The organism is Sediminispirochaeta bajacaliforniensis DSM 16054 (genome assembly GCF_000378205.1).
GTDB lineage: Bacteria > Spirochaetota > Spirochaetia > DSM-16054 > Sediminispirochaetaceae > Sediminispirochaeta > Sediminispirochaeta bajacaliforniensis.
The window spans coordinates 1-57,671 of sequence record NZ_KB899428.1 but is presented as its reverse complement, the minus strand read 5'-3'; the positions used below and the strand labels follow the sequence as shown (position 1 = coordinate 57,671).

49 protein-coding genes and 1 tRNA gene (1 of these 50 running past the window's edge) are annotated in these 57,671 nt (G+C 50.6%); 26 read left to right on the top strand and 24 right to left on the bottom strand.

The window, feature by feature from the left end; all coding sequences use genetic code 11:
* The 4 genes in view from F459_RS0118525 to F459_RS0118510 are tightly spaced (each overlapping or abutting the next) and all read left to right on the top strand, a layout consistent with a single transcriptional unit that may run on beyond the window.
* Positions 1-1,144, top strand: the 3' portion of a protein-coding gene (locus F459_RS0118525) for an Ig-like domain-containing protein (RefSeq protein ID WP_020614205.1). Its footprint begins 341 nt before the window's first position; 1,144 of the gene's 1,485 nt are visible here — the last part of the coding sequence; its start codon lies off the left edge, out of view; the stop codon is at positions 1,142-1,144.
* On the top strand, positions 1,141-2,559 hold the full coding sequence (locus tag F459_RS0118520; protein ID WP_020614204.1) for an Ig-like domain-containing protein: 1,419 nt from the start codon (positions 1,141-1,143) through the stop codon (positions 2,557-2,559). The genes F459_RS0118525 and F459_RS0118520 overlap by 4 nt, the downstream gene beginning before the upstream one ends.
* Positions 2,556-5,540, top strand: a complete 2,985-nt coding sequence (locus F459_RS0118515; protein WP_020614203.1) for an efflux RND transporter permease subunit — start codon at positions 2,556-2,558, stop codon at positions 5,538-5,540. Before F459_RS0118520 ends, F459_RS0118515 begins: the two co-directional genes overlap by 4 nt.
* Positions 5,527-8,379, top strand: coding sequence for an efflux RND transporter permease subunit (locus F459_RS0118510; protein WP_020614202.1), 2,853 nt, complete (start codon positions 5,527-5,529; stop codon positions 8,377-8,379). The genes F459_RS0118515 and F459_RS0118510 overlap by 14 nt, the downstream gene beginning before the upstream one ends.
* Here the strand turns inward: F459_RS0118510 and F459_RS0118505 are convergent.
* Entirely contained in the window at positions 8,360-9,754 is a 1,395-nt protein-coding gene (locus F459_RS0118505) for a tetratricopeptide repeat protein (protein ID WP_020614201.1), read from the bottom strand. The genes F459_RS0118510 and F459_RS0118505 overlap by 20 nt on opposite strands.
* A gap of 93 nt (positions 9,755-9,847) precedes the next feature.
* Positions 9,848-10,690 carry a PocR ligand-binding domain-containing protein gene (locus F459_RS0118500; RefSeq protein WP_245540224.1) on the bottom strand — a complete coding sequence of 281 codons (843 nt, stop codon included), beginning with the start codon at positions 10,688-10,690 and terminating at the stop codon, positions 9,848-9,850.
* 110 nt (positions 10,691-10,800) lie between these two features.
* On the opposite strand from F459_RS0118500, the gene F459_RS0118495 reads away from it, so the two are divergent.
* The 3 genes from F459_RS0118495 to galE are packed head-to-tail and all read left to right on the top strand — an operon-like array spanning position 10,801 to position 13,828.
* Positions 10,801-11,700, top strand: coding sequence for a nucleotidyltransferase family protein (locus tag F459_RS0118495; protein ID WP_020614199.1), 900 nt, complete (start codon positions 10,801-10,803; stop codon positions 11,698-11,700).
* On the top strand, positions 11,697-12,818 hold the full coding sequence (locus tag F459_RS0118490; protein ID WP_020614198.1) for a phosphotransferase enzyme family protein: 1,122 nt from the start codon (positions 11,697-11,699) through the stop codon (positions 12,816-12,818). The genes F459_RS0118495 and F459_RS0118490 overlap by 4 nt, the downstream gene beginning before the upstream one ends.
* Positions 12,815-13,828 carry a UDP-glucose 4-epimerase GalE gene (gene galE / locus F459_RS0118485; RefSeq protein WP_020614197.1) on the top strand — a complete coding sequence of 338 codons (1,014 nt, stop codon included), beginning with the start codon at positions 12,815-12,817 and terminating at the stop codon, positions 13,826-13,828. Before F459_RS0118490 ends, galE begins: the two co-directional genes overlap by 4 nt.
* Positions 13,829-13,843: 15 nt before the next feature.
* Here galE and F459_RS0118480 read toward each other — a convergent pair whose 3' ends face one another.
* The 5 genes from F459_RS0118480 to F459_RS0118460 form a co-directional block, all read right to left on the bottom strand.
* Positions 13,844-14,542 (bottom strand): response regulator transcription factor, encoded by a 699-nt coding sequence (locus F459_RS0118480; protein WP_020614196.1) that lies wholly within the window; start codon positions 14,540-14,542, stop codon positions 13,844-13,846.
* Positions 14,535-15,989 carry a sensor histidine kinase gene (locus F459_RS0118475; protein ID WP_020614195.1) on the bottom strand — a complete coding sequence of 485 codons (1,455 nt, stop codon included), beginning with the start codon at positions 15,987-15,989 and terminating at the stop codon, positions 14,535-14,537. Before F459_RS0118475 ends, F459_RS0118480 begins: the two co-directional genes overlap by 8 nt.
* A 65-nt stretch (positions 15,990-16,054) precedes the next feature.
* Positions 16,055-17,368: an ABC transporter substrate-binding protein gene (locus F459_RS0118470; protein ID WP_020614194.1), complete on the bottom strand. Its 1,314-nt coding sequence runs from the start codon at positions 17,366-17,368 to the stop codon at positions 16,055-16,057.
* Positions 17,369-17,385: 17 nt separating this feature from the next.
* Entirely contained in the window at positions 17,386-18,231 is an 846-nt protein-coding gene (locus F459_RS0118465) for a carbohydrate ABC transporter permease (protein ID WP_020614193.1), read from the bottom strand.
* Positions 18,232-18,241: 10 nt separating this feature from the next.
* Positions 18,242-19,138: a carbohydrate ABC transporter permease gene (locus F459_RS0118460; RefSeq protein ID WP_026295108.1), complete on the bottom strand. Its 897-nt coding sequence runs from the start codon at positions 19,136-19,138 to the stop codon at positions 18,242-18,244.
* A 231-nt stretch (positions 19,139-19,369) separates the two neighbouring features.
* On the opposite strand from F459_RS0118460, the gene F459_RS0118455 reads away from it, so the two are divergent.
* A complete protein-coding gene (locus F459_RS0118455) occupies positions 19,370-20,413 on the top strand; it encodes a uroporphyrinogen decarboxylase family protein (protein WP_026295107.1) in 1,044 nt (347 codons plus the stop codon).
* On the opposite strand, the gene F459_RS0118450 is transcribed toward F459_RS0118455, so the two are convergent.
* The 3 genes from F459_RS0118450 to F459_RS0118440 form a co-directional block, all read right to left on the bottom strand.
* Positions 20,414-20,485: transfer RNA gene (locus tag F459_RS0118450), tRNA-Thr, on the bottom strand.
* 53 nt (positions 20,486-20,538) lie between these two features.
* On the bottom strand, positions 20,539-21,189 hold the full coding sequence (locus F459_RS0118445) for a Crp/Fnr family transcriptional regulator (RefSeq protein WP_020614191.1): 651 nt from the start codon (positions 21,187-21,189) through the stop codon (positions 20,539-20,541).
* Complete coding sequence (locus tag F459_RS0118440; protein ID WP_020614190.1) at positions 21,186-22,163, bottom strand: cyclic nucleotide-binding domain-containing protein; 978 nt, start codon at positions 22,161-22,163, stop codon at positions 21,186-21,188. The genes F459_RS0118445 and F459_RS0118440 overlap by 4 nt, the downstream gene beginning before the upstream one ends.
* A gap of 139 nt (positions 22,164-22,302) precedes the next feature.
* Here F459_RS0118440 and F459_RS0118435 point away from each other — a divergent pair, with 139 nt between their 5' ends.
* The 9 genes from F459_RS0118435 to F459_RS0118395 all read left to right on the top strand — a co-directional run bounded on the left by F459_RS0118435 (position 22,303) and on the right by F459_RS0118395 (position 31,399).
* On the top strand, positions 22,303-23,079 hold the full coding sequence (locus F459_RS0118435; protein WP_020614189.1) for an MlaE family ABC transporter permease: 777 nt from the start codon (positions 22,303-22,305) through the stop codon (positions 23,077-23,079).
* Between the two features lie 11 nt (positions 23,080-23,090).
* The gene (locus tag F459_RS0118430; protein WP_020614188.1) at positions 23,091-23,873 is read left to right on the top strand and encodes an ATP-binding cassette domain-containing protein; all 783 of its coding nucleotides are present in this window, start codon (positions 23,091-23,093) and stop codon (positions 23,871-23,873) included.
* Between the two features lie 54 nt (positions 23,874-23,927).
* Entirely contained in the window at positions 23,928-24,944 is a 1,017-nt protein-coding gene (locus F459_RS0118425) for an MlaD family protein (protein WP_020614187.1), read from the top strand.
* Complete coding sequence (locus F459_RS0118420; protein ID WP_020614186.1) at positions 24,944-25,927, top strand: tetratricopeptide repeat protein; 984 nt, start codon at positions 24,944-24,946, stop codon at positions 25,925-25,927. The genes F459_RS0118425 and F459_RS0118420 overlap by 1 nt, the downstream gene beginning before the upstream one ends.
* Positions 25,914-26,342, top strand: a complete 429-nt coding sequence (locus F459_RS0118415; RefSeq protein ID WP_245540223.1) for a hypothetical protein — start codon at positions 25,914-25,916, stop codon at positions 26,340-26,342. The genes F459_RS0118420 and F459_RS0118415 overlap by 14 nt, the downstream gene beginning before the upstream one ends.
* Complete coding sequence (locus F459_RS0118410) at positions 26,342-27,250, top strand: LysM peptidoglycan-binding domain-containing M23 family metallopeptidase (protein ID WP_020614184.1); 909 nt, start codon at positions 26,342-26,344, stop codon at positions 27,248-27,250. Before F459_RS0118415 ends, F459_RS0118410 begins: the two co-directional genes overlap by 1 nt.
* Positions 27,247-28,242, top strand: a complete 996-nt coding sequence (locus F459_RS0118405) for a hypothetical protein (RefSeq protein ID WP_020614183.1) — start codon at positions 27,247-27,249, stop codon at positions 28,240-28,242. The genes F459_RS0118410 and F459_RS0118405 overlap by 4 nt, the downstream gene beginning before the upstream one ends.
* 195 nt (positions 28,243-28,437) lie before the next feature.
* On the top strand, positions 28,438-30,939 hold the full coding sequence (locus F459_RS0118400) for a penicillin-binding protein 1A (RefSeq protein ID WP_020614182.1): 2,502 nt from the start codon (positions 28,438-28,440) through the stop codon (positions 30,937-30,939).
* A 19-nt stretch (positions 30,940-30,958) separates the two neighbouring features.
* The gene (locus F459_RS0118395) at positions 30,959-31,399 is read left to right on the top strand and encodes a ParB N-terminal domain-containing protein (protein WP_033302071.1); all 441 of its coding nucleotides are present in this window, start codon (positions 30,959-30,961) and stop codon (positions 31,397-31,399) included.
* 24 nt (positions 31,400-31,423) lie between these two features.
* On the opposite strand, the gene F459_RS0118390 is transcribed toward F459_RS0118395, so the two are convergent.
* Positions 31,424-33,031 (bottom strand): P83/100 family protein, encoded by a 1,608-nt coding sequence (locus F459_RS0118390; protein WP_020614180.1) that lies wholly within the window; start codon positions 33,029-33,031, stop codon positions 31,424-31,426.
* Between the two features lie 35 nt (positions 33,032-33,066).
* A complete protein-coding gene (locus F459_RS0118385) occupies positions 33,067-34,818 on the bottom strand; it encodes an outer membrane protein assembly factor BamB family protein (RefSeq protein ID WP_020614179.1) in 1,752 nt (583 codons plus the stop codon).
* Positions 34,819-34,894: 76 nt separating this feature from the next.
* Between F459_RS0118385 and F459_RS0118380 the strand changes: the two genes are divergently transcribed.
* Genes F459_RS0118380 through coaBC form a run of 5 tightly spaced genes read left to right on the top strand, consistent with a single transcriptional unit; the run spans position 34,895 to position 39,823 of the window.
* Complete coding sequence (locus F459_RS0118380; RefSeq protein WP_020614178.1) at positions 34,895-35,836, top strand: pantoate kinase; 942 nt, start codon at positions 34,895-34,897, stop codon at positions 35,834-35,836.
* Positions 35,829-36,599, top strand: coding sequence for a phosphopantothenate/pantothenate synthetase (locus F459_RS0118375; RefSeq protein ID WP_020614177.1), 771 nt, complete (start codon positions 35,829-35,831; stop codon positions 36,597-36,599). Before F459_RS0118380 ends, F459_RS0118375 begins: the two co-directional genes overlap by 8 nt.
* Positions 36,596-37,378, top strand: coding sequence for a 3-methyl-2-oxobutanoate hydroxymethyltransferase (gene panB, locus F459_RS0118370; protein ID WP_020614176.1), 783 nt, complete (start codon positions 36,596-36,598; stop codon positions 37,376-37,378). The genes F459_RS0118375 and panB overlap by 4 nt, the downstream gene beginning before the upstream one ends.
* Positions 37,379-37,388: 10 nt before the next feature.
* A complete protein-coding gene (gene mfnA / locus F459_RS0118365; RefSeq protein ID WP_020614175.1) occupies positions 37,389-38,567 on the top strand; it encodes a tyrosine decarboxylase MfnA in 1,179 nt (392 codons plus the stop codon).
* Complete coding sequence (coaBC, locus tag F459_RS0118360; protein ID WP_020614174.1) at positions 38,564-39,823, top strand: bifunctional phosphopantothenoylcysteine decarboxylase/phosphopantothenate--cysteine ligase CoaBC; 1,260 nt, start codon at positions 38,564-38,566, stop codon at positions 39,821-39,823. Before mfnA ends, coaBC begins: the two co-directional genes overlap by 4 nt.
* Positions 39,824-39,879: 56 nt before the next feature.
* Here coaBC and F459_RS0118355 read toward each other — a convergent pair whose 3' ends face one another.
* From F459_RS0118355 to F459_RS0118335, 5 genes are all read right to left on the bottom strand, one after another.
* Positions 39,880-41,514, bottom strand: a complete 1,635-nt coding sequence (locus tag F459_RS0118355) for an ABC-F family ATP-binding cassette domain-containing protein (RefSeq protein WP_020614173.1) — start codon at positions 41,512-41,514, stop codon at positions 39,880-39,882.
* Between the two features lie 103 nt (positions 41,515-41,617).
* The gene (locus tag F459_RS0118350; RefSeq protein WP_026295106.1) at positions 41,618-42,340 is read right to left on the bottom strand and encodes an endonuclease III domain-containing protein; all 723 of its coding nucleotides are present in this window, start codon (positions 42,338-42,340) and stop codon (positions 41,618-41,620) included.
* An 86-nt stretch (positions 42,341-42,426) separates the two neighbouring features.
* On the bottom strand, positions 42,427-45,093 hold the full coding sequence (ppdK, locus tag F459_RS0118345) for a pyruvate, phosphate dikinase (RefSeq protein WP_020614171.1): 2,667 nt from the start codon (positions 45,091-45,093) through the stop codon (positions 42,427-42,429).
* Positions 45,094-45,271: 178 nt separating this feature from the next.
* On the bottom strand, positions 45,272-46,147 hold the full coding sequence (locus F459_RS0118340; RefSeq protein WP_020614170.1) for a sigma-70 family RNA polymerase sigma factor: 876 nt from the start codon (positions 46,145-46,147) through the stop codon (positions 45,272-45,274).
* Positions 46,148-46,351: 204 nt separating this feature from the next.
* Positions 46,352-46,699, bottom strand: a complete 348-nt coding sequence (locus F459_RS0118335) for a hypothetical protein (protein ID WP_013254305.1) — start codon at positions 46,697-46,699, stop codon at positions 46,352-46,354.
* A gap of 162 nt (positions 46,700-46,861) precedes the next feature.
* Here F459_RS0118335 and F459_RS0118330 point away from each other — a divergent pair, with 162 nt between their 5' ends.
* On the top strand, positions 46,862-47,125 hold the full coding sequence (locus tag F459_RS0118330; RefSeq protein ID WP_020614169.1) for a co-chaperone GroES: 264 nt from the start codon (positions 46,862-46,864) through the stop codon (positions 47,123-47,125).
* A gap of 232 nt (positions 47,126-47,357) precedes the next feature.
* Here F459_RS0118330 and F459_RS0118325 read toward each other — a convergent pair whose 3' ends face one another.
* Positions 47,358-49,832, bottom strand: a complete 2,475-nt coding sequence (locus F459_RS0118325; RefSeq protein ID WP_020614168.1) for a helicase C-terminal domain-containing protein — start codon at positions 49,830-49,832, stop codon at positions 47,358-47,360.
* A gap of 35 nt (positions 49,833-49,867) precedes the next feature.
* On the opposite strand from F459_RS0118325, the gene F459_RS0118320 reads away from it, so the two are divergent.
* Positions 49,868-50,740 carry a diaminopimelate epimerase gene (locus F459_RS0118320; RefSeq protein ID WP_051086188.1) on the top strand — a complete coding sequence of 291 codons (873 nt, stop codon included), beginning with the start codon at positions 49,868-49,870 and terminating at the stop codon, positions 50,738-50,740.
* Entirely contained in the window at positions 50,724-51,179 is a 456-nt protein-coding gene (locus F459_RS0118315; protein ID WP_020614166.1) for a J domain-containing protein, read from the top strand. Before F459_RS0118320 ends, F459_RS0118315 begins: the two co-directional genes overlap by 17 nt.
* Here the strand turns inward: F459_RS0118315 and F459_RS0118310 are convergent.
* The 5 genes from F459_RS0118310 to murG are packed head-to-tail and all read right to left on the bottom strand — an operon-like array spanning position 51,176 to position 56,523.
* Complete coding sequence (locus tag F459_RS0118310; protein ID WP_020614165.1) at positions 51,176-52,537, bottom strand: sigma-54-dependent transcriptional regulator; 1,362 nt, start codon at positions 52,535-52,537, stop codon at positions 51,176-51,178. The genes F459_RS0118315 and F459_RS0118310 overlap by 4 nt on opposite strands.
* Positions 52,538-52,540: 3 nt before the next feature.
* Positions 52,541-53,704, bottom strand: a complete 1,164-nt coding sequence (locus tag F459_RS0118305) for a two-component system sensor histidine kinase NtrB (RefSeq protein ID WP_020614164.1) — start codon at positions 53,702-53,704, stop codon at positions 52,541-52,543.
* Positions 53,697-54,914 (bottom strand): hypothetical protein, encoded by a 1,218-nt coding sequence (locus tag F459_RS0118300; RefSeq protein ID WP_020614163.1) that lies wholly within the window; start codon positions 54,912-54,914, stop codon positions 53,697-53,699. The genes F459_RS0118305 and F459_RS0118300 overlap by 8 nt, the downstream gene beginning before the upstream one ends.
* On the bottom strand, positions 54,907-55,401 hold the full coding sequence (locus F459_RS0118295; protein WP_020614162.1) for a CvpA family protein: 495 nt from the start codon (positions 55,399-55,401) through the stop codon (positions 54,907-54,909). Before F459_RS0118295 ends, F459_RS0118300 begins: the two co-directional genes overlap by 8 nt.
* 12 nt (positions 55,402-55,413) lie before the next feature.
* The gene (murG, locus tag F459_RS0118290; RefSeq protein WP_245540222.1) at positions 55,414-56,523 is read right to left on the bottom strand and encodes an undecaprenyldiphospho-muramoylpentapeptide beta-N-acetylglucosaminyltransferase; all 1,110 of its coding nucleotides are present in this window, start codon (positions 56,521-56,523) and stop codon (positions 55,414-55,416) included.
* Positions 56,524-56,656: 133 nt separating this feature from the next.
* Between murG and F459_RS0118285 the strand changes: the two genes are divergently transcribed.
* A complete protein-coding gene (locus F459_RS0118285) occupies positions 56,657-57,370 on the top strand; it encodes a hypothetical protein (RefSeq protein ID WP_020614160.1) in 714 nt (237 codons plus the stop codon).
* A 76-nt stretch (positions 57,371-57,446) separates the two neighbouring features.
* Here the strand turns inward: F459_RS0118285 and F459_RS24000 are convergent.
* Positions 57,447-57,671: hypothetical protein (locus F459_RS24000; RefSeq protein WP_033300983.1), on the bottom strand; the 225-nt coding region annotated here is incomplete at its 5' end.

Below are 57,671 nucleotides of genomic sequence, written 5' to 3'. Positions count from 1 at the left end.
GGGAAGGACATATACGGTCAGTAAGACGATTGTCTTTTTTTATGCCGCAGAGGAGGGATCTGTCCCTGCAATCACAGAGATTATTCCTGCACCCGGATCGACTATTTCGGGAGAAAGCCAGCTTTCCTTTCGTTTTTCCGTCCCAATGGATGATACAAGTGTGGCCGAGGGGCTGGACATCAGTCCCTCCATAGCGTATCAGCATAGCTGGCAAGAGGAAGATACGCTGCTTCTGATCTTTCCCGAGGATGAATGGGAAAACCTCACCCTGTATCACATCACCATCGATGAAGATCTTACAGACAGCAGGGGGGTACCCTATCCGGCGGAGAGCCAGTTCAGCTTTTTTGTCGACGATGACGACGATGCCCCCACCATTCTCTATGTAAGTGTTGCAGAAAATAGTTGGACAGCTGCCAGCCCTTTTGCCGTTCTCAGCGAAGATCTCAACGACCTTCGTTACCACGATGCAATCAGGATAGGATTTTCCGAGACCATGGACCAGGATTCGGTGGAAGAGGGTTTTTCCATCTCCCCCAATTGCCCCGGAACCACATTCTGGATCGCTGATCCTTCCGCAGAGTATCCCGATCGCAACGCCTTGGTTTTCATTCCCGAACAGGGATACACCATGGGCCAGGAATATCTGCTGGAAATAGAGGCGGAGGTCACAGACGAACATCAGATTCCCATGGGGATCGATGTCAAGAAAACATTTACTCCCAATATTCCCCTTCTCGAACTCTCGGCCATAGAGGGGGTGGCCCCTGGTAACTCCTTCAGCCTCACTTCATACTCAAGCAGCCAGGCCCAGAGTATCGGGAGCTCCGAGCCTTCTCCATTCGACTATACCTTCCGCTTCCGCTTTTCCCGCCCCTTTGCTCAGGTGGAAGAAAAAGCGGCCGTGCAGGAAAAGATATCCATAGCCGAAATTTTCTCCTCATCCGGCAGTCCCTCTCCCGCTGCATACTCCTGGCAGGATGATTACACCCTCACCGCCACCTATACCAATTTCCGCTCTTCCAGTAGCGGCGAACACTACTATCTCATGACTATTGCCGGTGGATCATCGGGAATAGCCAATAACGAAGGGAGTTTCCTTTCGCAAAGCATCGAACAGCTTCTGGTGGTGCCAAAGCCATGAAAGCCATCTCGTTTCCGGTTTCCGCACGTATCATTGCAGTGCTCGTTCTATTGCTTATCCCGGGCTGCCATATGATCGACGACTACCTTCATATGGATGCCCCTGAGGTGCGCTCTATAACACCGGCGGAAGGCTATGCCGATCCTGCCGATGTACAGGAGATAAGCATCTGGTTCTCCTCGTCCATGGACCGGCCCCAAACCGAGGCTGCCTGCATATTCTCCCAGGATGATCAGCAACTGGAGGGAAGCTTCAGCTGGGCTTCCGACAGGCTCATCTTTACTCCCTATCTCGGCATTACCTCCAACCATGTCTATACCGTCACCGTCACCACCGAGGCGGAGGATGATTACGGCAATTCCCTGCTGCATGAGGTCAATCATCAGTTTTTTACCGGAGAGGAAATCGATCCTCCCTTTATAACAGGAACAAGTCCCCGGGCAGGCGATCTTGTTTCCGATCCCTATGCGACTATTCTTATCGAATTCAGCGAAGGAATCGATGAAATCAGTTTTATCGACAACTTCTCCATCACGCCGGAAGTCATGGGAACCATAGCATGGTCCCCGGACGGGCGAAGCGCAACCTTTACGCCCCTGGTTCCCTATGAAACGGGAGAAGAGTACGAGGTACAGATGTTAAGGGGAGTCCGAGATCTGGCGGGAAATCAAATGACAAAAGAAACATCCTTTCGCTTTACCGCCGGGGATAAGGGAAGCTATGAAATTTCATCGGTTGAGGATATCAGCGGAGGATTTTTCCTTCACGATATAGCAGATACGGCCTATACAACGGGAATTGAAAAAGCGGATGAGCTTCTCGTTACCTTCAGCGCAGCGGTCCCCGAGGATGAAAAGCGGGATATCATCACGGTTAATCCTTCAATATCATATGATGATACGTGGAATTCTGATAATACGACTCTTCATATCATCTTCGACGAAGTGCTGGAATACGGCAAACTCTATGAGTTGAACATCATCGATTCAACCTATCGTTTTCTCGTCGACGGCCCCCACAGCCTCCCCTTAAGCCTTTCAAAGATCATCTTCATCAATGATACGGCAAGTCCCGCACCGGCAGAATTGCACCTCAACGATACGCTTACCATCAGCGATAGCGACCGTGCCCGTTTCGATCTCTACCTGCACCATGCCCAGGGGGCGGTCGTCGATACCTCATCTTTTATGGATGCATTCTCGCTCTCCTCTTCCGCCTTTCAATCCCTCGATTTCACCTCCTACAGCATAGATGTCGGAGCTACAGAGTCGGTCGTTCACGTCGACGCTTCTATTGAGATGGCTTCCGGCATCTCGTCGATTTGTACAATCAGGATAGAAGCTTCCCTCTGCGACAGCTACGACAACTATCTGGAAAACGACTACCTTCTTACCTTGCAGGTGCTGCCGCCGTGAAATCGTTTTTGCGTTGGTTCCTCGATCACCCCCTGTCGACCCTCATGCTCTATCTCGCCCTGATACTCTTCGGAGTCGTCTCCTTTCCCCGCCTTAAGGGCGAGTATCTGCCGACGATTCTTTTCCCTGAGGTAAGAGTTGTCTGCGAATTCGAAAATATCTCGGCAGAGGAGATAGAGCGGCAGGTCACCGTTCCCCTTGAGAATGTCCTTTCCGGGGTATCGGGAGTCAAGGAGCTCGAGTCCCTCAGCCGCCAGGGGATCAGTTCCATCCTGCTGAGATTTTCCTGGGGAACCGATAGCTACAAAGCGGCCCTTGAGGTGCGGGAAAAGATCGATTCGGCATATCCCTACCTTCCCCATGGTATCGAAAAACCCCTGGTATTCACCGAGCGTGGAGAAAACGAGGCACCATTCATTTTAGTTTTGCGCCCCAAAGAGGGTACTTCGATCCAGGAGCTCGACAGGACCATACGATACGACCTGAAAACGCGCCTCATGCAGGTCGAGGGCATTGCCACGGTACGCCTGCGTGGTATTACCTCCCCTGAGGTTAAGGTCCTGCTCGATCCCGACACCTGTACGGCAGCAGGGCTTGCGCTAAACGAGGTTCCTTCGCTGCTTGCATCATCGGTCTTTGAACTGCCCATCGGCAAAGTAAACGAGGGGGGGAAAGAACACCTGATCAAGGCAAGCACCGATACCGTCGATCTTTCTGCCTTACAGCGCATAGCGGTTCCGGTCGAAAGCAGAAGCTTTCTCTCATTAGGAGAGATAGCCGAGGTGCGGCTGGGCCACGCAGAGCGGACCTCCTTTTTTTCCTATAATGGCGAGCCCTGCGTAGGTGCCTTTCTTTGGCCGAGTCCGGAAGAAGGGACCCTGAATGCATCGAGGACCTTACGCCGGGAACTTACGGATATTCGCAGGAACTATGCAAACGATATCGAAATTATTTTTCTCGAAGATGGTGCGGAGAGAATTCGGTCGGCCTTCAGGGAGCTTGCCATTTCGCTGATACTTGGCAGTGCTGCGGCCTTTCTCGTCATGGTGATTTTTCTACGGTCGATCTCTTCGGCCGTGATACTCTTATCATCCTTACCTGCGGCAATCATTCCCATTTTCTTTTTCCAGTATCTTTTCGGCCTTTCACTGAATGTGATGTCACTCACGGGAATCGCCATCGGTATCGGTATGATCGTGGACAACAGTATTGTTGTACTTGAAAGGATCCAGGGTCGGCGCGATCATGCCGCTATTGCCGAGGGGGTCCTCGAAATGGGTTCTTCTACATTTGGTTCAACTATGACGACCCTCCTCGTTTTTTTGCCGATTGTTTTTGTACCTGGCATCATCGGTATACTTTTTCGGGAACTGGCGATCACGATCTCGCTTCTTCTTATCTTCTCGTTTCTGGTTTCAATGAGCCTGACACCGGCCCTTTATGTGCTGATTTCCCCGAAGACAAAAGAATCATCCTCAAAAAAAATCTTTGACCGTGCGGAAAGCGTATACGGAAAGCTCCTGCACGCCCTCATAGCAAGACCCTTCATGATAATCCTTCTGATCATCATCAGCTTTGCCGCCCTTTTCGGTCTGGCTACAGTGCTGCCGAAAGAAACGATGCCCTCTGTCCCGGAAGGAAGGCTTCAACTCTCCCTGTCGCTTCCGGCCGATACCCCCTTTGATGAGGTGGAGGATACGGCAGAGAGATTTTTACAAGCGACAGGAGAGGCCGAAGGAATCAGCGGCGGGTATGCATATACCGGATACGAGGCGGATAACCCTCTCGAACGGGCAAAAAAAGAATCTTCTTTGAACGACATATTCTTCACTTTCTTTTATGCGCCGCGAACCTACAAAAGGGAAGCGATGCTCAAAGCACACATAGAACGGGAGGCAGCAATACTTTCAGTCGGAAAACTCTCCTGGCCCGACAGTTCGGATCCTATCTCGCGTCTGCTTTCCAAAGGGAAGGAGATTCGCCTGAGATTTTCAGGCAGGGAAAGGGAAAACGTGCTGCAAGAGGCCCGGGCCTATCGGTCCCAGTTGCTGCAAGAGGCCCCGGAATCGGATCCTCGTCTGGAAGAATCCGGGGGCTACACCGAACTGCGTCTGGTTCCCGACCAATTGGCTTGCAGAAATTCGGGCATCACCCCCTCTGCAATTGCCGGGACATTGAAGGGCCTTGTCGAAGGTTCACTCGTCGGCACCATAACGCTTCGGGATGAGGAGATCGATATCCGCGTACAGATAGCGGGATATGACAGGTTATCCAGGAGGCAAGTCGAGGCGATACCGTTACAGACACAGAATGGCTTTGTCAAGCTCGGAAACATGGTGCGTTTCGAGCGTCTGCCGAAGCAGCGCGATCTGTACCGCTATAACCGAGTGCCAAGCATTCTTTTATTCGTAAAGGAAGGCAACAATGCAGTGCTGACAGGACGATCCTCCACAATGGGGATAAAACGGGAACGTTTAGATCAAAGCAGCTTTGCCGAGAGTATGCGGGCCATTATCGGAACCTTCGCAATCGCCTTGGTCCTTATGTACCTTTTCCTCGGAGCACAGTTCGAATCATTTTCTGCGCCCTTGTTGCTTATGATCGTGCTCCCCCTCTCGGCATGCGGCAGTTTTCTCTTTCTTACCGTAACGGGAAGGAGTCTGAATATCAATTCGGGGATAGGAATACTGATTCTTTTTGGGACCGCCATCAATACGACGATCATCCTCAAGGCCTCTTTTCTCCATAGCAGGAATAAGGAAGAGCTGGTACGCATGGCCGGAGGGCGTTTACGACCGGTCTTTCTCACCACGGCGACAACCGTGACCGCCCTGTTGCCCCTCATGCTCAACGGCTCTCCCGAAGCGACCCTGCAGGCCCATACCGCAACTTCCGTAATCGGAGGACTGCTTATAGGAACGGTTCTTTCGCTGTTGATCTTTCCCGCCCTTGATTACGTAACAAAACATGGAAGCCGATAATAGCCCCAAAAGCCTACATCCGAAACGAAAACTCTTTCTTTTGATTACGCTCATGCTGCTTAGTCTGATCTTTTCAAGATCAATCGACCTGGGGTATCTCCCCGAAACCGGTATGAAGGCAATATCCGTACAAATTGAGTATAAGGGCGTCTTCCAGGAGCAGATCGAGAGGCTCATAACATCTCCCCTTGAAAACGAACTTCAGTCCATCCCGGGAATAAAACGGATCAGTTCCGTCTGCGAACAAGAATCGGCGACAATCACGATTTTTTTCCATGATACCGCTCAACTTGACCGTTCCTACCTTCTGGTCAGGGATGTCACAGAAAGGCTTTACGCAAGCCTGCCCGAGGGAGTACAACGTCCGGTGCTTCTGAAAAGCGACATGAAGTCCAGGCCTGTTTTTATTCTCGCAGTCGACTACGACCAGGATATCTCCGAAGAGGAACTACGTACCCGATTCGAAAACGTTGAGGGAACGGGAAGGGTCGAGATCGGTGGGGCCCCGCAAAAAGAGGTACAAATACGCTTTTCTCCGTGGCTGCTGGCCCATTGCGGGCTTACCCTTTCCGATCTGAACAATGCCCTCGGATCCTGGAATTTAATTCGCTCATGGAACGTCGCAAATCATCTGCCGGCAATCGTCGACAGCAGGGTGAGGTCCATTTCGGATATAGCGCAACTCCCAGTCGGCAGAAACCTCAGGATGGGTGATGTCGCCGATATCAGCCTTGATCAGACTCCGCGTAAATCCCTTGCCCTTTTCAACGGTAAGGCATCTATTCTCGTCTCGGTATCCAAGGCCGGTGATGCGAACAGCGTCCGGCTCTGTGCAGGACTTCGGGAGGCGTCGAAAGCGATTCCCAATGCCACCATCGTCTATGATCATGGGGCACATATCGAGTCGGCGCTCAGGCAGGTGGCAATCAACATAGGGATAGGCATCTTGGCCGTATCCCTTTTGACCATGTTGATTCTTAAAAGAGCGGCCCCAGCCTTACTTATCTGTCTCAATATCCCTTTTTCCCTGGTCATCACCATCGCGGGGCTGAAGGTTTTCGGCTTTTCCCTGGACATCATGACCCTATCGGGCCTTGCCGTAGGAACGGGTATGGTAATAGATGCGGGAGTCGTTTTTGTGGAAGATGAGTCCCATTACAGCCGTTATTCCATTCTTGTCTCCGGGATATCGACCATATCGGTCTTTCTCCCGCTGATTTTCGCCCCGCATAGCCTGCAAACGGCCTATGCGGGAATTGCCCTGTCCATTTCGATGATGATCACGGCCTCAATGCTCTACGTTTTTTTCATTCTTCCCGATCTCCTGGCTTCGATGGAGGGCGATAAGGGAAAACAGGTGAAGATTGAGGAAAAGAGCTCCCCTATGAAGGGCCATGCCATAATCAGCAGGATTCGTCTCCCCGTTATCATCGCTCTGCCGCTTATCTGCCTGGCCGTTTTTTATCTGGCCGCGGGTATGCAGATACAAGAATCAGATCCGGCGGAACAGGAAAGCTTTCGCTTTTATCTCGAATTTCCCCCGGGGGTGAACCTCGATATGGTACAAAGCAGGGCATCCGGCCCACTATCACGGATTTCCTCGATAGCAGGGGTGAAATTTTTCAGTGCAACCCTCAAACCGGAACGTGTCGAGGCAAGCATACACCTTGTCCCCGGCGGTGATCACTATTCCGTACGGTCGGCCATACAGAACGTTACACGGGCCATACCAGAGGCTTTCCTCTATTTTCCCGAGAAGGGTGATGAGGATCAAAGCCTGTCGATTATCACCACGGGCCCGGAGACGGAACGTCTGAAGGCCATAAACGCAGATCTTGCCAGAAGGATCCAGGCGGAACTTGGGTATGACGATATTGTTTTTCACTATAAAGAGGTCCTGCCGACAAACTATCTAAGCTTCGACAGTGATTACCTTACCCTTTCCTCGACCCTGCCGATTTCGATCTACAATTACCTCTTCAGCTCCCTTTCCGGCCCTGTGACGGGAAAATGGTATACGCCGCTTTTGCCTCAGGGATATGCCGATATCCGTTTCTTTGCCTCGCAGGCGGGAGGATACTCCACCAAGCAGTTACTTTCGATGACGGTCCCCCTTGGAAACGGAAACTACACAAGAGTCGATAGTATCGCTACGCTTGATAAACGGCAGGAGACGGGAAACATCTATCATTTCGGAAGGGAACGAAGCGCAACCATGTCGGTGTCGGTTCCCCGGGATGCAATAAAAGATGCGATAGAACATCTCAGACTGCTCTCCGATGCAAGCGACTACCCCACCGGCTATCGCTCATATGTTGCCCCCTACTATCTTGAAACGGCACGGCAGCAGCAACAACTCATCCTGGTCCTCGTACTGTCGACAGCCTGTGTCTTCATCGTACTCATGTTCCATTTTGAAAAGATCACCAGCACACTCTTGTGCATGTTGCAAATTCCCCTCTCCTTTTCACTGCCCCTCATCTATTTTTTCCTTAGCCACAGGGCTGTCGACAGTGCAGCCCTGATCGGTCTGATTCTCGTAGGTGGGATTGCCGTTAATAACGGCGTTCTGGTGCTCAACGAACTCAAGGGAATAGAAAAAAACGGCCGTACTATCGGTCTGGCACTGAGAAAAAAATCACCGTCGATCATCATCAGCAGCCTGACAACCATTGCGGGAATCATTCCACTCCTTTTCAAAGGGAACCAAAGTCAGGCCATATTGGCCTCCTTTTCCCTCACCATCGCCCTCGGTGTCGGTGCATCAATGCTGTTTCTCTATCTTTCGTTTTTCGCCCTCTTCCCCATTTCTCACAGGCCTACTTCCCATAGACGATGAGAAGGCTTGCCATGCGCTCTGTAGCAAGGGGACCAAGCTGCGGCTGCTGAGCAGAACAAAAACGACGAAATCCTTCGTATTTGAGCGCCTCGGTCAATCGAAGATAGGCATGAAGCTGATAGATATTTTCATTTGTCTCCTGCAGCTTGATGAGGGGTACAAGATAGGAGGAGTCTCCGGTGGACAGGGCCCGGGAAAAGAGGATATTGCTCTCTTCCTTGGTAAGGACCAAAGCGGCCTCAGGCCCTTCTATTCCCACCAATCGTCCAAGCTGAATCCGCGCCTCCCGTGCAAAGCCGGTCGCCGGTGCAAGCTGAATTGTTTTTTCCAAAAGCGGCTGTACGTTAGCGAAGCTGGTGGAGGGTAAACGCTCCAATGCCCGCCATGCATGGTAATAGTAGCCGGGAAGATCGGAAAAGTATTGCTCGAGATCGGCGTAAGTGGAGAAGTTCTCTTGTATCTCCTCGCCGGATTCCAGTAAGGTGGCCAACACAAGATATGTGGCAAAGCTCGTATCGGCTTTCGTCAAACGGAACACCTCGTAGGCCTTGCCGTAATCCCCCGCAAGATAGGAATGGAAAGCCTCGATCAGCTGTTTTCCCTCATCGGTTTCAAGATCAGAAGCGGATAGTGCCGTCGACATAGCATCCAGACTTGAGGAGAGCTCTTCTTCACTCACGATGCCATAGAACCTTCGGTACTCAAGTTCCTTAAAGGCGGCAAAAAGAGACTCCTCGACCCGGCCGAGGCGCTGATACGCCATGGACTCATGGAGCCCGAGGCCGGGGCTATAGCCGAAGGTCGCCGCATAGGTACCGATCTCGATAATAAGTCGTTCATAGCTTTCCGTCTTGATAAGCGTGCTTATGAGGATCTCATGGTCCGTTTTATTCATCAAGTCGGGATGGCTTTCAATAGCGCTATCGAAGGCAGTGAGGGCCTGTTCATACTCTTCTAAAGCGGCAAGCGCCTTGGCCCGGACAAACGCGGCCCCCACCGAATCGCTCTCATCAAGCTCCTGGGCCTTGCTGCCGGCATCTATCGCTTGCTGGTAGGAGGCCTGGGCATAGTACAATTCGGCAAGATTTGCGTACAAGAGGTAACGGGTTTTTTTATTTCCATACCAGCGGTCGAGCTTCTTGCCCTGTTCAAGATAGACGGCCGCCCGCTCGTGCTGTCCCAATAAAAGGTAGAGCGCACCGATGTTTACCTTAACTTTCAATGTTTCGGGGTAACTTTGGTCAAGGGCAAGAAGGGCATTTAGTACCTCAGGGCCCGATTCCCGCCCCATCGCCGCTTCAAAATCCCTATCGAAGGAGGCAGAGCATGAAACAAAGATAAGAGAAAGGAATAGCAGTACATAGCGTGTTTTCACTTGGATCTCCTTATACATTTAAACCGATAAACATTATTAACACGGCAGAAACGGATTCTGCCCTTCAACGAGTATAGCACACAATCAAAGATTTTACGCTCGGGCTCTTTTGCGATAGCAAGAGGGAGAACAGCCGAAGTTTTTACGAAACAGGCGGGAAAAATAAAAGGGATCATCCATGCCGACACGGCAGCCGACCTCCGCAACAGAAAGGGAGGCCTCGCTTACAAGCAGTTCGGCAGCCTTCTCCATCCTCATGGAAACAAGAAGCTGTTTGAAGCTTTTCCCGGTAACCGCATGCAGGGCCTGGTTGATCGAAGAGGGGGAACGATGGACCGCTGCCACCGCATCGGCCATGGCCGGTCCGGCGGCCAGGTTCGACTCGATAAAGGAAAGAAGCCTCTCGACGAGGAGATTTGTCTTTACCGTTACCATGCGGTGTTCTATCAGATAGCTTGTCGTGATCTCGATCAGGCGGAGAATACTTTTCAATTGTTCGCTGTTATAGGAAGGCAGGCTTTCATACGCCTGCTCCATCCCTTTCCGTAGGTTCCGGTCGCGGACCTCCGAAAGCAGCACATCGGGAATTCCCGACTCCAGGCGAAACTGGCCGACGATGATATAGCCGAAACAGCTATCCTCAATAAAAAGGGGGTAAAGAGCCTCGGCGAGTCCAGCATGACATTGATAGAATAGGGTTTTTCCGGTAGAAGCTGCAAGGAGGCACTGCTTTCGGTCGTTTTCCCGGCAGCGATCGAGCATCCCCAACTCCTCCTGAATGATGGTGCAGTAGCGGCACAGCGGACTTCGGCGAAGGGGGGCAACCTCCAAGAAGGTATTATCGAGGACCGAAGTACGAAAACCGAAAGCCTTGGAGATATGATCGAAGATCTGAAACATCTCATTGGTAAATAGCATTTCCGAAATGGTCTGCATAGATAAAATGTGATAGATAATTGTTGTTTTGTCCATATTATTTGTCAAAACGTATATGTATTTCTTTTCTGAAATGGCTTTATGCTTCCTGGCATGGAGTGTGAACGAAGGTGAAAAAAACACTTGTTATTATGGCTGCCGGTATGGGGTCCCGATACGGGGGATTAAAACAACTCGACGGTATAGGTCCCAACGGCGAAACGATTATGGATTATTCGCTTTTTGATGCGGTAAGGGCTGGCTTCACAAAGGTGGTATTCATTATACGACGGGACATCGTGAAGGCCTTTGAAGAGCAGATCATACGTAGGCTTGAAGGGACTCTGGAAGTCGCATACGTATTCCAGGAGACCGATGACATTCCCGCTCCCTACAAGGGGACTGTCCTGCGGACTAAGCCATGGGGAACCGGTCACGCCCTCATTTCGGCTGCGGCCGAAGTCACCGAGCCCTTTCTCATCATTAATGCGGATGATTATTACGGCCCGTCGGCTTTTGCCAGTGCCGCAAGGCGGCTTGAAGGAATCGACAATCAAAGGCTTCAGGCCGCTTTGATAGCCTATCGCCTAAAAAACACCCTTTCGGCCAACGGGACGGTAGCCCGCGGCATCTGTCGGAGCGAGGGCGGCTACCTCACATCAATCACCGAAACCCTTGGACTGCAGCGGGCCTCGTCCGGAATAGTGGTCGACGGGAAGGGAGAGGAAATCCCCGAAGAGACAATGGTCTCGATGAACATGTGGCTCTTTTCTCCTCCCATCTTCTCCTTTGCAAAAGCGCTTTTTTCTCAATTTCTTGCACAACATCGGACCGACGAAAAGGCGGAATTCTTCATTCCCGACATTGTCGAAGCCTTCATAGCAAAACAGGATGCAAAGATACCTCTCGTAGAAACAGAGGAGCGGTGGTATGGGGTAACCTATGCCGAGGACAAAAAAGCGGTTATGCAGGCAATAGCAGCGGCAATACGGACGGGAACATATCCTGAAACATTGTGGGGACAGCAATGAATAGAGAAGCCCTTGCAAACGTATGTGCGAATTTCCGGATTCTCGGGGATTTTGTCGAAGCACATTCCTACGGAAACGGCCATATTAATGATACCTATGCGGTAAGCGTAGATCAGGCGGGAAGGCCGCTGCGCTATATTCTGCAGCGGATCAACAGCCATGTGTTCCATGAACCAATTAAGTTGATGGAGAATGTCCACCGCATCTGTGTCGAAAGCCAGAAGCGGCTACAGGAAGTCGGCAGACCGGACGCATCAAGAAGGTCCCTGACCACCGTTCTCAGTCGCGACGGAAAGGCATATTCCTGCGACGATGAGGGAGAAATCTGGCGGCTCTATCTCTTTATCGAAGGAGCGGTCGGATACGACATCGTGGAGAACCGAGACCAGGCATATCAGGCGGCAAAAGCCTTTGGAGCATTTCAGCAGCTCCTGACCGAGCTTCCTGGCAAGCGTCTTCACGAAACCATCAAAGACTTTCACAATACACCAAGCCGCTTTCGGCGTTTTGAGGAGCTCTTACAAGAAGATCCGCTAAAACGGAAAGATTCGGCAGCCGGGGAAATCGATTTCTACCGCTCCTTTGCGGATCAGGTTTCCCGGCTTACGGATCTCAATGCATCAGGGCGTATCCCGGAGCGGGTTACCCATAACGACACGAAGTTAAACAATGTGTTGATCGATACCCAGACAAACGAAGCGGTCTGCGTCATCGATCTGGACACGGCGATGCCCGGTCTTGCCCCTTACGACTTCGGCGATCTGGTGCGCACCTCCACCTCTCCCGCCGCAGAGGACGAACGTGATCTTTCAAAGGTCTGTCTTATTCCCGAACTGTTCAAGGCCATTACCCAGGGCTACCTTGAAACAACATACGGTTTTCTCCTGCCAGAAGAGCGGTCGAATCTCTTCTTTGGGGCAAAACTGATGACCTACGAGGTCGGCCTTCGCTTCCTCACCGACTACCTCGAAGGAGATCGATACTTCAAGATATCCTCGCCCGACCATAATCTGGTGCGTTGCCGAACCCAGATGAAGCTTGTTCAATCGATGCAGGAACAAAGTCACCTACTTGAAGAGATCGTGGAATCCTGTTATGAAGGGATACAAGCATCATGAAAAAGATATTAATAACAGGCGGTGCTGGTTACATTGCCAGCCATACCAACATCGAATGCATAGCCTCCGGCTACCAGCCGGTCATCGTAGACTCCCTGGTGAATGCCAGTAAGGAGTCGGTACGTCGCGTCGAAGCACTTGCTTCCCAGGCCATTCCTTTTTACCAATGCGACCTGCGTGATGAGGCTGCCCTGCGGAAGGTTTTCGAACAAGAAGGCCCTATTGATGCCGTTATCCACTTTGCGGCCCTGAAGGCCGTCGGAGAATCGGTACAGGAACCCTTGCGTTATTATGATAACAACCTCACCGGTTCCCTCACCCTTTTTGCGATGATGAAGGCTTTCGGAGTCGAAAACATTGTCTTCAGTTCCTCGGCAACGGTGTACGGTGATCCCGAAAAGGTTCCGGTCACCGAAGATGCCCCCGTCAGCGCGACCAATCCCTATGGATGGACCAAGGTGATGATGGAACAGATCCTTACAGACACGGCCGGGGCGGAAGGTTGGAAAAGTGTCATCCTCCGCTATTTTAATCCTGTGGGTGCACACCCGTCCGGAGATATAGGAGAGGACCCCGCATATCCCAATAACCTTGTTCCCTTTGTTTCACAGGTTGCGGCGGGAATCCGAGAGAAGGTTGTGGTCTTCGGTAACGATTGGCCGACCCCGGACGGAACAGGCGTCAGAGACTACATCCACGTGGTTGATCTGGCCAGGGCGCATACGGCCGCTCTGCGTTATCTTGAAGGGGCCGAAGGAAACTCAATCTTCAATATCGGAACGGGAAAGGGCTACTCCGTCCTCGAAATCATCAAGGCCTTTGAAAAGGCATGCGGCAAACCGATTCCCTATGTCATCGGTCCCCGAAGAGACGGGGATGTTGCCGAAGTTTTGGGAGACCCGAGTCGCGCAAACAAAGAGCTTGGCTGGAAGGCCGAATACGGGCTTGATGAGATGGTGGCATCGGCCTGGAACTGGCAGTCCAAAAATCCAAAGGGCTACCGTTCATAGCTTCGAAGCTATCGGCTATACCGACTTCGATTGCCTGACAAAATCCTGAGCATCGAGGGAACGAATCATTTCAACGACCTCACTGGTCCTGCGAAGAGAGAATTTCTTTAGAATTCTGGTGACGTGACTTTTTACCGTCACCAGTTCGACATGTTTATACTTTGCAATCTCCTTTTGTTTATAGCCGTCGAGCAATAACTTGAGGATCCCTACCTCGGCAGGAGTGAGTGTCATAAAGGCCATCGTAAACTTTTGAAGCTCTTCCTTATAATGCCCCATCGCCCGCATCTGCTTTCTAAGCATCTGGGCCGCATAGCTGTGAATGGGAGAACTGTGCTTGTACGCCTTCTTTATGGCAATGATGATATCGGACATAGAATCCGTTTTGAGAAGATAATCGACAGCCCCAGCCTCGAAGGCAGATAAGACCCGCTCCTCTTCTTCATGGCAGGTAAGAATGACGATCCGAATATCGGGATAGGAACGACTGATCTGTCGGCAGTAATCTATTCCGGCGGTCGGACTTTCCATCTCAATATCCATCAAGATCACATCGGGCAGGTATTGTTCCACCGCACAAAGGAGTTCCCGCCCGCTGGTTACGGAAGCAACCACCCGAATATCAGGCTCATGATTAAGAATACTTTGATAGATGTTATTGAGTTCGGGAAAATCTTCGGCGACAATACAGGTAATTGATTTTTTATCATTCATCTGAAGCCTCCGGGATATATATTTCGACCTTAGTAAAGATATCCGGCATACTTTCGAGACGCATCGTTCCCCCGAACGCCTCTACAAGCTGCTGGGAAAACGCAAGCCCCATTCCCCAATTGGTGATTGAAGGCTTCGTAGAATAAAAGGGCTCGAAAACATGCTTCTGCCTGGCGCGGTCGATGCCGCAGCCATTGTCCTCGACGGAAATAACAAGATAATCCAACTGGCGGTTACAGTACATAATGATGTAGGGGTTTTCCACGCCCCTGACGGCTTCCTTACTGTTGATGATGAGATTCCGCAGGACCTCGATGAAATAATGTTCGTCTACCACCATCTTCGCCGTCGGAACGGTATTGCGAACCACAACATCGGGATACTCCTTTTCGATCCGTCCAAGCAGTGAAGAGGTTGTAAGATGCGAATATGTTAAGGCGATACGGTCTGGAAGCACGGGAAGGGCATTGAGCCTTGCGATAGTCTTTTCGCAGATTGCATGGATACCTTCCAGCTGTTGGTGGCTTGCTTCCTGTACAAGGCCCTGTTCTGCAAGGAGCTTCACCGCAATAAACTGGTTCTTGATCGAGTGAGTAAAAATCTTAAGGCCGCTGCCGGCTGTCTTCATCCTCGCCTTAAAGCCGATCTGATGGCGCTGATCATTCAGGGCAAAACTGTTATAGACAATGCTGATATAGATTAAGACACCAAGCGAAAAAAAGGAAAGCACAAAAATAAGCGACGCGGTAAAACGAGTATACGGAAGACTGATGAGTTTTACCGTCGACAAGCGCCATATATGGATCGAATGGCTCGGAAACCAATAAAAGAGAACAAAAACCAAAACATGTATCGGAACAAGCCCGAGGATAATCAGTTCCGATCGTTTTCTAAAAGGCTTCGGCGTTTTCGAGTATATCCAAAGCGAAAGAACCAGACTGGTGATCAAGGCCGCCTTCACCAGAATATTCAACAGACGATTGAGAATGTTCAAGCCGCTCAGGATCTCCTGCATTCCCTGGAAGACCGAATCGGGCTCGAATACGTGTTGAAGGATCCCCGGATCGGCAAGAAGGATGAGCAATGCCGGTACGGCAACAATAAAGCTGCCCTTGCGCAGAAGCCCCCTGCGGGGGTGCTGAGAAAGGGGAAAACCTATCGCACCGAGCATATACAAGGCTATGCCGACATCCATGAGGCGGTACATGCCGAAGATTGAGAGATCAAGATAGTAGTTCAACTTCCAGATGAAGAGATTGCTGCTTATCAAAAGAGGATTTTCGATGAAATTGGCGAAGGAGACGTATTCGGTAAAAAGAATGAGACCGAAAAGAGCAAGAGAAAAACCAATCGGCATTAATAGAAACCATAAAAGGCTGGAATCCTTTTTTTGCCGTATGGTCACAATAAGAGAAAAAATCAGATAGACAGGAATCAGATAGATCATTGCCGTTCATCATATCAGAAAAGGAGCCCTCGGAAAGCTCTGAGAGCTCCTTGCCGAATCATTGTCTATTTCTTACTTTCCCAATACCTTGCCGTCTCACTCTTCATCCTTGCGATAAAGGCTTCCGGAGTGATTTTTCCGAAAACGAGATCGTTATCAGCGGGATAAAATACATTGGCAAACCACTCTGGGTAAAGCTGCATGGCGCCGTCATAGGAGACGTGGAAATTCTCGGCATGCTCCACTACCGGTTTTACCTCGGTAAGAAGATCCGGGTAGGAGGCATCTCTCCGAGCCGCAATATTGATGGTATCGTGTGCCAGTTTTTCGGCGTTTTCCTTTCTGCTTATATACTTCATAAAGGCCTTGGCTCCCTCGATGTTTTTCGCTCCCGTAGGAATGGCAAAGCCGATCAGGTAGGCTTCGACATCGGCGCTTGATCCTTTGCCTCCTGAAACCTCGGGAAAGGGATAAAAACCGACCTCAAAACCGTCGACTTGCTGTTCCTTTGTCTCGGATGGGATCCAGGTACCGCAAAGAATAGAGCCCGACTTGTTCAGTGCCCAGTCAGCCTGGGCGGCGGGATAGTTGCTGCCCGCATAGCCCGGCTGGAAAAAATTCTTTCCACCTGCACTCAATTCATACACCATCCTGGCGGCGCTTAGGTATCCGGGATCATCCCAGACCTTTCCACTGGCATCTGCCGCAGCATCTTTTAAATGGCCGGGACCCATGACCCTGGTAAGCGCCCAATAGTAGTAGTAGGCATTGTAAAATGAGATATTCCCGTCAAGAGCGAGAGCAGGGACACCGGTGCTTGTAAGTTGCTGATTGGTATCGATAAATTCTTTCCAATTTTCAGGTGCGGCAAGGCCATGTTCGGCGAAAAGGGTCTTGTCGTAGAAGAAACCGGAGGTGATAAATTCGTATGGGAAAAAGTAGATCGAATCATCCTTTGCATACAGCTTCACCAGATGCTCATCAAAAAGGTCCATCATCTGTTTTTGCCCCTCGGGCCCCTCTGTCTTGTAAAGAAAATCATTGAGGGGTTCCACCAGGACGTTGTCACCCTTGAGCAGTGCACCGGAAAGTTCACTAAAATCCTGATCGATCAGGTCGGGGGCATCCTGCATCAACAGGCGACTCCGTATTTTCGTAAGGACATCCCGACCGGCAAAGGTTATATCAACCTTGATGCCAGTCTCCTCTTCAAACTGTTTTGCCATTGTTTCCATGAAGATTGCCTGGGGCTCTCCGGCGTTCCACATCGATACATACTCGATAGAACCGTCAGAAGCTCCCTCCTGCGTTCCTCCGGCATACAAAGAGCCGAGGAGCGTCAGAGCGATCAAGGCAAGAATCGACAACCTCTTTTTCATTTTCAAACCTCCGAATTTTATTCCTTCACCGCCCCCATGGTCATACCGGCCACGATGGTTCGGGAAAGGAGAATGAACAGCAGAAAGGTAGGGATAACCACCAGGGTAAAGGCTGCAAAAAGCGAGACCCAATCTCCTGTGTATTGGAGACTCCCCTGAAGGGCATAAAGTCCCATGGAGAGGGTATAGTTGGAATCTTTGCTGATGAAGGTAAGGGCCAATAAAAACTCATTCCACAACCCCACGAAATTCAAGACGGCGGCGGCAACCAAACCGTTTCGTGTCAAAGGCAGCATGATCCGAAAAAAGGTAAGCATGGGACCACATCCGTCGATCTCGGCCGCTTCCTCAAGGCTTTTGGGCAGGGTACGAAAATAGCCAAGCAGCAAAAATACGGTAAAGGGAATGGAAAGGGCAATGTACACCATGATGAGCCCGAATTTGCTGTTTATCAGCCGCAGGTTAAAAAGGAGAAAAAAGAGAGGGACCAGCAGCAACTGGTAGGGAATCCCCATGCCGAAAGAAACCAGGTTGGTAATCTGCTTCCGAAAAGGAAACTCTTTGCGTGCCAGAACATATGCGGCCGGAGCACTGACGGCCAGCAAGCCTAAGACAGAGGGAATAACGATGAGAAGCGAATTAATGAAGTAGGTTCCCAAATGGTAGGTCGTCCAGATTTTTCGATAGTTCCCGTATTGCGGTGAGTGTGCGATTCCCCAGATATCCGAGAAAAATCCCTGATTTGTTTTCAGAGAGCTGTTGATGACCCAAAGAAAAACAAATATGGAAAAAGCGCACCATAGATAAAGAAGCACTCTCGCTATGATGTCCCAGGCAGTACGTCCTTTTGTCAGGATTTTCATGCGCTTACTCCTAATACTGAATTTCTTCGCGCCTGGTGAGGCGGGTAATGATAAGATAAAAAAGGGCAACGATAAGAAACATCACCACACCCATGGCTGTGCTATATCCCATGCGGTACATGGTCACTCTCCGTCCGAAGGCCGTCATATACATGTAGGTTGCGAGGTTCTGTGCCCCTGCCTGCGGAACATCCACACCCCCACCCCAGGCATACAGGAGGGAAAACTCCTTGACTGCGGTAATACACCAAAAAATAATCGTGGTAACGAGGACGTCCCAAATCATCGGAATTTTTATCGTAAAGAAAATACGGAATTCGGAAGCGCCCTCTAATTTTGCCGATTCAACGAGGTCGACAGGAACCCTCTCCAGGGCCGAAGAGAGGATCACAAAGTAAAATCCCGAATACATCCAGACCAGCGCAACCAGAATAGCCCAAAACAGGGTGTCTGGGGCCGTCCATGTCGGCTGAATATGCCCAAGCCCTATCACCCGTAAAAAACCGTTCAGCAAACCATACTGGTGGTTATAGATAAACGACCACAGAATGGCGACGGCGACGGGGTTGATAATCGAGGGAAAGTAGATCAATCCACGCATAAATTTCTTTCCCTTCGGACCGGTAGCAATAAGACCACTCAGAAAAAAGGCGATACCAAAGGTCAGAATCCCACCGAAAAAAATGATGCCGAAGCTGTTGGCCATAACGACCGACCAGAAATGCGTATCGGAAAAAAGTTCCCGGAAATTTCCAAGACCAATAAATTGCATGTCCGAAGTAAAACCGTTCCAGTCAAAGAGGCTGACAAAAAAGGCCTTTACCGCGGGATAAAGAAACAAAAGCAGATAGAGCAAGAGACAAGGGCCCAGGAAGAGGAGCACCATAGTGGTATTCTTACGCTTCACAAAAAAAACTCCTTTGATGTTCTAAGTGATTGTAGAGGAAGAATTTCTTAATCCACAAGTATGAAGTTTCCACAACATTTCATGCACTTTTTTCAAAAGCCGGTACAATAGGTATGAGCAGATATCATACCTTTTCCGCTCTTCTTCCTAAAAAGGCTTCTCGGGTATGAGAAGAAATCATTCTTCCGCTTTGCCCATAAGGGGCCTATCATAGAGGGAAGGAGGCTTCAGGTGGTCAGGATAGCGGCAAGTGTCTCAAATGGATGGATACACAGAGAAACGGGAATAAGGTTCGGCGAAGAGTACTATTTTTCTCCTCGGTTTCGACAAGAGGTCGATCTGAAGATTGCATCGTTTTTGGAACAGCACTTCTCAGGATATGCCATCTGTAACCTGGAATCGAATTTGGTTTCCCTGCCTCACTACCATCCTGAGGATTTTCTTGTCGGAGCAATTCAACCCAACCTCATCATCGGCATGCTGCTTGGCGCCAGGTTTATTGCCTATCCCGACCAGGACGCAGATATAGAAGAAAAACCCCTTTCCGGTATCACTTCCGTACAAGCATTACCGGAACCGGGAGAACTCACAGCCCATCCGATGGTGAAAAACTGGTTGTCAGAGATTGAAGCACTCAAAAAAGAAGGAACCGTCATCCCACCCTTTTTCTGGGACAGAGGCGGAAGGGCCACCATACACGGTCCACTAACTACCGCCTTAAAATTTTTCGGTCAGGATGTTCTATTCTCGATCTACGATAAGCCGGATTTCCTGCCATCCTTCTTTCTTTGGTACGAAGAGGTTTGTACAAGGTTGATTTTTACCTTTGCCAGGGCTGCCGGGATGACGATAACAGGACTCCACATCGGAGAATGCTCGGGAACCATGTTAAGCCCTAGTGATTACGGAGAACTCATCATCCCCTCGCTTAAGCGACTCGGAAAAGCGATTGGTCCGATACGGCTCCACCATTGCGGGAATTGCACGCACCTCCTTGAATCCATAAAAAAGGGCGCGCCCATAGCCGTTCTCGATACCGGAAGCGGGACCGACGTGGCAGCAGTGAGAAGGTTTTTCGGGAATACCCTGCCGATCGATCTCATGCCGCCCCTTGAACTGCTGCTCCCCGGTACCGGCGAAGTGGAAATTGGTGAATGGCTGAAAAAAATACAAGCCGACAACGATGGCGGCGAACTCACCGTAAACTATCACTTGGAACCAGGATATGACCCACAGAACCACTTGCTATTCCATAAACTCCTGGCAAGAGATTAGAGCCAAAGGTGAGATTCGAACTCACGACCTACGCTTTACGAGAGCGTTGCTCTACCCCTGAGCTACTTTGGCGTGCTGAAAAAAACTACCCAATGCTGAGAAAAAAATCAAGTACCGAAGGGTAATTATTCGACCTGCTGATTACGCCTGCGGCTCTGAACGAAACGACCGAAATCGTTGATATTCTTTACCACAATCCTATCTTCATAGAGCTCTATGCGGCGCTGGTTTGCAAAATGCTGGAGAATTTGCTTGCATTTGTCGGGACTCATCCCGGCCCAGTGCGCAATATCATCGACGGTGGTCTTAAAGATCCGCTCGTTTACATCCGGATCGTCTGCAGGCTGAGTCTCCGCAAGCATGATAAAGACGTCTGCAACCCTGGCCTGGATATCATCCAGGGTAAGAATCATAAAGCGACGCTTCTGATCATAGATACGCTTTGTAAAAAGCTTCAAAAGTTTTAGGGCGATCTGGGGATTTCCCTTCATAAGGATCTCGAAGTTGGCGCGGTTGAATTCGAGAGCTACCACCTTATCGATGGCAACGGCCGAAGCGGAACGGGGAGCCTCTTCAAGAATAGCCATTTCGCCGAAAATTTCCCCCGGCTGAAGAATATCAACGTTCTTCTCGATATCATCCATGATTTTTACGATTTGAACCCTTCCGGACTGAATGAGATAGAAGGTATCGCCGGGTTCATATTCACAGAAGATGATATCACCGGGCTGATAGGTCTGGGCAAAACGTCCGAACATTGAAAGGTCAAGACTCATGATGCAGCCCCCATTGCGGCAATTGCTTTCTTCACTTTCCGGTGTATCGGCATATCCTCACGAACCATGGTAAGAATTTTCTTGTAAAATCCGAGGGCCTTTGGGATATCGTCCTTTTTTTCATAACAACTTCCAACGTAGAAAAGGGCATCGGTCAGGTCCGGATGTTTGGGATAGGTTTTGATCATGCCGCTTAGATGTCTGATGCACTCGTCGTACCGACCAAGGGCGAAATAACAGCGACCGATCTCAAATGCGGCTTTTGCCGCATACTCCTGATCAGCTTTATCCGAGGCAATACGCTGAAATTCTTTCAACGCTTCCTGATACTTTTCCTGACTGTGGAGACTCACAGCATTGTAGTAAGCCTTGGCTGCATTCGAGAGTTCTTCCCGGGCAGGTGCTGCGCTCACGGGAGCCGAACTACGCATAGATCCCTGGGCATTCTGCTCGGCGAGAGGAATATTGCGGTTTGCCTCATCGGCATATTTTCCCGAAGGGTAATAGGTAAGGTAGCGACGGTAGGCATACAATGCCTGAGGAAACTTTTTTGCCCGATGATAGTACTGACCGATCCGAAACAGACCACTTTCGGGATCGGTACTCTCCTTACCCGAACTGATCAGGTTCCTGACCTGCTTATGGATACGACGCAGCTGGTTGGAAAAGACCTTAAGCATCTTCATGATGATTCTGGTATTCTGCATGATTAGCTGTTCGAATTCGGGAACGGTAAAGACTACCATTTGGGCATCGGAGAGAACAACGGCGGTTTCTTCTCTGGTGTATCGGCCAAGGGCAGATTTTACACCGAAAAACTCCCCGGTTTGGATCAACTCATGAAGCTCCTGCCCGGTTTCGATGTCGTTGTAATTCAGACTTACCTTTCCGGATTTTAGAATATAGATGCGTTCGGCAACATCACCTTGGAAGTAGACGATGGAATTTGCCTTATATTGTACAGCCCGTGGCATTGCTTCTCCTCTTCTGAATTGTAGGAACAGCCTTGTATCTGTGTCAACCGCTTTGGAACTATAGTTCTTCTATCGGCACAAGGAGGGGCAGGCATTACAGCATGTTGCCTGAAGATGGGTCATGGATTACACTTGGCACATGTTTCAAGAGCTTGGCCATAGGGTAATAGCCTCTATCAGGGAACTTTTTTACGCCTGCGGCTTTTTCCTTCGGACGATTAAGGAATCGGTTCCCTTTTTCAGGCGCAGGCAGATCGGCTACAGGGTTCTTGTGATGCAGCTGTTGTTTACCGGCGTCGAAGCCTTGGGAGTCATCAGTCTTATTGCCTTGATATTGGGTGGTGTCATTATCGTCTACGGTGTGGATCTGCTTCCTCAGTTCGGCCAGGGAGAGCTGATCTATTCGATTCTTATCACGGTCATCATGCGGGAACTGGGACCTTTGCTTTGTGCCTTTATCATCATTGCCCGGTCAGGCACCGCAATCGCCACCGAGTTGGGACAAATGGTGGTAAGCCATCAGATCGAGGCCTATACCTCGGTGGGAGTCGATCCAATTTCCTATCTGGTCGTACCACGCTTCCTCGGCGTGATATTCAGCATGATTCTTCTCAACATCTATTTTAACCTTTTCGGCCTGATCGCTTCGTTTTTTGTTACCAGCTTCATCCAACCGATTCCTATGCGTGATTATATGTATGATTTGATTACGCATATCCGTTCGGCCGACATTGTTTCCAGCATGATCAAGAGCCTCATATTCGGTGCAATCATAGCGCTCTCGGCTACGTACAACGGGTTTCGGGTGGAGCAGTCCTCCACCGAGGTCCCGCAGGTTGTCATAAAGGCCGTTGTGCAAAGCTTTGTATTGATTATCGTTGCCGATGCATTGATCACCCTTATCTATTATCTCTAAGGAAGCCGCAAGTGTATACCATCAGCTTGGATTCGGTCTGTATGATGCGCGGAGATACCGAGATTATTTCGGAAATTAATCATGTTTTTTCTCCCGGATCGGTTACGGTGATCCTCGGTTTCTCCGGTTCCGGTAAGAGTACCTTGCTGAAACTTGCCGCCGGTCTGCTCACACCCTCTTCGGGAATCGTCAGAGTCAATGAAAAGAGCTTTTTTCAACTCAGGCGAGGGGAAGAAGAGGCCTTTCGTAAAAACAGCGGTTTTATTTTTCAGGATGCCGCACTCTGGGCAAACCAAACGGTTTTTGAGAATGTAGCCTTTCCTCTCAAGGTACATTTCCCGCATATATCTGGGGAAGAACTATCCGGGAAGGTATTGGAAACAATGGCCGAGGTGGGGTATCGGGACAAACCGGAAAGGCGTCCCAGCCAGATTTCCGGAGGCGAACAAAAAATGATCGGTATTGCACGGGCGATCGTTTCACATCCGAAGCTGCTTTTCGTCGATATGCCGCTTTTGAATCTTGATTCAGCTTCGGAGGCAAGGGTTTTGGAATTGCTTAAAAGGCTGAAGATCGAGGGAACTTCCATGATCATCAGCAGCGGCTCTTCACACCTCATCTCGCTTCTGGCCGACCATCTGCTTATCATAGACAGGGGAAAAATCGTAGAATCCGGCCCCTTCAATGTGGTAAAAAGAAGTAGTCATCCCGTAACAAAAGGGGTCTTAGCTTCGGTTCTGGAACATGTTTCCAGCTATGACGACGATATCCTCAACCTGCTTGAAGATGTTTGACACCGAATGAGGGCAGAGGTAGTATGACGGAAAGGCTTCGGGGGTAACACCAGAATGAAATTCCACATCCGCTTTGCGGAACAGGTCGTCGGTTTTTTCGTTCTTCTTGCATTATTGGCAGTTGCCGGCTTGCTGATTCTGATGGGTATCAACCAGCGTTGGTTTTCAAAAGATTACCACTTTACCAGCCGATTTGAATCGGGAAACAACCTTTCAAACGGTATGCCTATAAAGTTGAAGGGCTTCAAGATAGGGGCGGTGGATGCGGTTACCCTGCTTGAGGACAATACCGTCATGATTGATTTTCATATATTCGATACCTATTACTCAAAGGTAAGCCAAAACTCCGTTCTCGAGCTGGCCGTCAATCCCCTGGGAATAGGCAGTAGCGGACTCCTTTTTTATCCGGGAAAGAGCCAGGGTCCGCCGCTACCGGAGAATTCAATGATACCTTCCCTTGATATGGAAGAAGGTAAAAGGCTGGTCGCTCAGTCTCTGGTCTCCATCCCGAAGGGAAGCGACGCTGTTTCCGATATATTGGTCAGTATCGGGCCGACAATCGATTCCCTGAATACACTTCTGGTTAGTATCGACGATCTGGTACATGGAAAAAACACGGCTCCCCTTGGTTCGCTTATTAGAGAGACCGACACCATAGCCGCCAATGTCAGAGAGATGAGTGACGGTGCCGTTGCTCCGGTCGGCTCCATTCTCGACAATGTGGAAACCCTTACCGAAAGTCTCAAGGATACGACGGGCATTGCTACAAGGCTCCTTAATCCGCAGGGATCGGTGGCGAAATTACTGAACGATAATGAAGAACTCTATAAGATGATGAGCAATATCCTTCATTCGCTTGCCTCTTCGGCCGAAGAAATCAGGACGCTTCTTGCCTTTGCCAATGAAAAGCAGCCGCAAATCAGCACCCTGCTCGACCAGACCATCGATGCGATAAACCAAGGCGAGGATGTGCTTACCGGGCTGAAAAACAACCCCCTGCTTCGGGGAGGGATTCCCAAAACGACCGCCCAGCCGACAACCTTCGGAGGGTTGCGGGACCGGGAGTTTTGATGGAAGGGAGCAACGGTATTCGCACATGCAGTTTTCCTTTTAGCATTCTTCTCGCGACAGTAGTGCTTTTATCCGCCTGCTCGTCGCTGCCGAAGGAGCAGCCGCCGGCAAAAGGGAAAAAGGCTCAGGCGGCCGATTTCGCAAGTTTTGGAAAGGAATATTTCACCGAAGGCAGATACAAGGATGCCTTAACCTTCTTTTCCTACGCTCTTCGACAGCAGGTTCTTGCCGACAACAGAGAGGGTATTATTGACAGTTATTTCGATATTGGACGATGTCGTCTCGAGTTAAAAGAGTTTGAAGAGGCACGACAAGCCTTTTCCGACGGGCTGATGCTTGCGGAGAAGGAGGGTCTTGTAGGCAAGCAGGCCCGGGGAAAAATCCTCCTTGGAGAATTCTACCTTGCAACCGATGACGAGAAGAAAGCGGGTATACTGCTCCAGGAGGCCTCAGAAATCCTCCCTTCCGACGAAAAACAGTATACGAGAGAGCGCGCCGTAGCCTATCACGATCGTGGGATTTTGATGAGGCGGCAGGGTGATCTGGAAAAAGCCGAAGAATTTCTCATATCGAGTCTCGCCATTAATCGCCGGGAGAAGGCCCGGGAAGAAGAGGCCAACAACCTTTACATGCTTGCCTCGGTGGCCACTGCAAGCCGACAATATGAGAAGGCTGACGAACTTCTTCAGGAAGCACTGCTGATCGATAGAGCCTTGGAACGCAGCCTTGCCATAGCCGACGACCTTTACGCCATCGCCATAGTTGCCGAAAAGCGAAACGACAATGATGAAGCCTATACATCCTTTAGCCAATGTTTCATGATCTATCAGGCGATGGAGCGCCTCGATTCGGCAATAGAGGTCCTGCATCGCCTATCGGCATTGGCCGAAGCGCTGGGAGATGAAGAAAACGCTTTCCGCTACGAAGCGGCCGCACAGAAACTTGAACAAAGAGGTAAACAATCGGATGATGAAATCGAATAATCAAAAACGACACGGGATAACCCTGTTCTTAGGCCTTTACGTCAGATTTTTTCGTACTATCGTCTCATTTCTTGTTTTTTTGCTGGGAATCGGACTATTTGCGCTTCTTATTACCTTTCCTCTTTGGTTTATCGCCACTCGGCATCCCGTCGTCTATACGACTGCCGTACTGTCTTTGATAGCTCTCTACCTTATCTGGAGAGCGGCAAAAAGGCTGTCTGGTACATCTCGCGAGGAAGTGAAGCATTTCACCCAAAAAAGCATAGAGCTTATTCTTCTCTTGGGCCTTCTCTACCTTGTAGCAGGCTTTATTGCTTCAGCGAGGGTCATTCCCGCAATCATTGCGGCTCTCCCCACCCTTGGCGTGGCAGGACTTTTATTCAGTGATACAAGGGTAAAAACCGGACGGAGTTGATGATTAGAAAAGGCATATCGCCCTTTTTTGCGCTGATGGTTCTCTCCTCGTTTCCCCTTGTCGCCTTACCTTATCCACAAATTGCAATGCTTCAAAGGGGAGATCCTCTATTTACCCAATTGATGGATGATATCGAGGCATCCTACCGGGCCGATGCGACAGGGGATGCGCGCCCTCCACTCGCCTTTTTCAGCTATACCCCGCAAGAGGATGAAGATGTTTTTTCGCTCAGCGCCCGATGCTCGCTCCCCTATGATACCCTTGCCTCGCTTAATCGTCTCGATGGCCCCTCCCTCCTGCCGGATGAGCCACTGCTGATACCGAATCAGCCCGGGCTGTTTCTTGCGACGGAAGCCGAAAGTGATCTTGAGATTCTCTCCGTTGCAATGCTTGCGAAAGCCTCCGAAGGGATGCATATTTTCATCAGAAACGAAGACGGGAGCTCCTGCCCCTTCCTTTTTTTCCCGGAAAAGCGATTTAATGCTCTTCAACGGGCCTATTTCCTCGGGATCCTCTTCAGGCTCCCGGTAAAGCGATCGATTCTCACAAGCAGTTTCGGTATGAGACGCGACCCCTTTACCGGGGACCAAAGCTTCCATCACGGAATAGACCTTGCGGTTCCCGAAGGAACCCCTGTTATGCCTGCACGCTCCGGTATTGTTGAGCAGATCGGTTACGATAGTGTTCTGGGAAACTATGTGATACTCTCTCATGAAGGTGGGTATGAAACGGTGTATGGTCACCTGAAAAGCATTAATGTACAATTGAAAAGCCCCGTGAGATTAGATATGATTGTCGGTAGCGTAGGGAATACCGGGAGGTCGACAGGTCCTCACCTTCATTTTGAAATCCGCTTTGGAGGAATGGCCAGGGATCCCCAAAATCTCTTACCGGAGATTTCTAAATGAATACGATGACAAGCAGAACAGCACCCATTGCCGTCATGCTGGCGCTCTCACTCTTGCTGATTTCCTTTGACGCACATGCGGAAACGGTAAGGGGTGAGCTGACTAGCTCCCTTGCACCGGGCGATGAAGGCCACTTCAGGCTTTTTGAACTGGTTGCCATTCCTTCGGTGAAAAACCCCATTGCAAAGTCCGTGGAAGTATTGCTGACGATTCCCAGACCGTTTCTCCGTTATAGGGACAGTTTTGCACTTTCCCTCTATGGAGGACTTTCCACCGCTCCGACCGAAGGGATGCAGCAACTCCAAGGTAGATTACTCTATCAAGGTCTTATCCCTCCCTCAGGTAAGCTCCTTTTACGCTTGCCGCTTAGTGATGAACTAGGGCAAGGAGGGCCGGGGATTATTCTTCCCGACCACAAGATAGCAATGGAGTCTTTTCCCCTGATTCTTCAGATTGTTCCCATCATGAAAGGGCTTCCCTCGGAATTACTCAGTGCCGATATCGGTATTTCGGTTGATCTTCTGTTGGAGGATGTTGGATTTCTCACCCTCTCTCTAGAGCTTCCCGAAGGCGTCGAAAAACCGCTTGAAGAAGATACACAGTTTTTGATCGATAATAAGCGCTATGCAGAGAAAGAATTGACCGAAAAGCTCAAGCTCAGCAGTGGCCTGCATACTCTCCGCTTGAACATTCACGGTTTTGCAGAGGAAAATCGTACCTTCAACATCACAAAGGGAGAAACGACGGTATTGGCAATAGCACCCGAACTTCTTGAAAGCCATTACACCATCAGTGCACCGACCGGTACCGTGGTATTCATCGACGGAAAACAGCTTAATCAGCCGATTGGGGAAGAGGCTGCCATTTCTCCTGGAGAACATGTGGTGCTTTTCAGGTTCGGAGACTATCAGCTAAGCAGAAAATTCACCGTAAACGGCGGAAAAAACTACAATATTGAGCTCTTTTTTGATATTCTTATAGAAGACCATTAAGTTTTCTCTTTCATAGTCGATAATAAAAATGTCGGAAGCAATGTTATAGTTCCCCTCCCAGTTTACTATGCATTGCGGACGGCACACCACCTGGCCGATTCTCCCCGAATCGGCCTTTTTTTGTCGGATTGTATTGGGCGATCCCCCCTTAGCGTTCCCTTGACAACTCCGCCGTTCCTCCCTACTGTAGCAGCTATGATTCGTTCCAGAAAACGCCGAATTCAGGCCCAGATTATCATGGTGCTGACAATATTGTGTTCACTTGTGGTCGGTTTTTCCACGGGGTTTGTCCTGTCTCAGACCTTCAATACCGATATAAAAGGGGACCTCACAAACTTTGAACCTGCCCTTCCAACTCAGATTCTGGATTGCAACGGGGAGCTCATTACGGAGATATTTTCCGATGAGAAACGGGATATCGTTCCCATCACGAAACTGCCGAAGACACTGATCCTTGCCCTGATCAGCCGGGAAGATCTTACATTCTTCCAACATCATGGCTTCAGTTTTCGGGGAACAGCCAGGGCTGCATGGAATGTTCTTACCGGCAGCTACTTTTCGGGAGGCAGTACCCTTACCCAGCAGGTTGCCGGACGCTACTATGCTGACAGGACCGATATATCGATTTTTCGAAAACTTAAAGAGCTTTGGTATGCCTTCCAACTTGAACGGGATCTGACAAAATATGAAATACTCGAGCTGTATGCCAACGATATGTATTTCGGACACAACGCCTATGGGGTGGAAGCGGCCAGCCGGTTCTACTTTGGCCACAGCGCTGAAGAGCTTACCGTCGCCGAATCGGCGATTCTCGTCATACAGCTTGCAAGTCCAGCCCTGTACAGCCCTATTAATCACCCCGAACGGGCCAGAAGTAGACAAAAAGATGTTCTGGACCAGATGGTTGCCAACGGCTTTACGACGAGGGAGGAAGCCGATGTCTCTTTCCAGAATTACTGGAACAATTACGATTTCTCCCGCTCGAATATCGCAAGCGCCTACTTCGACAATGAAAGCAAGGCACCCTATTTTTCGGAATACGTACGGATAAAACTCAACGATATGCTCTACGGTGCTGTCGACATCAACAAAGACGGCTATATCGTGCATACCACCCTTGATCTTGGCTATCAGCGCATCGCCGATGAGATCATGAATAAGGCCTTCGTGGACGTCAATGAAAAATATCGTACGCTGAAAGGGAGAAGGCTTTCGATCGCCGACGATGTTTATGTTCCCATAGCGGATCTTCTGGCCCTCACCTTTAACCTCGAAGATATGAAGGTGGCCGGGGCAAAGCAGAAAAAAGCCGCTGTAGATTCATTCTACAGCAACTTTCAGCCCCCCCTTGAGGCCCTTTCGCTATTGTTCGGCTCCAACGACATCATGCGTGTTGCACGATTTGCCGGGACAAAAGAGTCATCGAGGATCAAGAAAAATTTCATTGAAGGCGCCTTGATCACCATGGACCACCGAAACGGACATATCCTCGCTATGGTAGGCGGAAGTGATTTTGAAACAAAGCAATACAATCGGGCTGTCGATGCAAAGGTCCAACCGGGCTCCAGTATCAAGCCGCTCTACTACTCTGCGGCGATCTCTTCGGGCAAGTTTACCCCCGCAACACGGCTTTATGACGGCCCCATCGTTTTCTACGACGATATGGGGAATTCCTATCAACCCCTTAATTATCTTGGGACCTGGGACGGATCGGTTCTCTTGCGGTATGCTCTTGCGACCTCAATGAATGTACCCAGTCTGCAGGTTCTTGAGGGAGTCGGCTTCGAAACTGCCATCGACCGAATAAGTAAACTACTCGGCATGGAAGATAGGAAAGAGGATCGTGTCCTCTTTCCCCGCTCCTACCCACTGGGCCTTGGTGTCACCAGTGTAGCTCCTATCAATATGGTGCAGGCCTTTTCGACCTTTCCCAATCATGGAAAACGAATTGAGCCGATCGCCATTACCCAGGTTCTCGACCGAAACGGTAATACCATTCTTGAACCGGAAAAAGAACGGCTGCGAGAAATGCAGAAAAACAGAGGAAGGGACCTCCAGATCATGTCCCCTCAGGCCGCTTATATCATGGTCAGCCTGCTCCAAAGTACCGTTGAATTCGGAACGCTGCGTTGGAGGCGCATCAACGTGGGAGGATTCGACGGCATGCCGATGGCGGGAAAAACAGGGACCACGCAGAACTGGGGTGATGCCTGGACCGTGGGATTCAGTCCCTACATGACCACCGCAGTCTGGCTTGGATTCGATACTCCCGGAAACTCTCTTGGTCGTGAGATTACCGGTGCAACTGCCGCAGGACCAATCTGGGCTGAATATATGAAAAAGATTCATGCGGGGCTCGAACCAAAGGAGTTCGAAAGGCCTTCTGGCATCGTAACCGTCAGGGTTTGTGCCGAATCGGGAATGCTGCCCACAAAACTATGCGACCATACCATCGAAGAGGTTTTTATTGCGGGTACGGAACCAAAACAGCTTTGCCCCATACATAGTTTTGAACAGGAACGGGATAAGGAATTGGTCGGTAATCTACAAGATATTCTCACTATCGAGGATTTTAATGTAGATACAAGCAACTCGTTGTTTGACAGCTCAACGCTTCCCGATATCAATTTCTCCGACGATGGAACCAGCGGAAGCGGAGGAAACGACACCCCCGATTACAATCCGTTGCTTGAATAAGCTTGAGTGGATGGGAAATATGAATAAGCGAATCGAAGAGATCTATATTGGAAAGCGGATCAGAAAGGAACTCGGAGATCTAAAACCGCTTATGGAAAGCCTGAGAACCTTCGGCCTTATGAATCCGATCGTCGTCAATCAAGACGGCGAGCTCATCGCCGGCCACCGCCGCCTGGAGGCGGCAAAGGCCCTGGGCTGGAGAAGTATCGAGGTAAGGGTTGTCAATGTCGAAACGGAAATACAGATGCTGGAGCTTGAAATCGAGGAAAATCTCCACCGACGAAGTCTTGCGGCCGATGAACTTGCCGACGGCTATAATCGTCTCGACAAACTGAAGCATCCCTCCGTGTTTCGTAGAATATGGAATGCAATTAAGAGATTCTTCTCCATGCTTTTCGGTAGAGATGGACAAAAGAAGAAAGGGAAACGGCCTGACAGAGAGCAGGACCGTTTCCTGTAAGTGTTCCTCTATTTTCCTTTTTTATTATTGAATCACGGAAAGGCCCTCTGGATCGAGCTTCAGGAGTGATCCATCCCGGCCTTCTACAATGATATTTTTTCCTGTTTTCTGAATGACCGTATTCGGGTCAACCTCAACATCGGACTGTGCCAACAGGCTCAGATCGCCACTGTCGAAGGCAGCAATCTTCCATATTCCGCCGAAGGATGCCACCACATACGCACGCTGATTGTCTAACAGCACCCAGCTTTCTCCGTAGAGATGCTGTTCACTCTCCGAAGACACGGAAAGATCATCACTATTCAAGAGCATCAGCTTCACAGCCTTGGGAGGGGCATCTATGCCGACAACTGCAAGATAACCACCCGAGACAGGATAGACGTTTCTACCGCGGATGGCATTGACGGCGGACCTACCCCGCTCTTTTCCGCTTTCAGAGTCGTAGATAACCATTGAGGAAAGGATCATCCCGTTTTCCTCCCGGACATGCATAAAGGTAAACCCCGGAGCTGTTGCACCGGCGGCCTTTTGGCGGGCGGCAGCCTCTTCTTCTGTAATCGTCTTTTGCTCATCCCCTGCAATCCGGTCGCGCTCCTGCCCGATTGACTCTTCCCGATTGGCCTGCTCTTTCTCCTTGGCGGCGACCTGCTCTTCCTGTTTATCCAGCTCCTGCTGCTGCTCTTCGAGCTCCTGTTTGGCCGCCTGAACCTGCTCTTCCTGCTTCGCCAGCTCCTGCTGCTGCCCTTTCAGCTCAGACTCCTTTGCGCTGCCAGGTTCCGCCCCCTCAAGGGCCGAAGCAACCTCTTCCTGACGACGGTCAATCTCCTCCTGCTGAGCATGTGCAGCCTCTTGTTTCTGCTGCAAATCAGCAGTATCCCCTTCAAGCTGCTTTCGCTCCTCAGCGGTGGCTGCCTTATCTTCTTCAAGCTGATCTTCCCGCAACTCCACCATTGATTTTCGATCATCGAGCCCTTGTTTCGATTCATCGCTTCGAAGTTCCTGGACAACCTCATCTCCACCTACGGTATCGGCGGAAATCCGGGCACTCCCCGTTCCATCCAGCGATAGAGGGATAAGCATTTGGGTATTTCCCGGCCACTCTTTGTAGCTCGTGGAGATTCCCATCTTCTTCTCATCCAAATGGGAGAGGACCGCCTCGGTGTAGTGGGAACGGACATATTCAAGATCACCACGGTGGACCGCATTATAGTAGGTGGTAAAAAGCGCAATCGTATCGGCCTTCTCCTGGTCATAGCCGTACTTTGCTGCCACAAAACCGGAAAGAATGCGCCTCACATTATCAATGTGATCGACAAGCGCCCCATCAAGTATTTCAACAATATCTGCACCCAGCAGATCGGGAGAGTTCGGAACTATCGAGATGATGCGATATTTTCCGAGATAGGATAAACTTCTCCCGTCGGCCATAGCCGCACCTATTCCCCGAATCTGACCGTCACTCTCAATCTTCTGATGAGGCCCCTCGTAGTTCAGGAACTCAACACTTCCGGCTTGAACGGTGAAAAGCTCACCGGTCGCCACTTCCTGCGCCGAAAGCGGTAGGAGGAGTGCGGCCGAGAGGGCCACTACCAGACCGACAAAACGCATCGTCAGATGCGGAAATCCTTTCATCATACACTCCTTTTTCTTCTTCCCCATGGTTTCTCTTAGTATAATCGTCTTTTTCCGCCCTGTCGAAGGGTATCCAGCACCGATGAACGTGTTTCCCTCCCAAAGGGGCCGTAGGCAACGGCAAGCAGCAGCTCAAGATCCTTCTCTTCCAGCCCCCCATGGTAGGCGGCGAGGTAAAAAAGCGCATCACTGGCGGCAGAGACTTCCTGCTCATCCTTTCTACTATTGACCATCGAAGACAAGCGATCCCGAACCGCGGCCCTTGCATCGCCTTCCGGGTTGTCCAACAGGGTACATAATGCGTGATAGGCGGCAATGCGGACCGAGGGATCCCACTCATACCGGATCAAACGTGACAGGATTCGAGAAGCAGAGGGATGCCCGTATCGAGCAAGCATTCTGACGGCGGTAATGCGGAGAGTAGGAAAATCATTTCGAAGGGCTCCCCCCTCCCTGATCGGGGAATCAATGGCGGCGCTTGCGAAATAGTGAAGCAGTACAGGAAGATAGGAGCTGCCGCGATCGGGTTTTCCGGATTCAAGCCTATTTTGTATTTCCGCCAAAGCGGCAACCTGGCCATTACGATCTGCAGAGCTTGCAATGGATTGAAGATAATGAAAGTCAAAGGGAGGCTCGGTTATCGAAAAAAGAGATTTCGGTTTTCTCTCGTCCTCGGAGCCTTGTCGTGGAGCTTCGGAGGATGAAGAGGCTGAGGAAGCGGGAGGAAAACGATAGAGACGGAAAAGCCAATCACTTCCTCCAAAGAGAAGAAGGCCTCGCCCATCCGTCGAAAGAGGGGCCGCAGGAGCGGGGCTTTGGAACTGATCAAGCGCCTTTCCATCCTTATCTGTAAAGACGATTCCGCCGTCACCGGCACTAATGGCAAGGGCTGCCTCTTGTTCCCTCTCCACAGAATGAGGGAAGCCGGGAAGAACAACAAGGGAAAAGACGGCACGACCTGCGGGGAATTCCCAGACAGCAGTACCTGAAGTGGCATCGAGGCAAGTGACATTGCCAAGCCTGTCGGCGATGAAAAGCAGATCCCGCTCCGCATCGACGGCACAGTCGGCCGCGACAGCAGGCAGTTGGTGCTCCCAGATGAGCACACCATTATCATCCACCGCAGTAATGGTTCCCGCATCCGTCGGTAAGAAAAGTCGTACCCCATCGCTTTTTGGAAAAAGGACCTCGCCGGCAGAAAGGAAGGTCCATCGTAGGATCCCATCGGTACCATAGGCATAGCTTCTACGCCCTTCGCATGAGACCACGATGAGTCTCTCTCCTGTCTTGGTTCGTACAAGCACCGGTCCACTCCGAGGCAGGGAGGGAAGCTGCAAAGACCAGCGAAGCCTTCCGGTATGGGCCACGGCAGAAAGGTTTCCGCCTTTCCCCGCTAAATAGAGCGTCCCGTCTCCATCCCCCGCTATGGGAGAAAGAAATCCCTTTGGGTTTTGAAATAACCAAGCCCCAATACAGCCGGGAGTGGCCGCGAAAAGCCTGCCGTCCTCCAGCAGAAGATAGATCTTCCCGTCGGCCCCTTCTACCGGAGGTGAAGCGGCCCTATCGGGAAGCCTGCAGCGAACAGGGGCCTCATCCCCCTCGCGATATCGGTAGAGGTAGCGGTCGCGCGAGGTAAACCAGAACGCCGGCACGAGCCTTGCGGCAAGGCATCCCGTGACCCTGCCGCCCACCGCAATCTTCTTTTGTTCAAAAGAGAGTGGATCGGCGGAAACGAGGGAAAGAGCATACAACAGGATAATGAGAAACAGGCTTCCGAATTTTCTCACTCTACATCTCATATCACAGTATCGATCGATTGTCGATTGACTTTTTCCCTCCTGCTGAAGTATCGTTGATCCGGTTATGATCACTGCAAAGGCTTTCTCCCCAGGACATATAACGGGACTCTTTTCCATACGGGACGATGAGGATTCAATAGACAGCAAGGGCTCGATCGGGGCCGGGTTTTCCATTGCAAGAGGGGTAACAACCACGGTCACGCTATCCTCCGCTTCACAGTCCGGAGGCCACAGTGCCGGGGATAAGACAATCTACCGCTCAAACGGCAAAGAACGTAGCGACCTTGTGGTAAGCAAAAGGCTCATCTCCCTCTTTCAAGATGCTGCCCTCTTGAAGGATGTTGTCATCAGAGAAATATCTCATTCAATCGAAATTCCGCAAGGCAGCGGCTTCGGAAGCAGCGGAGCAGGGGTGCTCAGTCTGGCGCTGGCTCTTAACCATGCCCTGGGTTCTCCACTCTCCGCAGAGGAGGCAGGTGCAATGGCCCATCGAGCCGAAGTTTTGTGTAAGACAGGACTCGGAACGGTCATTGGTGAATTCTGCGGCGGTGTTGAAATTCGTAAGAAACAGGGGGCCCCCGGGACAGGCGAGGTGGTATCGATACCTATTTCCGACGATCTCAACCTTCTTTTTGTCGTCTATCGCAAAATTTCGACCAGTTCCGCCCTCTCTGACCCAGATATCAGGCGACGTATCAACGATACCGGCGAACAGCTGATCGCAGATCTTCTTTGCACCCCGACGCTCGAAGCCTTTCTCTGGGCAAGCAGGGCCTTTGATGAACGGTCAGGGCTCATTACCCCCGAAGTGCGTAGGCTTTTCGATCACTTCGACGCAATCGGGGCACCTACGGCAATGCTGATGTTCGGGAATGCCGCCTTTGCCTTGTTCCCCGATAAGGAGAGTGCCGAAGCAGAGGCACAGGCTCTTTCCAGAAGCGAGGAAAAGGGGTATCTTTTTACCACTACCTCGTCGAAACAGGGAGGATGTGTTATCCATGAGTGAGTTTTTACCGAAAGATCATCCCCGGTATGAATCGATTCGGATGAGGGAACACCTTGTCGATATGGTCGATGCAAAGGTCCTTGCCCCAGAAGGCTTGATCGCCCACGGGCGGGGAGAGGCCTTTGATTATCTGATAGGAGAGAAAACTCCCGACTGTGTGCAGGGACCGATCAGGGCTGCGGCAGCGGCACTCTTGTGTGCCGAACGGCCGATCATTTCCTTAAATGGAAATGCTGCGGCCCTTTGTCCCGAAGCAATGGTCGAGCTTGCCGAAGCTACCGGGGCGAAACTGGAGATTAACCTTTTTTACCGCAGCAGGGAGCGGATAGATGCCATTACAAAGCTAATGGAAAAGGCCGGGGCAAGGGAAATCCTCGGTACCGATGAATCCCGCCAAGGACAGATCCCGGAGATAGGCAGTGAACGTAAGCGGGTCGATTCGGAGGGAATCTTAATTGCCGATACCGTTTTTGTTCCCCTTGAGGACGGAGACAGGACCGAGGCCCTTGTGAATATGGGCAAACGGATTATCACCATTGATCTGAATCCCCTGAGCCGCACCAGCAGAACCGCCTCGATCTCTATTATGGATCATATCGTCAGAGCGGTTCCGGCAATTACCAAAGCGGCGATCGAACTCAAAAAACTAAGCAAAGCCGAATGTCTGACCGTTCTCGACGGATTCGACAACAACAAGGCCTTTGCAGAGGCCCTGCGTTTTATTTCGGCCAGACTTGAAGCCCTTGCGGGAGAGGCCTCATGAATAGAATTCTGCAGTGGCAGGAAAAGCGCAAAGCAACGGAAAGTAAAACGCCTATCGTAATGATAACCGCCTATGACGCAACCTTTGCATCCATCTGCCAGGAGGCGAAGGCGGACTGGATTCTCGTCGGCGATACCCTTGGTATGGTTGTTCAGGGAAAGAACGAAACAAAAGGGGTGACGGTCGAACAGATGGCGTACCACACCGCTATGGTACGCCGTGGGGCACCGGATATGCCGGTTGTTGCCGATATGCCCTACGGCTCCTTTTCGAACGCCGCCTTGGCCCTCGAAAATGGTAAGAGGCTGATGGACGCGGGAGGGGACGCAGTAAAATTCGAAGGAGCCGATACTGCCGTTTGTAAGGCCCTTAGCTCTGCGGGTATTCCCGTGATGGGGCATCTCGGCCTGCTTCCGCAGACAGCGGAAAATTTCAGGGTTCAGGGCAAGGACGCCGAGTCCGCCGCAGCCATGATAGAAGATGCAAAAAGGCTTGAAGAGCACGGCGCTTTTTCCATTGTCCTCGAATGTATCCCCGAGTCCCTTGCCGAACGAATAAGTGCAGCGCTCTCGATTCCCACCATAGGCATCGGAGCGGGAGCGCGATGCGGCGGCCAGGTGCTTGTCATAAACGATATGTTGGGACTCACCAGCGGACATCTTGCTAAATTCGTCAAAACCTATGCAGATCTTAGAACAACAATTTGCTCGGCCGTATCTTCCTACGGGGAAGATGTTCGTAGCGGCAGGTTCCCGGACGCCGCTCACACCTATCACTAAGGTTGCGGCGATGGAAGATACGACAGAAGAGATTCCCCTTCAAGGCTCTGGGGAAGCCGATATACTTGCTGCGCTGGGCAGAAAACTGGAGGGTGATCTCTCTTTTTCGGGAGAGCGAATTCTCGGATCGATGTGTACCCTTCCCCACCCCACCAGTGCAAAGGTCTATGAACATTATCTCGACCGAAATATAGGGGATCCGGGGCTGCATCCACGGCTTCAGCAGCTTGAACGGGAAACAATCGGGATGCTGGGTCGTCTATTGGGAAGTCGGAGCGCGGAAGGTGCAATCGTCACGGGCGGAACAGAGGCAAACCTCATCGCCCTCTGGGCTGCCAAACGAAAACACAGGGAAAAACGGAAGGTGGTACTTCCCGAAAGTGCCCATTTTTCTTTCGACAAGGCTGCCGACATCATGGACCTTGATCTTTGTAAGATCCCGGTGGGAGATGACGGCAGGGTCGATCTGAAACGATATCTCGAGGCAATAGATGATAAGACCATGGTACTTGTGGCAGTTGCCGGGACAACAGGTCTCGGGGCGGTCGACCCTATAACCGAGATATCCGCTGCGGCCACGGCATGGAAGCTTCCCCTTCACGTTGATGCCGCCTTCGGCGGATTCGTTCTCCCCTTTCTGGCCGAAGCAGGATACACCGCACCAGCCTTTGATTTCTCCCTGCCGGGTGTTAGCAGTATCACCATTGATCCACATAAAATGGGGCGCTGCGCCATTCCGGCCGGCGCTATTGTTTTTCGAAATCACGATGCTGCGGTGGCCTCGGAAACCGAAGTGAGCTATCTTGCCGGAGGAAAAACACGACAGCGCACCATCGTGGGAACCAGATCAGGAGCCTCGGTGGCGTCGATTTGGGCCACCTTACATCGTCTTGGAAGAAAGGGCTATGTCGAAACCGTGGCGGCATGTATGGAAAACAGCCGTTACCTCTACGATCGATTAAATTCCATGAGTGGTGTAGATGCCGTAATCGAACCGCAAATGAACGTAGTAGGGCTCAGACCCGCAAAACATCGTAGGATCGATCCGGACGAGCTGGCCCGCCGACTTCGAGGTCGCGGCTGGGCTCTTAGTCTTTTCCCCGGCTTTCTCAGAATCACGGTAATGCCGCATGTAAGCAAAACGATGCTGGATGCCTTTTTACATGACCTCGAGGAGATAATAGCATGAGCATGAATAATCATCCGTCGAAGGATATCATCGGTACAGCCAGCGCTTGCCTTTCGGGCAAGAGCATTGCCCTTGGTATTTGCGGAAGTGTCGGAGCAGTGAAAAGTCCGGAACTGGCAAGACAACTTATGCGTCATGGTGCCGACGTTTACCCGGTTATGACCGAAGCGGCCTGCGGTATCATCCATCCCGACCTCATGGAGTGGGCAACAGGACACGAAACCATCACAAAACTCACCGGCAAAATCGAACATGTCGCCCTTGCGGGGGATGTTCCGGAAAAGATTGACCTCCTTCTCATCGCGCCCTCTACAGCCAATACCCTCGGCAAGATCGCCGCAGGAATAGACGACACCACGGTGACGACCCTTGCGACGACCGCCATCGGTCAGGGTATTCCTCTTTTGATCGTTCCCGCCATGCATGAGCCGATGTGGCGTCATCCCATGGTGGTCCAAAACATTGCAACCCTGAGAAAACTGGGAATCTCGGTTCTTGATCCGAAAATCGAAGAGGGAAAAGCGAAGATCCCCGATCCCGACACCATTTTTCACGCGGCCCTGCCCCTTTTGCTTCAGAACTCGGCCCCACTCTCGGGAAAGCATGTCGTGGTCACGGCGGGAAGAACCGTCGAATATATCGATCCTGTTCGTGTCATTACAAACAACGCCTCCGGACGCATGGGAATGGCTATTGCCAGGACGGCAATGCTTTCGGGAGCCCGTGTAACGGTTCTTGCGGGAAAAATCGGTGTAAAGCCTCCCGCCGGAGTAGAGCTTATCAGATGCGATACATCAGAGTCTCTTCTTGCTGCCAGCAAACAAATCCTGGATAAAAAGGATGTCGATATCTATGTGGCGGCGGCAGCCGTTGGCGACTGGCAGTGCAATTCGGTCTCGTCGACCAAAATATCGACCCACGGGAGAAAGGAGCTTAACCTTACCCTGACTCCGACCCCAAAGATACTCGACAGGATCAAGGAACTCTCTCCCAAAACCTATCTTATCGCATTCAGGGCCCTGCATAAGGTGAGCGAAGCGGAGCTTCGTAAGGATGCCCTTGCGAGGATGAAAAAGGCGAGCGCCGATATGATTGCTGTCAATGATGTTTCAAAAGAGGGGTCCGGTTTTGAGACAGAAACCAATCAGCTTCACCTCTTTTTCAAAGACGGAGAAGAGATCGACCTGCCATTGAGCCTGAAAGATGCCGCAGCCAGGCGCCTGCTTCTCGAAGCTGCCCGGCGGCTTGGTTCTTGAACCAGGGCCGCCGCTGGGGGCTGCTTTCAATCAACCACAGAGGATGAGACAAGAAATCAGATCGTCAACCTGAGATGCTCGTGGTACATCTGATCACGGACGGCCCTTACATCCTCGCTGGCCAGATAGTCGTCGAAGGGCATCATCCTGTCGATGATACCGCTTGGAGTAAATTCGATAATTCTGTTGGCAATGGTATGGACGAACTGATGGTCATGGCTTGTAAAAAGGAGGACCTCGGGGAATTCGATCAAGCCGTTGTTCAAGGCGGTGATGGATTCGAGGTCGAGGTGATTGGTCGGTTCGTCGAAGATCAGAACATTTGCACCGCTGAGCATCATCTTGCTGAGCATACAACGCACCTTTTCCCCACCGGAAAGCACCTTAACCGATTTCATGGCCTCATCACCTGAAAAAAGCATACGACCGAGAAAGCCTCTGATCCACGCCTCATCGTCGCTTTCGGTAAATTGCCTGAGCCATTCGGTGAGGCTCATCTCATTTTCAAAAAAGGAAATATTATTCTTTGGAAAGTAACTTGGGGTGATGGTTACTCCCCAGTCATAGCTTCCCGCGTCGGGACCTGCTTTTCCGCTGAGAATGTCGAAAAGGGTGGTCTTTGCCTGATGCATAGGGCCGACAAAGGCAATCTTGTCTCCTCTGTTAACGGCAAAATCAAGATTCTCAAAAAGCTTCTCTCCCTCAAAGGAGGCCGAAAGCCCCTTCACTTCAAGGACATTTTTTCCACACTCCCGCTCAGGTTTAAAACTGACATAGGGGAAACGGCGACTTGATGGTTTGATGTCATCGATGGTCAGCTTCTCGAGAAGTTTTTTTCTGCTGGTCGCCTGTCGTGCCTTACTTGCATTGGATGAAAAACGCTGAATGAACTCCTTCAATTCTGCAGCCTTATCCTCTCTCCTTTTTTTCTCATCCTTGCGCTGTTTGGCAGCAAGCTGGCTGGACATATACCAGAAATCGTAGTTTCCGACATAGAGCTGGATCTTCCCAAAATCGATATCGGCAATATGGGTACAAACGGTATTGAGAAAATGACGATCGTGGCTGACAACAATCACGGTATTGGAAAAGCGAAGAAGAAAATCTTCCAACCAGTTGATAGATTCAAGATCAAGATGGTTGGTCGGCTCGTCGAGGAGGAGGATATCGGGATTGCCGAAAAGGGCCTGGGCAAGAAGAACGCGAACCTTATCCCCAGGTTCAAGCTCCCCCATCCTGGTCTCAAGTAGGGATTCCGCTATACCAAGGCCGGAAAGAAGCTGACCAGCCTCCGCCTCTGCCTCCCACCCGCCGAGATCGGCGAACTGCCCCTCGAGCTCTGCCGCCCTAATACCATCCTCCTCGGTAAAATCACTCTTCTCATAGATGGCGTCCCGTTCCGCTTTGACGGAATAGAGCTCCTTGTGCCCCATGATGACGGTCTCAAGTACGGTATGTTCATCAAAAGCAAAATGGTCCTGTCTGAGCACCGAGAGTCGTTCTCCAGGGCTGATAATGATTTCTCCAGCATCGGAATCCAACTCTCCCGAGAGAATATTGAGAAAGGTGGATTTTCCCGCTCCGTTGGCGCCTATGACCCCATAGCAATTTCCCGGAGTAAATTTGATAGTAACGTCCTTAAAAAGGACTCGCTCCCCAAAACGGAGCATGATATTGCTTGCAGTAATCACTTACATATTCCTTATTCGATGTGGTTTTCCCTGTTTAGTATTGGCCCCCATTGTTCACGGAAGAGGCGGGGCTGTCAACCGGAACACACCGGGTCCAGGCCCCTTAGAACGGGCCTTTACACCAGGCCTTTATTCCACAACGTTCACAATCGGGGGAACGCTTGGCACATCTGTTTTTTCCATGTTCGACAAAGAGGGCATGAAATTCATTGAGAATCCTACGTTGCTGCTCTACATCTTTTCCCTCGGTTGCGGAGGAAAGATAGCCGCGTATCTCCCTATCCGAGAGTTCCTCACCCTTTAAACGAGCAAGTATCCGCCGAGTATAGGCGTCTATGACAAGCACCGGAACACCAAAGGCATAAAGTAAAATCGAATCCGCGGTTTCTTCGCCTATGCCCCAAAGTGAAAGCAGTTCTTCGCGACTCGGCGTCGATGCGGCGGATACTTCCCCGTAGCCATTCTCCAGGAAAAAACGGGCAAGGGTTTTCAGTTTTCTCGCCTTCTGCCGGTAATATCCCGAGGGCCGGATGAGTGCCTCAAGCCGCTCGTCGGAAAGAGAAAGCAGGTGCTGCATATCGATTGCCCCGGCTTCATCCAAGGCCTCAAGGCAAAGGCGGACATTACGCCATGCGGTGTTTTGGGTCAATATTGCTCCGAGAGCGATCTCGAAACGGCGGTGCGCCGTATCGGGAATGCTATAATCCAAGGGATGGTATCCCTTCGCATCGTGGCCCTGCTTTCCCGCATCTGTCACCACGGGCCACCAACCTCGCGGACCATAAAGTTCCATGAATAGCTGATAAAGAGTCTGTGGCTCTATCACAGTTTTCCTCGCATAAAAAAAGGCACCGCCCCCGGAACAATTGGAAGCGGTGTAGAAGATAATCCTTTAGCAGAACAAAAGATCAGCTATTTTTTGCTACGGGCCACAGCCTGGGCTGCGGCAAGACGGGCAATTGGAACCCTGTAAGGGGAACAGCTGACATAGTTGAGCCCGGTTCGATAACAAAAATCGATGGAATCGGGATCTCCGCCGTGTTCACCGCAGATCCCCATCTTGAGGTCGCCTTTGACCGATCGGCCCCTCTCGACACCCATGGAAACAAGCTGCCCGACACCTTCGGTATCCAATGACTGGAAGGGATCACGGGGTAAGACGCCCTGATCAAGATAATCTCCGATAAAGGAACCGATGTCGTCCCGGCTATAGCCGAAGGTCATCTGGGTAAGGTCGTTGGTTCCGAAACTGAAGAAATCGGCGGAAGCCGCAACCTTGTCGGCGGTCAACGCGGCACGGGGAATCTCGATCATGGTGCCGATCTTATAATCAACCTTCATCTTTTTCTGGCTAAGAACCTTTTCAATAACAGCTTCGGCATTGGCCCGGAGCATCTGAAGCTCTTTTACGGTTCCGATAAGCGGGATCATGATTTCGGGATGCACCTTTTTGCCCGACTTCTGAACCTCACAGGCCGCCGCCATAATGGCCTCAACCTGCATGTCGTAGATTTCGGGATAGGTAATACCGAGACGGCAACCGCGGTGACCAAGCATGGGGTTGAGCTCTTTCAACGCTTCGGCCTTCGCTTTTAACTGGGCAGGCTTGATTCCGAGCTTTGCCGCCAGCTCTTTCACCTCTTCCGCCGTTTTGGGAACGAATTCATGTAAGGGAGGATCAAGGAGCCGTATGGTAACGGGGAGCCCTTCCATTGCGGTAAAGATTCCCTTGAAGTCTTTTTTCTGTAGAGGGAGTAGTTTCTTTAAGGCATCAGAACGTGCCTCCGCCGTTTCAGAAATGATCATCTCCTGGAATATCTCCAGCTTTCCCTCGTCGAAGAACATGTGCTCGGTTCGGCAAAGACCGATCCCTTCCGCTCCGAATTTCCGGGCAACCTTGGCATCGGCCGGCTGATCGGCATTGGTCCTTACCTGAAAGCCGACACCGGCAATGCCTTCCCGCTTTGCGGAGAGACGGACCTTATCGGCCCATCCCAAAAAGGTGGCAAGGTCTTTGGTAATCTTGGGAGAAACAAGCTCGAGCTCACCCTCGAAAACCTCACCTGTAGAACCGTCGATGGAGAGATAGTCACCTTCCTTGAACTTCTTTCCGTCGACACTCATGGCTTTTCCTGAAACGACCACTGCCTTACAACCGGCGACACAGGGCTTACCCATACCGCGGGCGACGACAGCAGCGTGACTGGTCATACCGCCGGTGCTGGTAAGCACACCCTGAGCGGCAACCATTCCGCCGATATCTTCGGGGCTGGTCTCTTTTCGCACGAGCAGGACCTTTTTCCCATCCTTCGCCCAGGCTTCGGCGTCTTCAGCCGTAAAAACGACCTGACCGGTTGCTGCTCCGGGGGAAGCGTTGAGTCCCTTGGCAATGGGAGAAAGCGATTTCTTCATTTTTGGATCGATACCGGGGTGAAAAAGCTGGTCCAACTGATCGGGGCTAACCCGTCCGATGGCCTCCTCTTCCGTGATCATCTTTTCGGCAACCATGTCAACGGCAATCTTTACCGCCGCAGGTCCGGTCCTCTTACCGTTTCTGGTCTGAAGCAGAAAAAGCTTCCCCTGCTGAATGGTGAACTCGATATCCTGCATGTCGTGGTAGTGGCTTTCGAGTTTGTCCTTGATAGCCTCAAGCTCGTCATATACGGCGGAATTTCGCTTTTTTAGAGAACTAAGCTTTTCAGGGGTCCGGATACCGGCGACAACATCTTCTCCCTGGGCATTCATAAGGAACTCACCGTAGAACACCTTTTTTCCCGTCGAAGGGTCCCTGCTAAAACAGACGCCGGTTCCCGAGTCGTCACCGAAATTTCCAAAGACCATGGACTGGACATTAACGGCGGTACCGAGCAAACCGGTGATATTGTTGAGCTTACGATAGTGGATAGCCCGATCATTCATCCATGAACCGAAAACCGCATCGATTGCCTTTTGGAGCTGATCCACAGGATCCTGAGGGAAATCGCTCTTCATGTGTTTCTTGTATGCCTTCTTGTATTCCGTCACAACCTTCTGGAGATCATCGGCATCAAGTTCGGTGTCGAGTTCAACGTTTTTATCCGCCTTGATTTTTTCAAGAATAGCCTCGAATACCTCCCCTTTCATACCCATGGCCACATTGGAAAACATCTGGATAAAACGGCGATACGCATCCCAGGCAAATCGCGGATTACCGGTCTTTTCGCCGAGGCCTACCGTTGCCTGATCATTTAAACCAAGATTGAGGATGGTATCCATCATACCAGGCATGGATATGGCGGCACCGGAACGGACGGAAACAAGAAGAGGATCATTTGCATCTCCCAGTTTCTTTCCCATAAGCTTTTCAAGCGAACTAAGATGCTCTTTAAGTTCCGAGTCAAATCCTGCGGGATAAGAACGTTTGTTCTCATAAAATGCAGAACAAACCTCGGTGGAAATTGTGAAGCCCGGAGGTACAGGCACGCCGATGCTGGTCATTTCGGCCAGATTTGCTCCCTTGCCCCCGAGCAAATCCTTCATCTTCGCGTTGCCTTCCGCCTTCCCGTCACCAAAAAAATAGATCATTTTTGTTTTAGCCATAAATCTTCGATAGACCTCCAGAATTATTTTCGTAATTGCTAAGCAGATAAAAACTAAGCCATAACAATGTACATGTCAAGTTTTGCTTATTTTACTATAGGTTCAGAGAAAAAAAAACCGGGAAACTGTGGAAGAATCCCGGTTTTTTCTGCACGTTTGTTCAAGAGAAAAATTGTCGCTATACAGCAACATAAGATTCAAGGTATTGCCGACGAGAAGGATGCTGAAGCCGCTTGATCGCTTTCTTCTCGATCTGCCGGATTCGCTCTTTGGTAAGATTGTATCGGTCGCCGATGTCCTTGAGAGAAAGAGGCGCTCTTCCGTCAAGCCCGAAGCGGTGGCGGATAATATCGGCCTCTTTTTCGGAAAGGGTATCAAGCACCTTGGCAATATCCTCTTTCAGAGACTGCTCCATCAGCGTCTCGTCGGGACTCTTGTAGTCCACATCTTCGATAAAATCACCAAGCTCACTTTGACTTCGATCGGTGTAAACGGGAGACTCCAGAGAAACAAGATCACGGCTGATATTGACAAGGGAAGCAACATGCTCGGCGTCCATACCGACGGCCCGGGCTATCTCTTCAAACTCGGGTTCTTCTTTTCCTTCCAGCTGAAGCCCCTTCTTCGCCTTCTCGATCTGAACAAGCTCGTTCGCACGGTTGAGAGGCAGACGAATCATCCGGGCCTTTTCACTGATGGCCTTCAGTATTGCCTGGCGGATCCACCACACGGCATAACTGATAAAATGATACCCCTTATCGACATCGTAGCGCTCGATAGCATTCATCAATCCGATATTTCCCTCATTGATGAGATCGGCCAGGGGAAGTCCCTGATTCTGATACTTCTTGGCTACATTTACCACAAAGCGAAGGTTGCTTTTGATCAACATCTCCTTGGCATGTTCATCACCATCGGCGGCAAGCCGAGCGTAACGATCCTCGTCTTCCCTGGAGAGAAGAGGTACCTTGTTGATTTCTTTTAAATATATTGAAATAACATTCTCATTTCCGAAATCTCCGGACCTGCTGTTTATATTCTTTTTTGTAGGCATACTGTCCTCCTGGTAAATATAATGCAAACTCCGTGCCAAGTAATCGATCTAAAACAAAAAAATTATATTTATATACAGTGTAAGTAATTATAAGATCGTTTCACAATCCATACCGTAAAACCGATAGCCATATCAGCAAAAAGAAGTTCAAGATTGTGTCAAAAGGAAACAACAGCTTAAAAAGCGATGAAATATGGGCCAGAATTACCCCCTGAAGGGGATAAAGCCTTCCGGAGCGGGTACCTCGATAAAGGGGAAATCAATCTGTATATCATGAAACATTCTGATCTTTTCAAAGAGGCCCATCCCGGCAAGAACTCCCGAGGCCAGAATCTCCTCCCAGTAAACGGCAAGAAGATCCCGAATCATATCCCCTTCGGCTTGACTGCCGAGTCGACCGGAACGCTTGACGGAAAGATATTGATGAAGCTGGATAACATAAAAGCGGCGCCAGTCCTCACGATACCGCTGCTGAAGCCCCCCTTTCTGAGGGTAGTCGCATCGTCTTGAGCCGAAATCGTGATAGATAATACCGTTTTCAGAATTTCCCATACCTACACACTCTCCCCTATTAAGATACTATAACTTGGCTCATGGGACAAGCAACACTTTTTACAGCTTTTTCTTGACCACCAAAGGGTTCATGCGTATATTTGCTTCAGCTATTGAGTAGTTCAATCAATCATATTTCAAACACATTTTCAGGAGGATGGTATGAAGATAAAACCCCTTGGTGACCGCGTTTTGGTAAAACTTGAATCTGGTGAAGAGAAGACTGCAGGAGGGATTTTCATACCCCAGACTGCCCAGGAAAAGACACAGACTGGTGTGGTTGTCGAGATCGGGGACGACGAAACGATCAAGGTAAAGGCTGGCGACAAGGTGATGTACGACAAATATGCCGGAACTCAGGTCAAAGTCGACGGAGAGGAACATCTGCTACTTCGTTTTTCCGATGTCCTTGCAGTTATCGGCTAAGAAAGTGCACGACCCAAAAGGCCGCTCATCTCGAGCGGTCTTTTTTTTTGTAAAAAAACCTACTGTTCCGAATCCTGGTGGTTGGAGAAACGTAATTCCTTTCCCCGCAGCCCCCTGGAGGAGAAAACATAGAAAAAAGCGAGCATCGGCACTAAATCGATTACGGTACAGACAAAAGGGCATGCAGACCACCAGGATTCGGAACACTAATAAAGGAAAAAAGAAACATCGGCTAAAAAAGGAACTCTTCAATCTGCCCCATGAGTGCCGTGGAATCCTTTCGGCTTACCGCTGTTTCGGGAAGACTTGCAAGCATAATTTTGCCGTAGCTTTTTCTTGTCAGTCTCGGGTCCAGTATCGCCACAACTCCGTGATCTTCGGCCTTTCTCATGAGCCTCCCAAAGCCCTGCTTCAGACGCATGGCTGCCTCCGGGAGACTCAGCATGAAAAAGGGATTTCCACCCTTTGCCTCGATGGCCTCCATGCGAGCCTGAAGCACTGGTTCGGTAGGTACACGGAAGGGAAGTTTGCAGATAATGACCATGCGTAGAGCATCACCGGGGGCATCGACCCCTTCCCAGAAGGAATCGGTAGCAAAAAGGACCGCCGAAACATTTCCCACAAAGGCATTCATAAGGCGGCTTCGGTCGTCGTCCCCTTGTCGTAAGACAGGAATCTTTTCGGCCTCAAGGTCCGGTGCCACGGCTTCCCAGGTTTGATTGAGCATACCGTAGCTGGTAAAGAGGACTAGGGTGCTTCCACCTGCAGTCAGTATGGCATCCCTGACAAAACGATTCACGTATTCCTGATAGCCCGAGGAAGAGGGATCAGGAGGGTCGGTAGGAAGGGCAAGGAGCACCTGATCCCGATAGCGGAAGGGAGAGGGAAAGATTTCGGACACAAGTCGTTCCTCGGAAGGGAAGAGCCCGACCCTCCCCATCCAAAAGGAAAATTGTCCGTTTACGGTCAGGGTTGCCGAGGTACAGATTAATGTCTTAAAGGGTTCATATACAGCTTCCCGCATCACGGGGCCGATATCCAGGGGGGTCTCGTTGAAAACGGCGAAACGACGCTCCCCGCTTCCCCTCACCTCCATCCAGAATACCGATTCGGGGCGCTCTGTAAGTTCCCGAAATGAGCCGAGAAGAGAAGCCATGTTTGAAAGTCGTTCCAGGATGGTCTTGGTCTCAAAAAGATCCTGGTCATCATCCTCGGTATCGACGCTCTCCAAGGCGGCGGAAATCCTGGTAATCAGGGCTGTGATATCACTTCGGACAAGGGCCATAGACTCCAGAAGACGACGAAGATCATCGGAAGAGAGGCTTTGACAACGTAAGGAGTTTGTTCCCGATAACAGCTGTAAGCCCGATTGGTCGAGTTTCTCGGCACTTTCTTTCAGTTTCGAAAGAAATGCGGGGAACCGTTCAAAGAGTTCGGGCCGGGTCGACCGCTTTTGTAAGGAAACCAGCGAACCAAAGGTTCGGCGCCCCTGGCTGCGGCGAAGTCTGCTCAGTTGTTTGAGCAAAGATGGAAGCTGGTAGCTTCTTGAAAAAAAGCTGGTGGCACTGCGTTCGATGGTATGGGCTTCATCAAAAACAAGCCGATTGAAGGCAGGAAGGACAGCACCACCCTCAAAGCCCGCTCCCTCGATACGTAAGGCAAGATCTGAAAAGAGGAGATGATGGTTTACCACCAGAATATTTGCCGATGCGGCCTCCCGACGGGCCCGCAAAACAAAACAGGATTCGCGGTGACGACAGCGTAGCCCCATGCAGGCATCAGTCTCGGAACATACCTTTGCCCATGTTTCCCGAAGGGGATAAAATGGGAGATCGCTTCGGCTTCCGGTATCCGTGGAGGAAACCCATTTCCGAATCGCTTCGAGTTCACTAGTATCTTCCCGAAAAAGCGAATTCTCCTCCAAAGCCTCTTCAAACCGACGAAGACAGAGGTAATTGCCCCTTCCCTTTACAAGAACGCTTTTTATTTCTCCCTTCACAAGGCGTCGCACCAGGGGTATATCTTTCTCAATGAGTTGCTGCTGAAGGTTGATCGTGGCTGTAGAGATGACTACCCGCTCGCCGTTGGCTACGGCCCAGGCGATGGAAGGAATCAGATAGGCAAGGCTTTTACCGACCCCGGTTCCCGCTTCGGCAAGAAGGATCTCATCACTATTGAAAGCCTCGATGATACGTTCCATCATCTGGACCTGCGAATCCCGCATCTGATAGTCGGAAAAGATACGAGAAAGAAGGCCTCCGGGGGTCATGAGAGACGATAATTTTTCAGCGTCGAGGGGAACGATTCTCCGTTTCCGGGCAGGTTCGGCAACGGCATAGACCCTGGTGGCACCACTATCGATAATGTAAAAACCGATTCCCCGGTTACCCAATTCCGATGCGATGCGAAGATCTGGGCCACTGGGTTTAAGAACACCGGAAGGATGATTGTGTATCACCACATCGCCGGTCTCAACGAAGGGAGCAAGCGCAGGTACGGCATGTTCGTTGCCGCGGGCCACCGCTTCGATAAACTCAACCTTCCCGGAGCCATTGAAAGAACCGACAAAGAAAACCTCGTTTCCCTCCGCCTCTTCTATACTGTTCCTGGCATAATCAGCAGCCTCTAACGTCAGTCGTTCCCCGATTTTCATCGTATCCATTATGATGGTAGACGCCAAAAGATCAAGGCGGCGGATGCTTTTCATTGGACGAAAGCCTTGATTTGTGTACAATGGTCTGGATGGATATTCCTTTTTACAAGCTTGTCCTTGCGGACTGCGATTTTCTTCTTATCAATGCTCTTACCAACGATATTTCGGAACACCTATTCGACAGGAAGAGCGTGGATCTCATCTGCGACAGGAGACGAGGGGTCGGAGGCGACGGTATCATTCTGCTCTACCCCTCACGCGAGCAGAACGTCGGGATACACTTTCTTTCTCCCTTTTCGGGAGCACAAGAAAAAAGGAGAGAGGAGCTGAACGCATCGGCACTTCTATGCGCTTCCCGATTTGCCTTCGACTTTGGATTGTTCAATAAAGACCGCCTGGTCATCGAGGGGCCGGCGAAAGATATTGAAATAACCTGTATAGACAGCACCCTTTTCCAGATAGAACTGGGCATCCCGATTTCCCTCTCCGGAGAGGAAATTAAGGAGGATGATCGGCAAGAGGTACACCTCTGGAAGCCTCTGCAGGATCAATCGATAGCCTACACCTGTTGCAGCTTTTCCGAATTTCCTGCCCGGGCCACGGCAATGGTTCCCGGGCTACCGGAGACAGAGCGTGCAGAGGCTTTCTGTCGCCATGTCCGAAAGCAGAATATCGGTTCAGCCGTATTCGCGGTTGCCGAGCAGCAAAGCCTGATCGCCTACAGCCCTTTTCCGGCGCAGGGTCCAGGCGATGCTGTCATAGAGGCGGCGGCGGCCACCCTTTTGTGTGCCTCAGGTGGATCCTCGGGACGGGAGGTTACCGCTCGAAAAGTAAATCAAAATCAATCAGAAGAACTGTATGTAACCTGGACAGGGTCCGGCCCTCTTGTCGTCGGAGGTGTTCCTCATTATGTTTTTACCGGCAACTACTCCACGGAGGAAAAAGATGGACCCGCTGCTTGATCGATTTCATCGCCTGCTTCGCTCGATGTTTAGGACCCCGGACGGCGATTACGATTTTTATATTCACGAAAGTGATCCGTATGAAGACAGGGATTACCAAGAGGCATGGGAAGAACTGGAGTCTTTTCTCGGAGGCTCTTCGTCACAAAGAAGTTCGGATCGAGGAAACGGTGGTTATACCGGGCGGGAAGAAAAGCACTCCGGTTTCGATCTTCCGCCCGAGGAGCTTCGGGATGATTACAAATTACTAGGTGTACCCTTCGGCGCAGAGTTTCCGCATGTCAAGGCGGCCCACAGATCAATGCTGAAACGGCACCACCCCGATCACCATGCCGGAGACCCCGAAATGCTGAAACGGGCAACCACAATAACCCAGAACATAAATTATTCCTTCGGAAGAATACGGGCATGGGAAATTGCCAGGGGCCAGGCCGTTTAATCTTCTTCCAGGCCATACTCCTTGATCTTTCGATGCAGGGTTTTTCGCCCTATACCCAGGACCTCCGCACAGCGGGTTTTGTTTCCCTTTTCATGGTTCAAGGTAGCGCGAATAATCTCTTTTTCCGCCTCCTCCATAGCAATACCCACAGGAATACGGATAAGGCTGTCTTCGGCTCCCTGGGTAACAGAAGGGGGGAGATCGTCTGTCGTAATGACCTGGCCTTTACACATGACCACGGAACTTTCTATGCAATTCCTCAATTCGCGAATATTTCCCGGCCACCGGTAATTGTAAAGGGCAAGTCGAGCTTTGGGATCGATTCCCTCGATCTGCTTGCCATTCTCTTCGCTGAATTCTTTCAGAAATGCCGAAGCAAGCAAGGGGATATCTTCGGTTCGTTCCCTTAAGGGGGGAACATGGATATTGACGACATTGAGGCGATAAAAAAGATCTTCACGAAAGGTACCAGCCTCGATCTCCGCCTTGAGATCACGGTTTGTGGCGCTTACCACCCTGACATCGACCTCGAGGGTCGACTCTCCCCCTACCCGTTCGAACTGCTTTTCCTGAAGTACACGAAGGATTTTGATCTGGACCTGCTGGCTTATCTCCCCGATCTCATCGAGAAAGATGGTCCCTTCGTGGGCCAATTCAAATCGCCCCTTTTTCCGTGAAATGGCACCGGTAAAGGAGCCCTTTTCATGGCCGAACAGTTCGCTCTCCAGCAAGTTTTCCGATAAGGCAGCACAGTGAACCTTCACAAAGGGCTTTTCTCTCCGGTTCGAAAGGAAATGAATAGCGTCGGCCACCAGTTCTTTCCCGACACCGCTCTCACCGGTGATGAGAACGGAAGCTTTGGTCTGAGCCACCTGATCGATAAGCTCCATCACCTTGCGCATCTGGGGGCTCTTTCCTATCATCTTGTCGAATTTACTTCGACGGCTGATTCGGTCGAGCTCATCTTGGAGGTTCCTGTTTTGAATAACCAGTTCTCGGTTGCTAAGGGCCCTCCTGACAATATGACTGAGCCGTTCAAGGTCAACAGGCTTAGTCAGGAAGTCATAAGCCCCATCCTGTATGGCAGAGACGGCAGACTCGATGGTACCATGCCCGGTGAGAATCACAACGGGTACGGTAGGATAGGAAGATACAATCTTTTTCAAAAGATCGGATCCCCCCATCTCCGGCATTTTCAGATCGGTGATCACCAGATCAACCTCTTCGGTGGTGACAATGTGCCAGCCATCCTTTCCCGTGGCAGCGAGAAAGACCTTATGCCCGTCCATTTCAAGGCTTTTGCCAAGACCTTCACGGATGTTTTTTTCGTCGTCGACGATCAAAATATGAAACTGCATAGATCACTCTCCCTGGAAGTCCAAAAGTCTCCGCTCCTTTTGGGGAACGGGAAGGCTTATGGTAAAGACCGTTCCCTCACCCTTCTTTGATCGGAGCGAAATATCCCCGCCATGCTCCTTGATAATCTTATATACTACCGTAAGGCCAAGGCCGGAGCCGAACTCTTTCGTGGTAAAGTAGGGTTCGAAAATTTTGCCGACCATATCTTCGCCGATACCGATACCGGTGTCGGCGATTGCAATGGTAACCTGATCATCTTTAAACCCGGTGGTTACCGTCAGACTTCCGCCATCGGGCATGGCCGCCTGGGCGTTCTTGATGATATTCAAAAGAGCCTGTTTGAGATACTTCTCATCAAGCTCAACCTTCGGAACACCATCGTCGTACTCCTCCACCACCTGTACTCCGCCTTCCTGGAGCTCATAATTGGTAAACTGAAGGAGGTCGTGGATCACCGCATTGACATCAGCCTGTTTCAACTCAGTATTCATCGGCCGAACGGCAAAAAGGAAGTCCACAACAATTCCATTCAAACGTTCAACTTCTTCCTCCATGATGTCGAGGTACTCAAGGCCATGCTCCCGATCAAGACAACCGTCTCGATCAAGGGAGCGCTGCATAAGCTGAATATGGATGCCGATGGAACCGAGAGGGTTCTTTATCTCATGGGCAACCCCTGCGGCAAGGGTGGTTAAACTGGCCAGATTCTCGGCACGACGCAGACGGGCTTCTCGTCGACGACGATCGGTGACATCCGCAACAATAAGCAGAGAGCCCTCGATACTCCCATCCTTTACCATCGGCATGAGATTAAACGAAAGGGTCTGTACCGATCCGCTGTGACCAAGGGTGAATTCGACATCCTCGACCCGCTCGCCTGAGAGAAGACTCTCCTTCAAAAAGGTTGCAACCTCACGATCGTCGATCACTTCCCACAATATCTTTTCATCAAGATCGGCTGTTACAAAGGGAACCAAACGCTCCGAGCTTTTGTTGGTCAGAATAATTCGATGATTGCCATCGGTGACGATAACACCATCGGTCATCGAATCGAGGACCACCTCAAGCCTCTCATTTTCGCCTGCTACGGCAATGAGGAGATGACGAATTTGCTCCTGATCAAGTTTAGGAAGCTTTGCAAGGGCTCTTTGAATAAATTTACGCACCACATCGCTCCTTCTCTATACTTTCAGCCATGCGATATAAGAGGCTTTCAAGCAGCAGGGAACCACTTTGATTATAGACACTCCTGCGCACATAGGCCTCACGAATATAGCCATTCCATTCGGCTATCAACTCGGGAGAAAGGGGAAAGCCCTTTCTCGTCCCTGCCGGAGCCAAGAGTGCGGAAAGCCTTGAGGTAAGCTCCTCAAGAAAGGGCTCGAACTGTTCTGCCGAAGCATATTGCTTTATCAACTCGTCAAAGGCCTCTATCTCATATCTCCCTCCCTCAAGGATGGTGGTAATGACCCGTTCCGCGGCATCGGCAAGCTGATCGGTACGCACCCCTTTCCAGGAAAGGAAAAAATGTCTTAGACTCTGATTTGTATCCTCGATGCGAAAAATACGCCTAAGGACCTCCTCGGAAGCGTTCAGGTCTCTGGGAGAAAAGGAATACTGCCGCACTCTGGAGAGGATCGTCTGAATGATTCCCCCCTTTCGACTAGTGAGGAGGATAAGATAGCAATTCTCAGGCGGCTCTTCGAGAAGTTTTAGCAGGGCGTTGCGGGAAGAATCGACCATATTCTCAACACCTTCAAGTAATACGAACTTGGGATGATCGCCGCCGAGGCTCCTGCACCAGTAGGAGATATTGCGGATTTGGTCGATCGGAATATTCTTACTTACCGATGAGCCGCAGATCTTTTCCACATGGGAAGCGTTTGACTTCACGATCTTTTCCAGATCGCTCCGTTTGTGTTCGCTTTCTTCGGGTTCAAGTTCATCAATCGAGGTGGCAAGGGCCTCGACAGAGCCACGGACGCTCTTCAGTTTTGCCTCGTTTCCCTCCCACAGCTGAGCGTCAAAACGCCGAAGAAGTTTGCGGACAGATCTAATGTAGAGGTAGGCGGTGGCGGGAGAGGGATTGCGATACATGGTATCACCACTGGCGGAGATCTCTTCGTAAAAATAGCGACCGCCGGTCATGAGAAGATACTGGCTGGTCAAAGACCTGTATTCGCGGCAAGAGCGGCAGGAGCAATTCCAGTTTCCCTCTGCCGAACAAGAAATAACCCTGGCAAGCTCCAACGCTGTAGAGAGCTTGCCCGAGTAAGGCTCTCCGTAAAAAAGCAATGACGACGGAAGCCGCCCCGAAGCGATATCTTCTTTCAAAAATGAAATAACCCGTTTTTGTCTTAAGATATTTTCAAACACTACTTTCCCCTAACGCCGATTCGATAAATCCTTTTCCCAAAGGGATCAGCTTTTCGAGAAAGGGGACCAAAAAACTTCGGGATAATAAAGGTTCCGGGTCGAAAACCGGCTGAATCCGAATGAGAAACAGAAGGACAGCAAGAAGCAGAACACCTTCCACAAGGCCGAGAAAAAAGCCGAGGGCCTGGTCCATTTTTTCAAGATTGACCCTGTCGATGAGGCGGTACAAGGCCCCTTCAAAAAGCTTTACGACAATATAGGTTACAAGAAATACAGCCAAGAACGAGGCTATCGGCGTCCAAAATCCATCCCCTATATACCGCTGGGCAAAGGGAACGACGAGGCCACCAAACACTACTGCGGCAACCAAGCCGAGAAGGATTGCCGCAAAGGCCATCAGTTCCGCAACAAAACCTCGAAAGGCACAGCGAACACCAAGGACAAGGACAATAATCAAAGCCACGACATCAACGGCGGAAAATTCCATGAAAGCCTCCCATCATGCCTTTTCGAGTTGAGAAAGCAGCAAACGGGCTATCGTTTCTGCGGCATCCTTATTGCAAAGAGCAGAAGCAGAAGCGGCCATGGAGCTTAGCTTCGCTGTATCATCAATGAGAGAAAAAGCCGCCTCAAGCAGATCGGAAGGATCAGGCTCCCCTCCATCCTTCCCTTTTAGTATAAGCGCAGCCTTCGCTTCCGAAAAGAATTCGGCGTTGCGCAACTGGTCACCTCGACTTGCCCCCATTCCCAATGGAACCAATATTGCAGGACTTGCTGTTACACCATTTTCCCATAGGGTCCCCGCTCCTGAACGACAAAGGACCAGGTCGGCAGCAGCGAGGAGATGAGGAAGCTCGGCTCGGAGAAAAGGTACCGTTACATAGCCCTTCCTATTCGACGCATGGTAGAGCTGCTCACCCATTTGATGAATAACGAAAAAACGGTATAGTAAACCATCGAGGCTTCCAGCTACCAACTCATTTACCTGAAGGGCTCCGAGGCTTCCGCCGAGCACCAACAAAAGAGGCTTTCCTTCCGGAATATCATACAAGCGTCGTCCCGTTTCCCTGTTTCCCTCGAGAATTTCCTTGCGCACAGGATTTCCGGTAACCACAATATTCCGTTTCGAGGAGAATGCTCTTGCCGTCTTCTCGTACGCAAGGCATAGAAGATCAGAGAAGCGGCTGTTCATTCTTGTGGCAAGGCCGGGGTCAAGATCGGATTCGTGGCTGATAACAGGGATACCGAGAATATGGGCGGCAATCACCGGAGGTACGGAGACAAAGCCTCCCTTGGAAAAAAGCATAGAGACCTTTCGCTTTTTTAGAATCCGGAGTGAACATATAAAACCGGCAGCAATACGGAAAATATCCGTAAGGTTCTTTAAGCTGAAATAACGTCTGAATTTGCCGGAAGGAATTTCTGCATAATCAATCCCCCTGGCATGGACCAACTGTTTTTCCATGCCATCTCGGGATCCAATCCACACATAGTTCAGCCAGCCTTCACGGTCCGCCTCTTTCAAGGACTCCCACACCGCAAAGGCAGGGAAAACATGCCCACCGGTACCTCCCCCTGTAAAGGCGATCACGCGTCTCTTTTCATTCATGAAAAGTACCATAACACGGAGGATGGCGGAAGGGAAAGCACTGCGTTAATTCAATTCAAGCTTTCACTATTATTCGCACATACTGTTTCATTTGTACTGGACAAAATGAGATACAGCTATTTATTATGTTGCCATGCATCAGCGTCTTTACCGCATACTGTTATCGTGTATAGTTCTGGAACTTTCTTTTTTTCTTTTATTACCTATAGCAGGAGCCGATCCCATTCCTGACATAGTCAAAACAGCATATCGTTTTCGCGCCGCGATCCCTGAGGGAACCGATCCGTACAAGTTGGGGTCTAAAGCAGAAGTAATAGAACAGGTGGTTGATAAGGAACATCCAGATGTTCAGGGCCTCTTCACCATTACCGACAGCCAAGCCCTTTTTATGCTTTCTGCTCGCTCTATCATCCTCTGTCTACTCGACCACGACGGAGAAGCCTCAATGTACCCAAGGCTGGTCTACTCTAAGGACCTTACTCCGGAGAGGTCCTTTGACAAACCGCATATTCAGGAGGTTAGAACCGAATTCACCTTTGTGGGGATCGGAGACAGCTTTTCCTACCGGCTTGAACGCTACCCTCTCTTTTTTCCCGACGGTTCTTTTCTGATAACATGGCGGCTTAAGGAGTCGCTCGACGGAAAGATGAGCCAGCTCTACGGTTCCTGGTATGTGAAACCCCTCGAACCGACCTCAGACGGAACGCCAAGAACCTATATCAGAAATTTTGTCAATACGGTCTTTCCCGATCCTATTCCAGGAACAACTCTGGCCATGAAACTTTTTGGGACTTCCGATCTCAGGGGGTTTTTCAAGGCCTTGGAGTCTGCTGCAGCAAAGCAGTAATTCTTTACTACTGTCTGGAATCGTGGTGAAAAATGAATAAAATCTCCTTTTCTCGTAGTTACTTATAGTAAGAACGCTACGAAAAAGGAGTTTTTCCATGTTCCATCCCCCCTTCTGCCCCAATCCCCATTGCCTCAACCACTTCTCTCCAAAAGGCTACTGGTTCTTTAGAACAGGCTCCTACTCCACCAAAACCTCCCCCCGCATCCAAAAGTTCAAATGCAAAACCTGCCACCTCTCCTTCTCCACCCGCACCTTCAGCATCGACTACTGGACCCATTTCCACCTTTCCTACAAAACC

Excerpts from the sequence above, each read along its gene's own strand:
- F459_RS0118400 (WP_020614182.1), top strand. The coding sequence starts at position 28,438 with ATGATTCGTTCCAGAAAACGCCGAATTCAGGCCCAGATTATCATGGTG.
- F459_RS0118405 (WP_020614183.1), top strand. The coding sequence starts at position 27,247 with ATGAATACGATGACAAGCAGAACAGCACCCATTGCCGTCATGCTGGCG.
- F459_RS0118425 (WP_020614187.1), top strand. The coding sequence starts at position 23,928 with ATGAAATTCCACATCCGCTTTGCGGAACAGGTCGTCGGTTTTTTCGTT.
- F459_RS0118420 (WP_020614186.1), top strand. The coding sequence starts at position 24,944 with ATGGAAGGGAGCAACGGTATTCGCACATGCAGTTTTCCTTTTAGCATT.
- F459_RS0118445 (WP_020614191.1), bottom strand. The coding sequence starts at position 21,189 with ATGAGTCTTGACCTTTCAATGTTCGGACGTTTTGCCCAGACCTATCAG.
- F459_RS0118340 (WP_020614170.1), bottom strand. The coding sequence starts at position 46,147 with ATGCCTACAAAAAAGAATATAAACAGCAGGTCCGGAGATTTCGGAAAT.
- F459_RS0118410 (WP_020614184.1), top strand. The coding sequence starts at position 26,342 with ATGATTAGAAAAGGCATATCGCCCTTTTTTGCGCTGATGGTTCTCTCC.
- F459_RS0118395 (WP_033302071.1), top strand. The coding sequence starts at position 30,959 with ATGAATAAGCGAATCGAAGAGATCTATATTGGAAAGCGGATCAGAAAG.
- F459_RS0118375 (WP_020614177.1), top strand. The coding sequence starts at position 35,829 with ATGAGTGAGTTTTTACCGAAAGATCATCCCCGGTATGAATCGATTCGG.
- F459_RS0118390 (WP_020614180.1), bottom strand. The coding sequence starts at position 33,031 with ATGAAAGGATTTCCGCATCTGACGATGCGTTTTGTCGGTCTGGTAGTG.
- F459_RS0118510 (WP_020614202.1), top strand. The coding sequence starts at position 5,527 with ATGGAAGCCGATAATAGCCCCAAAAGCCTACATCCGAAACGAAAACTC.
- F459_RS0118335 (WP_013254305.1), bottom strand. The coding sequence starts at position 46,699 with ATGGGAAATTCTGAAAACGGTATTATCTATCACGATTTCGGCTCAAGA.
- galE (WP_020614197.1), top strand. The coding sequence starts at position 12,815 with ATGAAAAAGATATTAATAACAGGCGGTGCTGGTTACATTGCCAGCCAT.
- F459_RS0118320 (WP_051086188.1), top strand. The coding sequence starts at position 49,868 with ATGGATATTCCTTTTTACAAGCTTGTCCTTGCGGACTGCGATTTTCTT.
- F459_RS0118490 (WP_020614198.1), top strand. The coding sequence starts at position 11,697 with ATGAATAGAGAAGCCCTTGCAAACGTATGTGCGAATTTCCGGATTCTC.
- mfnA (WP_020614175.1), top strand. The coding sequence starts at position 37,389 with ATGGAAGATACGACAGAAGAGATTCCCCTTCAAGGCTCTGGGGAAGCC.
- F459_RS0118285 (WP_020614160.1), top strand. The coding sequence starts at position 56,657 with ATGCATCAGCGTCTTTACCGCATACTGTTATCGTGTATAGTTCTGGAA.
- F459_RS0118295 (WP_020614162.1), bottom strand. The coding sequence starts at position 55,401 with ATGGAATTTTCCGCCGTTGATGTCGTGGCTTTGATTATTGTCCTTGTC.
- F459_RS0118310 (WP_020614165.1), bottom strand. The coding sequence starts at position 52,537 with ATGCAGTTTCATATTTTGATCGTCGACGACGAAAAAAACATCCGTGAA.
- murG (WP_245540222.1), bottom strand. The coding sequence starts at position 56,523 with ATGAATGAAAAGAGACGCGTGATCGCCTTTACAGGGGGAGGTACCGGT.
- F459_RS0118330 (WP_020614169.1), top strand. The coding sequence starts at position 46,862 with ATGAAGATAAAACCCCTTGGTGACCGCGTTTTGGTAAAACTTGAATCT.
- F459_RS0118435 (WP_020614189.1), top strand. The coding sequence starts at position 22,303 with ATGTTTCAAGAGCTTGGCCATAGGGTAATAGCCTCTATCAGGGAACTT.
- F459_RS0118380 (WP_020614178.1), top strand. The coding sequence starts at position 34,895 with ATGATCACTGCAAAGGCTTTCTCCCCAGGACATATAACGGGACTCTTT.
- F459_RS0118520 (WP_020614204.1), top strand. The coding sequence starts at position 1,141 with ATGAAAGCCATCTCGTTTCCGGTTTCCGCACGTATCATTGCAGTGCTC.
- panB (WP_020614176.1), top strand. The coding sequence starts at position 36,596 with ATGAATAGAATTCTGCAGTGGCAGGAAAAGCGCAAAGCAACGGAAAGT.
- F459_RS0118480 (WP_020614196.1), bottom strand. The coding sequence starts at position 14,542 with ATGAATGATAAAAAATCAATTACCTGTATTGTCGCCGAAGATTTTCCC.
- F459_RS0118475 (WP_020614195.1), bottom strand. The coding sequence starts at position 15,989 with ATGATCTATCTGATTCCTGTCTATCTGATTTTTTCTCTTATTGTGACC.
- F459_RS0118470 (WP_020614194.1), bottom strand. The coding sequence starts at position 17,368 with ATGAAAAAGAGGTTGTCGATTCTTGCCTTGATCGCTCTGACGCTCCTC.
- F459_RS0118440 (WP_020614190.1), bottom strand. The coding sequence starts at position 22,163 with ATGCCACGGGCTGTACAATATAAGGCAAATTCCATCGTCTACTTCCAA.
- ppdK (WP_020614171.1), bottom strand. The coding sequence starts at position 45,093 with ATGGCTAAAACAAAAATGATCTATTTTTTTGGTGACGGGAAGGCGGAA.
- F459_RS0118315 (WP_020614166.1), top strand. The coding sequence starts at position 50,724 with ATGGACCCGCTGCTTGATCGATTTCATCGCCTGCTTCGCTCGATGTTT.
- coaBC (WP_020614174.1), top strand. The coding sequence starts at position 38,564 with ATGAGCATGAATAATCATCCGTCGAAGGATATCATCGGTACAGCCAGC.
- F459_RS0118465 (WP_020614193.1), bottom strand. The coding sequence starts at position 18,231 with ATGAAAATCCTGACAAAAGGACGTACTGCCTGGGACATCATAGCGAGA.
- F459_RS0118500 (WP_245540224.1), bottom strand. The coding sequence starts at position 10,690 with ATGCAGACCATTTCGGAAATGCTATTTACCAATGAGATGTTTCAGATC.
- F459_RS0118325 (WP_020614168.1), bottom strand. The coding sequence starts at position 49,832 with ATGAAAAGCATCCGCCGCCTTGATCTTTTGGCGTCTACCATCATAATG.
- F459_RS0118415 (WP_245540223.1), top strand. The coding sequence starts at position 25,914 with ATGAAATCGAATAATCAAAAACGACACGGGATAACCCTGTTCTTAGGC.